Raw genomic sequence first — 57,671 nt, forward strand, 5'->3', positions numbered from 1 at the left:
ATTTTTATGATTATTTGTCGCTTACTGAAAATTTTGAAATGACAGGATAATGATCTGAAACACTGACAGAACGGTCAACGACGTAGGAAACAGCCTTTAATGACTTTGAAGAAAAAACATAGTCTATCCTGATTGGAAATTTGTAATCGTGAAAGCTGGTTGCACTTCCTCTTCCCGATGTTAAAAAAGCATCATCAAGCCCCTCTGATAAGTGATAATACTCATAAGAATTGGGAACAGAGTTAAAATCTCCTGCTACAACAACAGGATATGGAGAGCTTTCAATAGCACTTTTGATAAACCCGATCTGCTCCTGATGTTTTTTAAAGGTGGGGATAAGCCTTTTTACAACATCTTTTACTTTTTGTTCATTATCCTCTGTGTTTCCGTTAAGGCTTACCATTTCTCTTTCAAATTGAAACGGATGGAGGTATACATCAATAAATCTATAGACCTTCCCTTTTATTTCGATATCAACCTGAATGGCAGGAACTCTTTCTTTATCATTCGATTCTATTATTTTCTCCCCGACTACTTTATGCCTGGTAAAAACAGAAAATCCACTTAGAGGACTTACTTTTTTATATCCCTCAAAATCATAACCATCCCCCGCATCTTCCTGTAAGAGAATCACATCTGCATTCTGAGACCTAAGGTATTTTTCAACCTCCATCCGTCCCAAAATACCATTTTTAGTATTAAAAGAAATTATTTTCAGATCTCCTTCTTTCTCTTTATCGGAAGAATAATTAACCCATCTTTTTACGGGACTTATGAAGGCCAGTCCTGCAAACATGAATACAAAAGCTCTTTTTTTCCAGCTGAAAACCCAGAAAACCGTCAATATAATATAAGAAACGATCAGTATAGGAAAGCCAAGAGAAAGCAAATTAAACCACGGAAATATCTTGGGTGGAATATAGGCATTCAATAAGGTTCCCAACAATAGAAAAAGGATTCCCAAATGCAGAATTAAGAGTATGAGTCGAAAAATCTTCACAAAAATAAATTAATTGAATCTATATAAATGTTTCTTCCAGCTTCTTGCCAAAATCCATCCTACCAAAGCACCCCCAACGTGAGCCAGGTGAGCAATTCCTCCTCCGTTACCGGAAATCCCAAGGTATACTGAAACAACAATCACAATAGGCATCAGATATTTTACCTTTATTGGAATCGGAATAAACATCATCATGATTTTGGAATCAGGGTATAATGTTGCAAAGGCTGCCACTACTCCGAAGATGGCACCGGAAGCTCCAACCATAGGTGTTGCCACAATACCTTTTAAACTTTCTAATAATTCTTTCTGCTTAAGAACAGCTGCTGCATTTCCACTAAACTCTACGCTTGCACCGGAAAGATAAGCTCCTACATTGAAGCCAAGTTCCTGCAATTGATTGGAAAGCTGTTGAACTTCCACAAAGTTCCAAAGGTTAAAAAGGAAAAAAGCACCCAATCCACTTAAAAAATACATGATCAGATATCTTCTGTCACCCAATGTTTGTTCAAGAACAGGACCAAAACTATAGAGAGTCAGCATATTAAACAAAATGTGCATAATGCTTCCGTGCATAAACATATGGGTAATGATCTGCCATGAATGGAAAAAAGGAGAAAACGGATAAAAACCGGCCAGATAGCCGATAATCTGATTTCCCATTAAAGAGGTTACAATAAATACGATCACATTGATAATGATAATATTTCTTGTAATTGGTGGTATATTGTTAAACATATTTTTTAAAATTTGTTTTTAAAATCATTAAATGGAACCTCGTAGAAGCATCTTTTCCCATCCGGTAAAAACTCCGGGAAACCTAATGCTGTAAAATCCTTGATGACTTGTTCCGCATCTTTTTTATAGATAAAATCAAACCTTGACTTAGACTGCATCTTGCTCCATTGGTTATGGTAATACTCCATAAACTCGTCTTCTGTTTTGTATTCCAGAATTTCAAAAAGGTTCTCAAGAAACTTCATAGCTTGGGTCTCTTTTAATCCTTCAGGAAGAGAATCTATTCTTAGTACACTTTCATGAGCAATTTTCATGTCAAACCCAAGTTCCGGAAGATATTTTTTGATAGATTCATATTTATTTTTCTCTATCTCATTCATGTGGTACTCTAAAGAAAACAGGAGCGCATGGCTGTTTGTATTTGATTTTCTGGTTGATTTATTGTTTTCAGAAACCAATAACCTGTGCATTCTTCCAAGATCCAGCATGAGCGTCATATCTCCTTTATTGAAAAGCCAATATCCGTTGGGAAGTCTCATCAGGTCTTCGTCAAAATCCTCATCTTCAAACAAATTGATTTTTGAAGGTTCTGCAGTAATATTCTGATGATACATTTCCGTAAGATTCTGAATTTCTTCGGGGCGTACATTTTTTTCTTCCAAAAATGGATTGTAGTCTCTGTCTACAATAATCTCAGGCATCTTTATAACTCCGCTTCCACCACCATTTCCCTTACTGGGAATAGGTTTGTTCATCATTTCATCCAATTCTGGATCTCTATCGAAATCAAGGCTTGGGGAAACATTATAAATTCCTAAAGATCTTTTAATGGTAGATCTGAGTAATGCAAAAATAAGATGTTCGTCCTCAAATTTCACTTCTGTTTTCTGTGGATGAATATTGACGTCAATTTTTTCAGGATCAAGTTCCAGAAAAAGAAAGAATGACGGAACATATCCTGGTAAAAGAAGACCTTCAAATGCTTCCTGCACTGCTTTGTTGAAATATGGACTTCTAAAATACCTTCCATTTACAAAAAGAAACTGTTCACCTCTGGCTTTTTTTGATCCCTCAGGTTTAGCAACAAATCCGTGAAGCTTACACCAGATAATATCTTCTTTTATGGGAATCAAAAGAGGTTGCAGCTTTCTTCCAAAGACATCCACAATACGCTGCATCTGGCTTCCTTTTCTTAGCCTAAAAACAGGTTCATCATCATGAAACAGAGAGAATTCTAGTCCCTCATGTGCCAATGCAACACGTTGAAATTCATCAATTACGTGTCTGAATTCAATATTATTATTTTTAAGGAATTTTCTTCTTGCAGGAACATTATAGAAAAGGTTCTTTACCAGAAAGTTTGATCCTTCTGCCGTCTGAACCGGGTCCTGAAACTGGAAAACACCTCCTTCAATGTAAATATTGGTTCCAATAGAGGCCTCTTTCTGCTTTGTTCTCAGTTCAACCTGAGAAACCGCTGCAATTGAAGCCAACGCTTCTCCACGGAATCCTTTGGTTGCAATCTTAAAGATATCTTCTGTTCCTCTGATCTTGGACGTAGCATGTCTTTCAAACGCCAGTCTGGCATCTGTTTCGGACATCCCTTTTCCATCGTCCACCACCTGTATGAGGTTTTTCCCGGAATCTCTGATGATCAGTTCAATTTTCGTTGCATCTGCATCTATAGCGTTTTCCAAAAGTTCTTTTACGATGGACGCAGGTCTCTGCACCACCTCACCCGCTGCAATTTGGTTCGCTACATGATCCGGTAAAAGCTGAATAATATCTGACATAAAAACGTAAATCAACTTACAAAAATAGTCAATGAAAATGGGAATTAAAACATTAAAACCGTGAATTAATATTTAATTATCAACATTTCAACAATACAGCTTTTTACAAATCCCGTTCCAAACCGTCTATTGCGGTTCTTTTTCAAATAGAACAACCCCCTATTGCTTTATTCCAATAGAGGGTTGATTCACAGCTAGTTTATACAAAAAATAATAGTGAAATTTACTTCACCCGATATTTAGTCTTCAAAGGCGAGTTTCCTCTTTTCCTCTTTTTTAGGGATTCCATGGATTTTTTCGTACAGATAGGCTAAAAGGTTAGGCTTTCTGTAAATCCTGTTATATCTGTACTTTGTGTTAAAGTGTCGTACATGAATTTTATAAGCATCATATCCGATAACAATCAGAAGACATACACTGATTACATAGAACACTCTGAATTCCAGGTAATAGTACGTTAATCCTGAGAAAACAGCACCTAAAACATAGGCAAGCATAATGCTCAGCAATAATTTAGCTCTTCCAATCAGTTCTCCGTTTCTTCTGTATTTCTTTTGGGTAAACATGGAGACCAGAATTCCCAGGTCGGTTGTTGTTCCGGTAAGGTGGGTTGTTTTAACGGAGAAGTTCGAGATACTTGCCGTTAAACCATTCTGTAGTCCTGTTGCAAAAAGCATCAGAGCGACCAGATATTCTGTTTCTTCCAGTGTTTTCTGGTAATAAAACTGTCCATACACTCCTACAAAGAGCAGACATATTATTTCCAGTACAATCGGCATGGAGTGGGCAAAGTATTTACTTTTCTTATTAAAGTTAATGACTATAAAGTTGGATAGGAAACTTCCGAAGAAGAATAAGAAAATCCATCCTCCAACTACTGCCACTTGTGTCCAGTTGCCTTTACTTATTTCTGCTGCTAAAATAGCGTAGTGTCCTGTTACATTGGACGTAAAAGAAAGAAATATGAGTAGGGATGCTATATTTATAGTACCTGCTGTAAATGCAGTCAGCGTCCCCAACCTGATATTGTCTCCCAGTGTCCTGCTGTTACTATAATTTCTTAACATTGTTTTACTTTTTAAATTGTTTTTGTGTTTTTTAAACCTCCACAAAGATCTCGGCCAGTCTTCCTCTTTCCGGAAGTCTTTCTCTTACCCCAACTGCTATTTCTTGGGATTGCAGATCTTTGCATTTTTTGATGTAGGGAATAATATCAAACTTCCCTTTACCTTTGCTTTTGATGGATGAAGAATAGTAAGCTTCCTCAATATTTTCAGCTTTCACATACTGATTGAATGTTCTCTGAAAGCTTCCAGTGAATACATCACAAATGATTTTATTAACCAGATGAGGATATTTATTCTTTATGATCCCGAAGGCATCACAGAACTCCGCAGGTCTTATCTTATTGAAGATTGTTGTTTTGGTATTGAATAAAAGGTCCCTGATAGAATCTCCAGAATCATATCCTGAGGTTAAAAGAATATTATATTGGTTCTGATCCTCGGATGCATCTTTTTCCTTTAGTACTTTTTTCAATATGTTTAATGACTCAAGAGAGTAATCTGTAGCAATTAAAATTGTTTTAGCCATGTTCTTATTATTTTGTTTTGTGTTGATCTTTTTTGATGATACAAAACTAAAGTGGCCAAATTAGAAGTTCTTTGGAACGGAATTAAAATGTGATTAAAGAGATTAAAATGAGATTAGAAAATTGTTAATGGGAATTAATATGGGCAAAGTTATAGAATGGAAAAATCGCAAAAAGCAAATTCTACTCTTTGTATCAGGTGTTTTCCCTTTGTGTGCTATAGAAGTTTGGAAAACGCATTTGTACAGTTGTTCCTTGGTTCTCATGAGAACTTACCAGCAACTCTCCGTGATGCATACGTACAATGTTTCTTGCCAATGGAAGTCCAATTCCGTAGCCTTCGTAGTTATTGGTATTGGATGCCCTGAAGAAAGGGTCATAGATTTTGTTCATTTCCTCCTGAGGAATTCCGATACCATTGTCCTTAACAATAATGTAGACATCCGTATCTGTTGCTCCGAGAGAAACTTTTACCTGCTGGAAATTGGAATACTTACAACCATTACTGATAATATTGGCCACAGCAAGGTGTAGAAGTTGCTCATTTCCTTGTACTTTTAGTTTTTTCGGATTATCGGGAAGCATACTGATATCCAAATAGATATTATTTCTGGAATCTATTTTTCTCAGGGTCTCAATAACATCCCAAAGCAGTTGATCTATTCTTACCTTATCCATTTTCTGGATTTTGCCATCAAAACCGGTTTGGGCAATCATTAATAAGGCTTTGATTTTTTTATCAAGCTTTTCGGCTTCATCCAGAATGATTTCCAGAGTTTCCTTGTATTCTTCAGTCGTTCTGCTGATGGAAAGGGCAACGTCTGCTTCACCCATAATGGAAGTTAGAGGCGTTCTCAATTCATGCGAAACGTTTCCAATCAGGTGATTTTGAGTTTCAAAAGAGGTTTCAATCCTGTTCAGCATACCATTAAAGGTATCTACAAGCTCGTTTAGTTCCTTATTATCCGGTTGTGGTTCTAGCCGCAGGTGAAGATTTTCGGAGCTTATTTCCTTAACCTTTCCGGTAATCTTTAAGATGGGCCTAAATAATGTCTTCGAGAGATAAAAAGAAAATATCATACTGAAGAATAGTGAAAGGACAATACAGGTAAGCAGTGTTCTTTTCAGGAATCCAAGATAATAGATTACGTAGTGGTTCTTGGCAGAAGCAATGGCGATATAATCTTTGTCATCATACCTAAAGCTTTGACCAATATAGTAGAATTCTTTATCGTTATAATTATCCTCTCCTTTTCTGATAATATTTTTGAAAAAATAATCCGGAATATGAACTTCCTGAGAGATTTTTTTGAAATTAGAGTCTGAAGGAACCGCAAACACATAGTCTTTTTCCATAGGTAACTCTTCGTCATTCAGGCTATTGAGAATATAGTTTTCAGGAAGATCAAGATGATCCTTACTTTTTTCAATTTGAACAATGGTCGCTGTACGAATCTTTAGCAGTTCGTAAAATCTTTGATGTGAAAAATTAACAATTGAAAAGTAAACCAAACCACTGAACAGCAAAATAATGGCGGTAAAAACCAACATTAAAAGCACCATCGTTTTGGTCTGATTTGTAATCACTCTGTTAAACATTCATTACGCTTTTTTCAAGACATAACCCATTCCTATTACCGTATGGATCAATTTGTTATCATCCTGACTATCTAGTTTTTTTCTTAAGTAGTTCACATACACATCTACCACATTGGTTCCCAGTTCATAGTTTACACCCCATACAGCATCCAGAATTTCGGCTCTGGAAATCACTTTTTCAGGGTTATTAAGGAAGTACAGCAACAGTTTATATTCTGTAGAAGTAAGTGTGATTTCTTCTCCGCTGCGGGTCACTTTTTTGGTATAATCATTTACTGTAAGATCAGAAAACTGAAATACATGTTCATTATCTGGCTCCGGTTCAGTAATTTCCTGTGGACCATTGTTGTTGCTTCTTCTTAAAAGAGATTTTACGCGGGCAACCAGTTCAATAAATTTAAATGGCTTTACCAGATAATCATCGCCTCCACTTTCCAGACCAAGAACAATATTTTCTGAAGTTCCCAAGGCAGTTAAAAATAAAATAGGAACACTCTGATTTGTTTTTCTGATTTCCTTACAAACATCCAGCCCGTTCATTTCAGGCAGCATAATATCCAAAATTACCAAATCAAAGTCGTTTGCTTGTACCAATTGTACACCAGTTCGCCCGTCAAAAGCTACAGAAATTTCATATCCGTTTTCCTGCAGTCCTTTTTTAATAAAAGAAACTACGCTGGTTTCGTCTTCGATAAGAATAATTTTTTTCATGAAATGAAATAAGGAGTTTTACAAAAATAAGGAAATTTTATTGGGAAAGCGAAAAGCCACTTACCCAAATCTGTGATTTTACCACTTTGTATTTTAATTTTGAACCTCAACAATAATTTTAAATGAATTGATCCTGCACACCATACAACCTATATAGAATAGTATTACCTTTGTCTTTCATATAATGACGAAAATAATTTAGGTTAAATTGAATACAGCATGAATGACTTTTTAATAGGTATCGGTAAGAGATTAAAGGATATTAGAAAAAAGAATAATTTAACCATTAATGAACTGGCTTTCAAAGCCAATGTAAGTAACGGGCTTGTTTCCCGTATCGAAAATGGCAGAACCATTCCCTCTCTTCCCGTTTTACTTGATCTTATTCAGTCTCTGGAAATTGACGCAAGTTATTTCTTTGAAGGGGTAGAGAAAAAGTCCCATGCAAAATTCATTTATGTTCCCAAGGAAAACCAACAGCTTATAGAAAAAGAAGTGGAAGCTGAGGGTTTCAAGTATATGCACATCTTCAGTAAAAGTCTTCATTCTTTAGGTTTTGAAGCCGTACTACTTACTCTTGAACCCAACTCAAAAAGAGAAAAGGTTATCACAGATGCCTGGGAGTTTAAATATATATTGAAAGGAGAAGTGAAATACATTATTGATAATGAAGAAATCATCTTAAAAGAGGGAGATTCTCTTTATTTCAACGGAAAGTTCCCGCACGTTCCTGTGAGCATCAGCAATGAAAGCTGCGTAATGCTTGTTCTTTACTTCTACACAGCATAAATTCCCCATACAGTCTGTTTATTTTTATATTTTATTTTCTAAAAAGTTTACTATTTGTAAACTTTTGAATTTCCCATTATGGTTAAAATTAACGCTATGTTAATGGCAAACTTCCTTTTTATATAAAAAATTCAAATAATAACTGTCTCTCAAAATTACTTTATAATCCCCTTAAACAAAGGCTTTTTTGACAACAAGAAGCTTCTTACCTCTATTTTTTGACCTATTTTCAGGATAAGAAATGAGTAACAAATCCCTGTAATTTATTAAACAATACTTAACACGAAATATTTATATATATTAAAATTATTAGCTTGTTTTGCATAAAAAATTTAATATATGTAAAAATGAAAACAAATTTAGAGAAATTACTTACCCTTGTTTTTGTCTGTTTTATTATTCTTGTTTCAGCACAAAAGCAGTTAATTATAGGAACTGTTCTTGACGACAGCCAGCCCCTTCCCGGTGCAACCGTTAAAATAAAAGGCTTATCTAAGAGTATAACCACAGATATTGACGGAAAATTTACAATCAATGATATTGTGGAGGGGCAATACAGTCTACAGATCAGCTACATTGGCTATGAATCTTCAGAAGTCAATATTGATTTAAAAACCGGAGCCACTATAGATGTGGGAATAATAAAATTATCACAACCAAGAAAAAACCTTGATGAAGTGGTAGTAACCGGAACCTTAAAAAATACAGAGGCAAGAGCCCTGAACCTACAAAAAAACGCCATCAATATTACCAACGTTATAGCATCAGATGGTATAGGAAAGCTTCCGGACAGAAATGCAGCTGAAACGGTACAGCGTGTACAAGGGGTTTCCATTGAAAGAGATCAGGGCGAAGGAAGGTTTGTTTCTTTAAGAGGGCTCCCTCCTTTCTGGGCTTCCACCACAATTAACGGAAACAGGCTACCAACCGCTGAAGAAGAAACAACATCCAGAGCTACAGCTTTTGATTTCTTCCCTACAGAACTGATTTCCTATGTTCATGTAAACAAATCTTTTACGCCTGATATGGAGGCGGACGGAATTGGTGGCGGTGTCAACTTTATTACCAAGACACCACCCATGAAAACAGAGTTTAAAGCCACATTAGGAAGTGGTTACAATGCCAAGTCAGATAAAGGAGTTTACAATCTTGGCTTCTTGTATGGCGGAAGAACAAAGGATAAAAAATTCGGGTATCTTTTTAATTTTGCTCATTTCATCAGAAACTGGTCTACCGATAACTTCGAGGCAAGAAGAAGTGGTGATGAAGGTGTTTTCAGGTTAGAACTTCGTGATTATAACGGAGTTCGAAAGACAACAGGTATTAACGCAGCTTTTGAATATGTACTTTCTCCAAAAAACACCCTCTATCTGAAAGGAATGTATGGAACTCTTTCTGATGATGAAACCCACTACAAGCACCGAATCAGATTCGATAAATTCAGTTCTGCCAATAATACGGCGAGAGTAGAACTTCAAAATATCCACAACTTACTGATCACAGAACTTACTTCCGTTTCATTGGGTGGTATTCACAGTTTAAGTAAGGGAAAAATTGACTGGGATCTTTCTTATTATGACAATCAGTTCAAGTATGGAAATATTCCTGATAAGCAGAATAGCTCTTATTATGTAATTAAATACACCCAATCAGGAGTGGGAATTAACCCTGATTACATATCCGATCATGGAAATGGCCCAAGAGCCTACTGGAAAGCAGATGGTGGGAAATTAGATTATAAAAATCCGGATGCTTTATTTGGGTTCTACAGTGATCCTAATTTCAAAATGGATGCTTCTAAAATGAGGTTTACAGATCTTGAATTCTATAAAGTCTTTGTAGAGGAAAAAGATAAAATCGTTGCCGCATTTAACCATGAAATCAATGCTTCCGACAGGCTTACCTTAAAATACGGGTTAAAGTACAGAGACAAAGAACGTAATGCAAGGTTTTCCGATATTTTCTATAACTGGAGCAACGGAACAGCTCCTCTTTTATCCGATTATGCTCAGTATGTTACAACACAAGCAAACGGACCCAAGTATTTAAGCGAAATGAACGCTCATATCGGGAACTCTTTTGGGCCGGTACTGTCTACTTCCGGAATGGATCAGTTCTGGTATCAAAACCAAGGAAATCTAAAGATTAATACTGCTGATTCTGAAGCATTAGAATACAATAAGGCATTAGGAAGAAACTTTGATGTTTTTGAAAAACATGCCGATGCATATGGAATGGCAACCTATAAACTGAATGATAAGATCACTTTTTTAGGAGGAATCAGATTATCCAATACCAATACAAAAGTAAAGGGATATAACGTCATTGATGATGTTCTTACTCCCGTTGAACACACCAAAAATTATCTTGCCGTTTTACCAATGCTTCATTTAAAATATACATTAAATGATAAAGCCAACCTTCGATTTGCTGCTACAAGAACGTTTTCAAGGCCTAATTTCGGAGATCTGACCCCTGGGGGAACTTATATTGAAGCAGATAATGAATTCAAAGGCGGAAACCCGGACCTTAATCCAACGTATTCTTTAAACTTTGACCTGATGGGAGAATATTATTTCTCAAATGTAGGGATTCTGAGTGGTGGAGTTTTCTATAAATCCATTACAGATCCAATCTTTCAGGATTCATTCACCGGAAGCTATAATGGGATGAACGGGGTACAATTTTCTGCTCCCAATAACGGAAAAGCAGCATGGCTGGGCGGAATAGAATTAGGCATCAACAAAAGGTTCGACTTTCTGCCAGGTTTTCTTAAATATTTCGGGGCACAGGTGAATGCCACTTTTATGACTTCAGAAATGGAAAAACCAAGCGGAAGAAAAGTAAAACTTCCCTACCAAGCCAAGGAATTGTATAACGTACAGCTATTCTTTGAGAAAAAAGGTTTCAATGCAAGACTTGCCTACAACTATAAAGGAAAGTATGCTGTGGAGTATGCAGAGGATGATATTAATGATTCCTATTACGGAAAATACAGTAATCTGGACTTTGGAGGATCTTACCAGTTTACCAAGTTCCTGACGCTATACGCAGATGTTAACAATATTCTGAACAAACCTTTGATCTATCACTTCGGTAAAAACGAAGACCGTCCTGAACAGGTGGAATACTATGGAGTAAGATTTAATCTTGGAATAAAACTGAACTTCTAAAACACAACAATGGCCAAAACCATCAATAAAAAAACAATAGTAACGCTGAAAGCCGCATTTGCCGCTTTCGGTGTTTACTTCTGCATGTATGGATTTCGAAAGCCTTTTACTGTAGCCTCCTTTGAGGGTCTTTCTTATTGGGGCGTTGATTATAAAATATTAATTATCATCGCTCAGGCAGTGGGTTATTTTATTTCCAAATTCATCGGGATCAAATTCATTTCAGAATTAAGGCCTACAAAAAGAATTGGGTATCTGTTTACGTTCATTGCTGTGGCTGAAATTGCTCTGCTAGGCTTTGCGGTAGTTCCTGCTCCTTACAACATTCTCTTTATGTTCATCAATGGTATTCCGTTGGGAATGATCTGGGGAATTGTTTTTTCATACATTGAAGGGCGCAAAACAACTGAAATTATCGGGCTATTCTTATGTTCAAGCTTTGTGGTTTCTTCAGGATTTACCAAATCTGTAGGGAAGTTTTTAATGGATACATTTTCTATTTCCGAATTCTGGATGCCTTTTTCTGCCGGCCTGATCTTTATTGTTCCCCTGATTATTTTCGGGATGTTTTTGGAAAGAATTCCACAGCCTACGGAAGAAGATATTTTGCTTAAAAGTAAAAGGGAACCTCTGAACGGAAAAGGGCGGAAAGAACTTATTTATCGGTTTTTTGTTCCTATTGTATGCATCATTTTCCTTTATATCTGCCTAACGGTTTTAAGAGATTTCAGGGATAATTTTAGCCGGGAGATCTGGGATGGGCTGAATTTCACTTTTGACAGTTCTATCTTTACCTTAACGGAGATTCCAATTGCAGCCATGGTACTTTTAATCCTAAGTTTCATGGTAAGGGTCAAAAACAATAAAAGGGCATTTGCTTATTATCACTATATCCTTTTTGCAGGGATTCTTACGGTTGGTCTTTCTACCTACCTGTTTCAGCAAAGCTCTTTATCTCCTTTTCTGTGGATGACGATTTCGGGTTTTGGAATGTATCTCTGTTATATTCCTTTTAACGGAATTTACTTTGACAGAATGATTGCCGCCTTTGATATTAAGGGTAATGTAGGGTTTCTTATTTATATTGTGGACTCCTTTGGGTATCTTGGAAGTGTTTTAATCCTATTGTATAAAAACTTTGGCTCTGCTCAGACTTCATGGCTTAGCTTTTATATTACCTTAAACTACATCATAACATTCTCTGTTTTAATTCTTTCGGTCATTGCATTTCTTTCTTTCAGAAAAAAGTCAAAACCGAAATCAAACTCTAATCAATTCATCAATTTCGATACTTCGAAAATCTTATAAATTATAGTACAATGAAAACAAAATTTGATTTACTCGTTGTTGGGGGCGGAATTCTTGGAACATTCCATGCTTATCATGCCCTGAAGAGAAATCTTAAGGTAGCCATCCTTGAAAGAAACTCTGTTCCCCAGGGTGCAACGGTAAGGAACTTCGGACAGGTAGTACCCTCCGGAATGGATCTTAAATGGCAAAACTTTGGGAGAGAAAGTCTTGAAATATATAATGAACTTCACACTAAGGCAGATCTTACCATCAGAAAAAACGGTTCTGTATACGTCGCTTCCAATGATGAAGAGCTTCAGCTTATTGAAGAGCTCTATGAAATCAACAGAAACAATGATTATGAATCTATTTTATTGTCCAAAAACGACTGTATCAAGAAATTTGACGGTCTTCGTTCAGACTATTGCAAAGGAGGACTTTTCTTTCCACAGGAACTTTCTGTAGATTCTGCAGATATGATTGTAAAGCTTCACAAGCTTTTGCAGGAAAAAATGGGATTGCAGATCTTCTATAATACAACTATTTCTGAAACTCATGAAGATAATCAAAAATGTATAGCCATTGCCACGGATGGGACTGAATTTACGGCTTCCAAAATCATTATCTGTGGCGGTCATGAATTTAAGACTTTATACCCTAATGTATTCAATCAAAGCGATTTGGAAGTAAGTAAACTTCAAATGCTTCAGACAAAGCCACAGGGGATTTATTCTCTTCAGGGAAATATTCTTACTGGTCTTTCCATCAGAAGGTATGAATCGTTTGGCGAATGTCCGTCTTTCCAAAAGATCAAATCTCTGGAAGATCCCAATTCGTTTGAAAAAAGGTATGGTGTTCATATTTTGTTCAAGCAGGCATTAGACGGATCTATCATTCTTGGAGATTCTCATGAATACGCCGATGCCAAAAATGCAGATGATCTTGGTTATGATCTTAACATGGAAATTGATGAGTTTATGATTCATGAAGCCAAAAAAATCATTGATCTTCCCACATATGAAATTCAGAGAAGATGGTTTGGGGTATATTCTCAGTGCAAAACAAAAGATATTTTTGAGCATAGCCCATCTCCAAATATTCATATTGTAACGGGTATAGGAGGAAAAGGAATGACGGGAAGCGGAGGCTTCTCCAAGTTTAATATTGAAAAAATATACACATAAATTTAAATGAAAAATATAGAATTATTGGTTCTGGATATGGCCGGAACAACCATTGATGAGGACAATGTAGTATACAAAACATTGACAAATGCTGTAAATAATTATGGATATGAGGTAAGTTTGGATAAAGTATTATCTACCTGTGCCGGTATGGAAAAACTGGAAGCCATCACAAGTCTGCTAAGGGAAATGAACGGTAATGAAGAAGATGCTCCGGCTATTTTTGAGAACTTTTCAGATCAGCTCAAGGAATCTTATAGAAATCTTGATGTGAAGCCTATCAACGGAACAGAGGACTTTCTTCTTAAAATGAAAGCCAAGAATAAAAAAATAGTTTTAAATACGGGCTATACTTCTGAAATTGCCCATCAGCTTTTAAACAAATTAAACTGGCGGGAAAATGTACATTTCGATGCACTTATTACTGCAGACGATGTGTTGGAAAGCCGCCCAAGCCCCGAGATGATTCTTCTCGCCATGAAAAAGTTCAATATTACAGAGGCTAACAAGGTTTTAAAGGCCGGAGATTCTGTTATTGATGTGGAAGAAGGCAAAAATGCGGGCTGCGGACTTACTATCGCAGTATTATCAGGGGCACAAAGCAGAACAGAATTGGAAAAGGCTGAGCCTGACTATATTTTGAAAACTATTTCTGAGGCTGAAAATATTCTTTAAAATTTCTTTTTCAACTACTAATGGCACAAATCTGCATTTGTGTCATTGGTGTTTTTAGTGGTATTAGGAAAATAAATCATTATACGAAAACGGCTTCGCTTTCCCCGTGAAAAACAGAACTTTTTAATTATCAATTAATTAATTTTCAGTTCACATATGTTTACAAATAGTAAATTAATTTTACAATAGTTAAAAATAAATTACTATTTGTAAACTTTTGTATTTTAAAACCTTTTTATCCCATGAAGACAAAACTATTCTCAATGGCTGTTGTAATGAGCTGTTTCCTTGGAGCACAAACCAAGAAAGTCCTTTTTATTGGTATTGATGGTTGCCGGGCAGACGTCATGATGTCTACCCCAACTCCAAATATCCAAAACCTCATCAATCAGTCCATTTATTCTCTCGACGGGCTTTGTGCTGCTACCACCTGGAGCGGAAACGGCTGGAGTACAATGCTTACGGGTGTATGGCATACCAAGCACAATGTTCAGGATAATAGCTTTACTAATCCTAACTACATCAATTACCCGGATTTCATGACAAGAGCGGAAGCCTATAATCCCAATCTTAAAACAATTTCTTTGGCAAGCTGGGCACCCATTAATGATAAAATTGTAAAAACAGCAGACGTAAAGACTAACCTGACAACAGACCTTGCGGTAAAAAATGCTGCCGTAAGTGCTTTACAGAGTGATAATCCTGATATTCTTTTTGTGGATTTTGATGATGTAGATCATGCTGGACATTCTTATGGCTTTTCTTCTTCTGTTCCTCAATATGTTTCTTCTATTCAAACCATAGATTCTTATATCGGAGAGATCGTTACTGCCATGAAAAACAGAGCAACCTACCAGAATGAGGACTGGCTGGTTGTGTTAACTACAGATCATGGTGCCATAGAAAGTTCTCATGGTGGAGGTAACCTTTCTGAGCGAAATATCTTTACCGTTTATTCCAATCCAGGATTTACTCCTCAGCAGATCAGTAAAACGGTTATTGAGTCCAATAAAACCTTTAATCAGCTTAATTTTCCGGCTGGAACTTATGCAAAACCGAACAATCAGACTCCTTTTAATTTCGGAGCCAATCAGGACTTTACCATTGAATTTTGGGTGAAGCCTAATGCGTCTTATTCAAGTGATCCGGTAATGATAGCCAATAAAAACTGGGCCAATGGGAAAAACAAAGGAATCGTCTTCTCTGGATTCACAGGACAAAACTTTAAAATGAATATTGGAGACGGAACTAACAGGATCGACCTTGTAGGCGGAAAAGTGGAAACAAACAAGTGGAAACATATTGCGGCCAGCTTTGACAGAGATGGGCTTGTTACTCTGTATGAAGATGGTGTTCCTGTAACTTTTGCTAAAATGAATACTATCGGAAATATTGACTCAGGGCTTTCTTTAACTTTAAATCAAGACGGAACCAATACTTATGGAGTAAATCTTGCTGCATCTTATAAAGACATTAGAATCTGGAAATCTGCTCTTCCCGGCCAAGTGATCGTTAATTGGGCAAATCAGGATATTACATCCTCACATCCTTATTACGCTCAGCTTCTTTCCAATTGGAAATGTAATGAAACATCCGGAAATACTCTGGCGGACTCCAGTTCCAACGCAAATAATATGACGATAACAGGATCTCCTGCTTATAATGATAATACTACAGGCAATTTTAAAATCTACGATTATACCTCAACAACCAGAGAAACAGATCATTTTCCCACAGTTCTGAACTGGCTTTGTATTCCGGTTCCCTCTTCATGGGGAATAGATGGAGTAAACAGAATTCCTGAATGTTCCAACGGAAGCCTGGCTACGAAAGAAGCTCAAAAGACAGCAGATGATTTTAAGGTTTATCCTAATCCTGCTTCTACCTGTATTGGTATCCTTTATAAGTCATTAGATAAAGAAGTGAAAGCTGAAATTATTGATGCCAAAGGGGCTCTAGTTTCTACCAGAATTTTAAAATCTTCCAATGGCCTTTTTGATGAGAAAATAAATATTGAAAATATTCCGTCAGGAGTCTATTTTATTAAACTCAGCGGGAGTAAGAGTTCACAGACAAAAACTTTTGTAAAGAAATAAAACAGTAAAGCAATTAGATTAATTTTTGATATTAGAACAAGGATATTGCTATCCGAGTTCTAATATTTTTTTTAAATAGTTTTAAGATCTAATTCCATTTGTACATCTACCCTGTCATATCCGGGATTGGTGATCGGCATGTGTCTGAAGCCTAATTTTTCATAGAGTTTTATGGCCGGAACTAAGACTGAATTGGTCTCCAGAAATACTCTTTCTGCTTTTAGCTCTTTGGCTTTCTCTATTAAAGCATTCCCTAATAGATATCCTATTTTCTTTCCTTGTGCTTTAGGGCTTACTGCCATTTTTGACAGTTCAAAAGTAAGAGGTATATCTTTGGCTTTTACCAGTGCGCATGTCCCTACTGCCTCACCATTGAGTAATGCGAAAGCAATATGTCCACCCTTATTCAGGATGTGTTCTTCAGGATTATCCAAAAGCTTATAATCGCTGGATTCCATTACAAAAAATGTTTTGATCCATTCTTCATTTAAAGCCTTAAAATCTTCTTTGTATTGAGTTTCGTACGCTATAATTTTTACTTCATTACTAGTATCATTCATCTCTATTGGTTTATTATATTCTGTTTTTTATCATTTTACCCAATTTCTCAAGGTCACTTTCTACACGGTCAGTCCATTCCAGCGCATAATTCAGACGCATACAGTTTTGATACTGATTATACTGAGAGAACATTCTTCCGGGGGCAAAATTTACTTTTTGGTTAACTGCCTCATCGTAAAGGTCTTCTGTACAAATCCTTTTATCCAGTTCAAGCCATAGCATAAATCCTCCCTTCGGTTCTGAAATCTTGGTATTGTCAGGAAAATACTGGGTAACTGACTTTTGTATCTGAAGATAGTTGGCATAAAGCTTTTTCCTGAACATCCTCAAATGATGATCATAGCGCCCATGTTCAAGAAAATCAGCTATTACATCAGAAAACAAAGACGGGCTAGAAACCGTTTGAACCAGCTTCTGACGGATAATTTTATCCTTGAATTTTCCGGGTGCCACCCATCCCACTCTATACCCTGGTGCCAACGTCTTTGAGACCGATCCTACCCACATCACTATGCCTGCTTCATCGTAAAATTTACACGGCTTTGGTCTTCCTGCTCCAAAATAGATGTTTCCATACACATCATCTTCTACCAAAGGAACATTATGTTCGGTAAGCATTCTTACCAATTCTTTCTTGTTCGCATCGGGCATTTGAAAACCCAGTGGATTATTATAATTAACCACAAAACAACACGCAGATAGTTTTGGAAGAACTTTTTTCAATTCATCCAGATCTACCCCTGTAATAGGATGGGTTGGAATCTCCACCGCTTTCAATCCCAACAGCTGGATGGCCTGAAGAATCCCAAAATAAACAGGGCTCTCCACCGCTACAGAGTCTCCGGGTTGCGTAACGGCCATCAGACAATTATACACCCCGTTCATTGCCCCCGACGTGATGACCAGATCATTTTCTGTAATTTTTCCCTCCATTACAATGGACCACTTGGCTATTTCCCGACGAAGCTGTTCATTCCCTTGTACGGGTTCATAATTGGTTCCGCTGTCACTTTTCCTCTTTATTACATCAATCATGCATTTTTTCATCTTGGCTACAGGAAGCAGGCTTTTCCCGGGAATTCCCAATGCAAATTGTGTTACATCTGTTCCTCCAATGGTTCCAAATACTTTCCCGATAAGATCTTCAGGAGTGTTCTTCCCCTCAGAAATTTTCATTTTAGCAACAGAGGGCAGTGCCAGTTTTCGTTGAGAGGTCTGGCTTACAAAATATCCGTATTTAGGGCGTGATTCTACAAGCGAACGGCTTTCCAATTCCATATATGCTTGTTTTACAGTATTTAAACTAACATTATATAACTTTTGGGCACTCCTCAGTGAGGGCAGTCTGTCTCCAAACTGCAACGTTTCACTTTTAATCTGTTCTGTAACAGAATTGGCTATTTTAAGGTAAAGAACATCTTTGGGCATGAATCACGGTTTTAAGTAAATGTACAATTTTATCCGTGCTTTTCTACGGATTTAGCCAGCTTATCATTTCATTAATGCTACTTTTGAGCTGGTTGGAATCCCGAAAATTAGGCGTTTTATTTTCTTTAAAATAATTCTCAACCCGAATCATGAAGTTTCTCTTTTCTGATTCTTTTATATCCTTTTTATCAAAGATTTTAAAACCTATTTCCCCAGACTCATTGAGGATAAGAGAGGCAAACGAAGCAATCTTATTTTCTTTTTTAGCCAAAAGAAAAGGAATCCCAAAATCAGGGCTTATCTTTTGGCTATCTAGGCTTTGTAAAAATATATCTTTAAGCGCCAACATGTCTGAAATATAGACCTCAGCATATTGAAGTGATTCCGGATGTTGAATATTGGTTTCCATAGTATTCTGCTTTACTCAAACAAAATTATGGAGTATTAAAGTTTGGATACAGATACAGAAGAATGGAATATTATGGATACAGATGGATATAGAAACATTTATGATTATCAATCAATTGTCGGAATGCAAATATTTTAAGCATTTCTGAGATCTTTTTTATCTTTGCAAAAATTATTAGACAACAAATGAGCTTCTTTGGAACTAACATTAAGAAGATAAGACAAGTTAAAGGACTGAGTCAAAAGGCTTTTGCTGATTTACTTGACTTGAACAGAGGAGTGATAAGCTCTTATGAAGAAGGACGTGCGGAACCAAAGATTGAAACAATATTAAAGGTGGCAGACCACTTTAATATTGATCTTGACAAGTTATTGACGGAAACTCTGCAAACAGACCAATTGCTCAATGTTTCAGGTTCGGACCAACTAATGCTTTTTCCTGAAATTACTGATAATGAAAGAAATGAAACCTCATTATTACAGGAAAATAGATCCTCAAACCACCCCATTCTGCAAAAAATATTAGCATCTGTTGATCTGATCCATGAGTTTACACCAGAAAAACAATTAATTCCACAATACCATTACGGAGATATTTTGTTTCTGAATAAGGCAAATCCCAACACAGATCCCGTTTATAATTTATTCGTTTATATTGATGGTAATCTTCAATATGCCTCCCGTACAGATAAACAGGATCTTTATAAAATTGTAGGACAGATTTCACTCTCTGAGAAAAACATTTTCACAACCATATTTGAAAGACTAGAAAGGTTGGAAAACATAGAAAGAAGCAAATAAAGCCTATCCTATGCTCCTTTCTTCTTTTTCTTGAACCACCACACCAAGAAACCGGTAATCGGAAGCGAACATCCTATAATGGTAATAAAAAAATATAAAATTCGTCCCCAAATTCCTCCCAGAGCTGAACCTACATGCAAGTCATAATTCAGTTTCTGAACCTTGGTAGCAAATTCTGCATCTTTAAACGGAGCAGCATATGCTGAACTATTTGCCAGTCGAGCCCCTGTATTTCTGTCATAATTAAAGCTTTGGAGATTATAAAACTGACGGTGTGATGGGTACAAATACACTCCTATGGTACCTGTAGAATCCTCAGGGACAGATAAGTAATATCCTTTTGCGTCTACGCTCTTTACTGCATCTTCCCATGCAATGTGCAACGACTGGGTTAAATTTTCAGGCTGGTAGGGGTTTACATTTTTCAGTTCTTCGCGTTCTGTTGGGAGCGTCTTCCCTAACGAAGTGGTGAAATACAAAAACTTATTAAACCACGGAAGCCCATAGTACATTCCAGTCATTGATATTACCAAAAGGATAATCATGGAATAAAAACCAAAAACATTGTGCAGATCATAGTTCAGTCTTTTAATTTTGGCGTCCCATTTCACCGAAAAGCTCTGCTTTCTCATCGCTTTTGTCCATTTTTTAGGCCACCAAAGTACCAATCCTGAAATCAGGGTAATAAAGAATATAAAAGTAGAATAATTAATGATGGGTCTGCCAATTTCAGAGGGCAGCCAAAGAAAACGATGTCCCTTTAAGGTCCATTCAAAAAAATCAAACTCTTTCTTAAAGGTGGGTTTTCTGATGATTTCTCCTGTATAAGGATGAAGATACAAAACAAAACCCGGATTTCTCTTTCCAAAACCAACCATTGCAGCTTTACCCGTAGGTCTCCATACAAAGGAAACTTCCTGCTTGGGATATAATTTCTTTGCTTTTATGTAAAGATCTGCAGGATTGATCATCTTCTTTCCGGAAACATAGTTAATTTTCAGATCAGGGTTGAGCCAATCTTTAATTTCATCCCGAAAGGACCAGGTAATCCCTGTTAGACATATAATGACAATAATAATTCCTGAAGCAAGGCCCAGCCACAAATGTAGCCAGGCTGATATTCTGTAGAATAAGCTTCTGTTATTTTTCTTTTTAATTTTGGGTTTTCCGGTATTCATTTAAAAATTATAAGAAAGATTCAGTCTGAAGTTGATTGGGTTCAAAGCTCTCCATCCATAATGAGTATATCCCCATGCTCCAGGATAGAATCCTACATAGTTGTAACGGTCTGTAAGATTGTTCACAAGAAATGATAGCTGATAATTATCTCTTTTATAGGAAACTCCAAGATCAAGTGTGAAATAATCATTGGGAAGATAGGGTTTTCCGGTAACAACGGGCCACGCAGCTCTTTTAGCCTGATATTCGTATCCAAGGGAAAATCCAAGTCCCTCAAGATCTCCTTCCACAATCGTATATTTTAGCCATGCATTAGTGATGTGTCGGGCGGTTCCGTATAGCATCCCTCCTACTTTTTTAGGATCATTATCTTTAGTCACTTTTGCATCAGTATAGGCATAGTTGAAGAGAATGCTCCAGTTCTTGCTGATATTTCCATTCAGATCAAATTCAATTCCCTTGGAAGTGCTTTCTCCAGACTGTTCAAATAACCCCGGGTAATCTATTCCTGCGGAGGTAAGCATATTTGTTTTAGTAAGATGGTAGAAAGTAAGGTTAGTCATCAACTGTCCTTTAAACCATGTTTTCTTTAACCCTATCTCTTTATTTTTCCCATATGCCGGGTCGGCTGTATTTCCATTGAGAAGTTTTCCTGTTTGTTCTTCAAAGCTTTCATCATATAAACCGTAAATGGTAAATGTTGGTGACAACAATCCTGTAACACTAAAACGTGGGGTTACTGCATTATTTTTCACTTGTTCACCCTTGCTGGCACCACTCGTTTTTACCGTAGAAGTGTAACGGAAGCCTGCTGCAACACGTAATTTATCTTCTATAAAACGTACTTCATCCTGAAGATGAATGGAGGTATAGGAGTATTCATTTAAATAATTCGCTCCACGCTCACGAAGAGATTTTGAACGGTCATATTCCGGAATATCAGACTTTCTAAGGTTTCCATAAACAGGATTGTAAATATTGAATACCGGACCTACATTAGGTGAGAGCACTGACCAGTCTGCCACATAGAATTTTTTTCCCATATCTATTCCTGCCAGAATGTTATGATTGATCTTTCCCGTTTCGAACTTACCCCGTGTAAATACCTGTCCTATTGTTGATGTATTCAATGCATCATTGATACTGATCCCACGGTCTACATCTCCTCTTTTCCTTCCTGTAGCCGGATTATCTGCCAACGCAATGGTGTTGTATTTTGCGTAGAGGGATTCTCCCTGCATTTGAGAGCGGATGTATCCAAATTGTCCGGTAATAAGCCAGTTATCATTAAAGTTATGATTGATCGTTCCATAGACGTTATGTTCCCATGAACGGGTTGGATCCATAATTGGATCTGAAAACGTAAAGGATCTTTTTAGCTCTTTAAAACCATCCAGACCATACACATATTTTGCAAATCCTCCCTGAAAATTATTTTGAGACAAAATATATTCGAAGGTGATATTGGTATTCTCTGATGCTAGGTATTTGAAAGAGGGATTAATAACAAATTGCTCATGTTCCACATACTGCTGGAATGAGCCTTTCTTTGCCCCCATCAGATTAAGTCTTCCCCAAAATTTACCATCCTTGCTCAATTTTTTTTCTACATCAGCCGTAGCACGATATAGATTATAACTTCCAAGGGTAAGCTGAATATTTCCCTTTTCTCTCCCTACAGGTTTCTTGGTCACAATATTATAAAACCCTCCTGGCTGTGTATTTCCCATCATAAATCCCGCAGGTCCTTTTACAAACTCTACACGATCCACAAAAGACATATCTTCACGAAGCGGACCGAAGCTTCCACTTACATCCATACCATTTCTAAGATTGGAAGCCGAGAACCCACGTACAGCAATCCCTACACTTCCCTCTTCCTGATGGGTAATGGTACGTACACCACTTACATTTCTACTAAGTCCTTCAGCGGTGGTAAGAATCTGCTGATCACTCAGTAAGCGCTGGTCAATAACCTGAATATTCTGAGGGGTTACCAAAAGGTTTTCGCCTAGTCTTAAAGTAGAAGAAGGGATAGTCTTACGGTTTGCAGTAACATTTACGGCAAGAATTTGGTAGCTGTCCGTTATTTGTGTAAAATCATGAGTTATGCTGTCATTTTCCTTTAATGTGAATGAATAAGTATTGGTAACATCCGTATCATCAACCTTAAGTACATAATTTCCAACCGGCAAATTATTGAATCGGTAATTCCCATTTTCGTCGGTATAGGTTTCTGCCTGTCCGTTATTCAGGACAACCTTTACAGCCGGAATTGGCTTTTTTTGAGAGTTCACCACTTTTCCTGTAATCTGCGTAGTACTTTGTGCCCACATAACAGCCGGAAAAAGCAATGCGGAGAAAAGGAATTTGTTCTTATTCATAAATTGTTATTTAGAATTAGTTTAATTAAATTTACGCTGGCAAAATTAGCGGTTGCTAATAGGAAAAACTTTTGAGTTTAGGATAAATACTTTAGATTTTGGGAGAACATGTACCGGAGCATACCATTGCAAAGCAGATTATGGATTTCTTCTCGGAAGAGAATAGCATTGGCGCGCACGAAACCTTTGTCAATGAACTAGGAAAATTCGAATCCTCAACATTGTATAACGGAGATGAATTTCTGGTAAAGGAGTATCGGTCTTACTATGAGAAAGATTATACCATGAAGTTTCGAACAGAAGAAATAAAGTATATTGAGTTGGCTTTCTTTCTTGATGGTGCAGAGGTCATCAATGATTCTGTGAATGATCAACAAGGGGCCTATAAGCTGTATCATCATTATATTTATTTTACTCCGGAAAATGCTGATATTGAAATTCATTTCCAGAAAGGAATCTCTTATAGAAATCTGGATATCTATGTCTCAAGGGATTATTTTCATGAATTGGCCGAGGGCAGCAACGCTTTACAGAATTTCATCAAAAAGGTAGATCAGGAAAAGCAAGCAAGCCTTTTCCCCGATGGTCTTCCTATAACTCCACAAATGATGGGAATCCTGTTGGAAATTAAAAAATGCAAGCTAAAAGGATTTTACAGGGACTATTATATCAAAAGCAGAATTTTAAGCCTGCTTCTGCTCATTTTTGAATTTGCAAAAGATAAAAAAGAAACTGAATCTAAAAATAAAAGTTCCATTAATACCGTCGAGATTCATAAATTGATGGATATAAAGGATTTCATAGAAGGTAATCTGAAATCATTTTATACCATTGAGCAACTCTCATTGAAATTTGGAATTAATGAGTTTAAATTAAAAAATGGCTTCAAGGAATTATTTGGAGATGGAGTTTTTCATTATGCTTCAAAACTTAGAATGAAAGAAGCCCTCTATCTGCTTAAGAATTCTGATTTTTCTATAAAGGAAATTGCTTATCACCTTGGCTATTCATCACCGTCTTCTTTTAATGTTGCCTTTAAAAATGAAATTGGAATGGGGCCAAGTTATTACAGAAAAAATTAAAAATATCTGTTTTACATTTCATTATAAATTCTTGTCAATTCTGTCTTAATCCCTCTAAAATCTAAGCTATAGTCCAGATTTTGAGATAAACCTGTATTGATAACATAGATCAAAGATTCTCTTCTGTAAAGGAACTCTCCTTTGCCGAGTGATTCTTCTATATTATTGGTTTTCGCAAGCAGACATACAAGCTGGTAGTCCTTGTTAATGGCATCTGTCCTATTGCTTGGATGAGCTTTTGTGTAATGTTGTGTTGGTGTTAATTTGATTAAGTTTTCAAGATAGTGAGCCAAAGATGGAAAATCTGATCTTGAGAAAATATGATGTACCTGGGTAGCCTCTCCATTGCTCCATTGATCTTTAATTTCACTTTCCTTATAGATCTTACGAATCATTTTCATGGCTTTTTGAATCATATAGTCAGAATAGGCACTACTTTGATCCATTAGTAATGATTCATGATCTTCTATCGCTTCATTTCTTGAGGTGTTTTTATTTTTCCCAGTATCTCTCCAGTTGGGACGATTGTACATTAAGTCTGTGTAATAAAACTGGTTAGCAGATATTCTGCCCTTAGCCGTCCCTTGAATATTGTTCTCACATGCATAAACATTCAGAATCTTTGGAAAAATTCTATTGACCTCCGTTTCACCATTGATGGCAGTATTCCCAATGATAAATCTTTGAAATCTTTCTTTAAGCTCTACAAAATCATAATTATTAGCGGTTTTATTCTCGCACTTGTCTTTAAAATCTTCAAAATATTTAATTTGCCCGCTATCGGATAGTACTTTTACAAGATAATGATACAGGAAGATATAGGCATTTCTTTCCTTCATTGCTACAAACTCCAGAATTACCTGGTTATTGATCCTGTAAAGGTTTCTTTTACCCTCTTTACGCATCGACAAAACATTTGCGTAGGCCAAAGTTCTTAATGGTTGTGAGGTAAATTTATCATATTCCTGCCGGGTAGTTTCATTCCCTGCATCCGGCTTATTAAAGATAGATTTTACATTATGATTAAAATAATCATCTGTCCAGATATCGTCCTTGGTAAATTCAATATCTCTGTCTGCAACAAAATTAAGGACACAGTCTGCAATAATACAAAGGACATCAGGAGTTACCTTTTGATCCATGAATCTGGCATCTTTTGATTTTCTGACATCAAAATCAAAGAGAGCAAAAAAATCAGTAAATAATTTAATCATATCAGATCGTTTTCTCGTATGTTCTTTTTCCTGTATTGCTGTAAAGCTTTAGGAAAAGCAAATTCATCAAAAACCCAATTCATATCTTTCTTCCGGAATCAGATAGTCGTCTTCAAAATGGAACTTTATAAAAACATCTCTTTTTTTGAGCTTTCATTTCATCTGATATCCATAGTTTGATTATTCCATGGTTTTTAAAAGACCAAAGAAAAATACGGAATTGTTATCAATATTCAACGAGCGGGTACCATAATTTCGCGCCACTCTATAAAATTTTTCGAATTCTTTTGTTCCATAGTATTCCAGATCAGTTTCCGTTGGCATTCTGCTTCCGTTTTTCAATGTTAACAATGCAACTGAGCCGTCAGCAATTGTATTCTTGGGCAGGAAACTGGCTCTTGGGTAGTAAGTGAGATTAGGAACCATCACTACTCCCTCCTTGTTTAGGTATTTCGAAACCGCTAATTTCTCAGCATCATCAATATAGCTGTCGTAATTATCAATTTCTATGATCTGGTTGGTCCCAACATTTCGTGACTTTAAAACCCTGTATTTACCCCTCTCTTTTGTCAACTGCTTAGTGATCTGCCTGTCTCTGAAGCTCTGGAAAATATCAAATTTCATTTTATCAAAAATCTGGTCAAATTCTTCATTTCGGTACAGCAGCCAGTAGGGGAACTGAGCAGAAAATAAGTATTCTTTCTTGCTCTCTCTTACGGCTTCTGTAATATAGCTTTCAATTAAAATAGTCTCAGAAATCTTTTTTGCCGATGTTTCAAGCAAAAAACTAATGGTTTCTATTTTAACTCCTTTAAATCCCTTTTCTCCATAATCACAAATCTTCAAAAGGTTTTGCTCTCTTAAAATCTCACGAGTCATGTTAAATTCAGGAGCATTAATAAGACTTTTAGGAACAATTAATGACACGAATTTCCCAATGGCAATCGCCTTTTCAATAAAGAAAGAAAACAGATTGTTTGTTTCTTTATTTTGGGACTGCCCTTTATAGATTGCCAGTAATTCCTGACTATTGGTAAGCTTTTTATAAGGTGGATTTCCCACTACAAGATCATACTTTACATCAAACTGATGGGTCAGAAAGTCCGCATTGATAAAGTTAAATTTAAACTTCTTCGGTAGCTTTAGGTGGCTCAGGATTTCCTTTAAAACCACAAAAGAATTCCCATCAATATCTACAAGATCAAAAATAACCTCGTCTTTATCTTCATATTTGTCTACAAGAAGCGGAATGAAGTTTCCAATTCCGACAGAAGGCTCCAAAATTCTGATCTTTTTTTTGCCTTTAAACTCAGGAAGGTCTTTTACCACAGTGAAAGCAATATCTTTTCTTGTAAAAAATGCAGCATTTTCCTGGCGGCTTGAGTTGGCATATTCCGCAATCTGATATATATTTTCAAGACCCAACTTCTTGAAATCAGATTGTATTAAAGAAATCAGATTCTTAGTGATGTGGAGTTCTTCTTTTTTTATAATCGTATTGAGCTCAGCAGCTGAAAGAAATTTTTGATTGACAACCTCTTTAATTCTCCTGGCAATATTAGCAAAAACACCTGTAGGAACGGCTTCTCCTATACAATGTCTGATATTAAGTTCTTCTTTCTTCAAAAACTTTTTTTGCTCTTCAGCCTCTAATTCATTCAAGTTTTCCACAGGTACATTGGTCCATGTGAAGCTCTCCGGAATACTCATCATCAGCATCAATTCCCTAATACTGAAAACCCTGTTTTCAGAGGGATGAACGGTATTCTGGCTGGCTAAAATATCATTTCTGGTGTGAACACAAGGACCCTCTCTGTCCCAAAACCAACGGGCATATTTGTCTCCGTTCTTGCTTTTATTGAAAACAATTTCACCATCCTTTATCTGATGAGGAATTCTTTCCTTTTCTTCATTTTGAAAGGCAGATTCTCCCTCCTTTAATTTTTCAATCCACGGGAGCATTTTTACATCATACTCTCTGAATGAATGAAAAATATCATTTTCAGAAATGTCCCCCATGGTATTAAGTTTTTCCAGACCCTCAAAGAGTTCTCTTAATGTTTTAGGTTTTTGTTTCTGAGGAAAAATATCAAACGGGCTTATATTCTGCAAGTCTTTTCTGACACCAATCACCAAGGTTCTTGTTCTGCTGGAATGGGCGCCATAATCTTTGAAATTAATTACTTTAGATAAAATATTGTAGTGTCCACCAAGGTTTTGTACAATGGCCTCGCCAATGGTTTTCTCTAATCCGTCTGTATCTGTACACGTTGTGGTTAAAAAGGCTCTTACATTTTCAAAGACAAAAAATCTTGGATTTACCTTTTTGGTAATCTTGATGGATTCTACAACCAATGAATTTCTCCCTAATTCATCATTTTTTTTATGATTGGCAACAGACATCCCCTGACAAGGAGGCGTTGCGATAATAATATCGGGTTCAGAAATAGAATGTTTCTTTTTCCACATTTCTATTTCTGTAAATAATTGATACTGAACTTCCGCAGAAGTTATATCTCCGCCCAGGTATCCTGATTCATATTTACATTTTTGATTATGCTCCTGAATCTTTAAACGTTTTGAAAGCAGCTCATTCGTTGCAATGCATTCAAATCCGTTTTCTTTAAACCCAAAACAACCTACTCCTGCACTGCTGAATAAACTAATATAAGTTAGTGGCTTTTTCATCGTTTAGAATTCTATTTCGGTTTGTTTTACGTTCATACTCCTCATATAATTAATTTTCTCCTTAGCTACATTCAAAGCTTCAGGCAAGCAATTGTATTTAAACATTTTTTTGGCAAATTGATCGCTAAAATATTCCACCTTCAGTTTTTCAATATCAAGATTAAAAACATCAGCCAACTTTTCCAATCGTCTTTCGTCAAAATCTCTTTTCCCGTTTTCAATTTTACTAAGGTTTGCAGAATCAAGCTCTAGTCTTGCCGCAAGCTGTGTTAAGGTCAAATGATTATTGTTCCTTAACTCTCTGATATATTCACCGAACATTACTTTCATGGACTTGTCAATTTTAACTTGTCAATTATTGACAAATGTAATGCTTTTACACTTAAAATCTCTTCTTTTTTTGTTCTGTTTTGTATCAAAATAAAAGTAGAAAATAAGCGGAATTTATTAGAGGAATGTATCTGAGGAATTAACAATATTACAATAGAGATTTTCAAGACTTTCCTTTCTGCAAAGGCTTCTGAGCGAACACTCCCAAACTACAATGGTTTTGATTTTCTGAGATAAGAGAATCATTTCATTTCTGTAATCTCGATCTTTTGTTTTTTGAATCTTTTTACTCCACCAGGTTCTATTTGTCTTGGGTAAAATAAATAGGCTGCAATTCTCGTGGCCATGCCAAAAACAGCCTCTTACTTCTACTACGACGCCATACTTTGCCAAGTAAATATCAGGCTTCCCTGCTAGTTTATTTGGATGCAGGCTATACCTTAGCCCTTTTGAATGCAGAAATCTTCGTACCAAAAGTTCAGGCTTTGTATTCCTCCCTTTAATCATACTCATGATATAGCTTCTTGAGTTACTTTCGTTTGGATTTGCCATGGCTTACCATTATATTGTTTTGTATAACAATAAAATTACTACAATTCTATTAAGCTGTGCATTCTGGAAATTATTTTCTGAAAAAAAAGATAAAACAGAAATTATGATTATTAAAAGATAAAAATAATGAGCTGTTTTTAAAATAAAAAACCCTCCGTATTAAAATACAGAGGGTTTTAGTACCCCGGGCGGGACTTGAACCCGCACGTTCTTACGAACACAGGATTTTAAGTCCTGCGTGTCTACCAGTTCCACCACCAGGGCATGGTGTGGGGCAAAAAAAATAGGATCTTAAGCAAATCCTACTTTTTCGCATGGTGCGGATGAAGGGACTCGAACCCCCACGCCTCACGGCACCAGATCCTAAGTCTGGCGTGGCTACCAATTACACCACATCCGCTGATTATATTGATCTGCTTTCACAGATACAATCTATAATTCTTACAAATATAAGAATGTTTTTTTAATTTTAAAGAACTCTATACTCTCTATAAAAACAAAAAACCCTCCGTAACGAAATACAGAGGGCTTTGTACCCCGGGCGGGACTTGAACCCGCACGCCAAAAGAGGCACAGGATTTTAAGTCCTGCGTGTCTACCAGTTCCACCACCAGGGCAGGTGTGGAGCGAAAAACGGGATTCGAACCCGCGACCCCAACCTTGGCAAGGTTGTGCTCTACCAGCTGAGCTATTTTCGCATAGTGCGGATGAAGGGACTCGAACCCCCACGCCTCACGGCACCAGATCCTAAGTCTGGCGTGGCTACCAATTACACCACATCCGCTGGTTTTTTTGTATTGTAAGTTTTAAAGAGCTTGCTTCGTTTTTGTGAGTGCAAATATAGGACAATTTCCTTTACCTCCAAACTTTTTCAGAAAAAAAATTAAAATTTCTACATTTTTCACCCATGGCACCTGATATTACATTTCATTTTCTTACTTTTACCACGTTAATAATTACAATATGGAATTACAAGGAACGGTAAAGAAACTTTCTGAAACTCAAACATTTGCAAGTGGGTTTCAAAAAAGAGAATTGGTTATTTTAACTCAGGAACAGTATCCACAGCCGATCAACATAGAATTTTTGTCTGATAAGATCAGTTTATTAGATAACCTTAAGGAAGGTGAAAATGTAAAGATAGGAATCAACATCAGAGGAAGAGAATGGGTTTCTCCACAAGGTGAAACGAAGTACTTCAATTCTATTACAGGATGGAGAGTAGAGAAAGTTTTTGACAATGGGTCTGAGCCTACTCAGGCAATGCCTCAGCAGTCAGCTTCTCCTGTTTCTAACGAGAATCCGTTTGCCGGAGATGACGACGACGATTTACCTTTTTAATTAAAGAATAAAGATCAAATATAAATCCTACTTTATTAAGTGGGATTTTTTTGCTAAAAAATGGTCCGACTAGACGAAAACGATATTTCATTTCCTGATCCTGAGCTGTATGATGGCCATGATGGGCTCATTGCCTTTGGGGGCGATTTGTCTGTAGAACGCATCTGGTTTGCTTATCAATTGGGAATCTTTCCCTGGTATAATCCAGGAGAGGAGATTCTATGGTGGTGCCCAGACCCTAGATTTATTTTGATTCCTGAAGAAATTAAGGTTTCAAAATCAATGAGAAAGGTTATGAAGAGGAATATTTTCACTTTTTCTGAGAATCAAAATTTCAGGGAAGTGATTAAAAATTGTCAGCAATCTCAACGAAAGGGACAATCGGGTACATGGCTTTCTGATGAACTGATGAACTCTTTCATTAAACTTCATGAATATGGATTAGCGAAAAGCATTGAGGTGTGGCAGGATGGGGAATTGGTTGGAGGATTTTACGGTCTGCAAATCGGCAATATCTTCTGTGGAGAAAGCATGTTTGCAAAGGTAAGCAATGCTTCAAAGGCAGGATTTATTCATTTTGTGGAAAGCAATAAAGATCAGATTGAATTAATTGACTGCCAATCCCATACGGAACACCTGGAAAGCTTGGGAGCTAAAATGATTCCTAAAAAAGAATTTTTAAAAATCCTACACGAAAACAATGAACGCAGATAAAGAAAAATGGCTTCTTCTGGTTATCCTCAGTATTATTTGGGGATCTTCTTTTATCTTGATCAAAAAGTCACTGGAGCATTTTAATCCGTTTCAGGTAGGATCATTAAGGGTTCTTATTGCCGGGATCATCTTATTGCCGGTTGCGATTGCCAATTACAAACTTTTTCCTAAAAAGCATCTAAAGTGGCTTATTTTAGCCGCTTTTACTGGGAATTTCATTCCGATGTTTCTGTTTCCTATCGCGGAAACGGAGATAAGCAGCAGTATTGCCGGGATCATCAACTCTATGATGCCTATTTTTGTGATTATTGTTGGCGCATTGGTTTGGAAATTTGAAACTACAAAGAGGCAAATTTTAGGAACATTCATAAGCTTTACTGGGGTTTGTATTCTTGCGTTTGGGGGTGGTGATAGTGGAGAGCTTAAGATAATTCCGATTCTCCTTCTCTTATTGGCTACTTTATGTTATGCGCTGAGTACTACAACCGTAAAATCTAAGCTTATGGAAGTATCTTCCACGGTTTTATCTGCATTTGTATTTTCATTTATTTTGTTTTTTCCGTCAATTATAGCACTTACCAGTACAGGCTTTTTTTCTGAATTTAGTTTCTCAAGAGATAATCTGATAGGGTTGATGTTTGTTAGCTTATTATCCGTATTTGGAACCGGACTGGCCATGATGATGAACTATCGTTTATTAAAAGTTTCTACACCTCTTTTTGCCTCAACAGTCACATTGGTTATGCCTATTGTTGCTATTATCTGGGGAATAATTGATGGAGAGAAACTTACCTATGTACAATTTATAGGGGCCGGTATTATCATTGCCGGATTAATATTTTTAAGAACCAATCAAAAAAAATAGAATTATTTTTGATATATTTTTTTATAAAACTATTTTTTCCTGGTAAGTTTGTTCAAAATAATGATTTAAAGAGAGTATCCTTTCTTTATTCACCAGATTAATATATTTTTGAAACATTTGTTCTGTAGTATGCCCGGTTGCCTCCATGAGCAGCGGGGTGGGAATTTTTCCATAAAAATTAGAAGCAAAACTTCTTCTACCTATGTGGCTTGTAAGAACCTCCCATTTTTCCAGGGCAAGTTTTTTGACCCTATGCCCAATACGTTTATTGGTGTATATGATATCTTTTAGATCAGCTTTTTTTGCTACCAATTTAATTTTTTTGTTATATTCTGAGCTATTCATTTTTTCAGGAAACTGATTTTTGTGTTTGCTAATTATCAGATGTACGGCAGGATGTAATGGGAGGGTAATTTGTCTTCGCGTTTTTTTTTGAATAAAAGTAATACATGTTTTTCCCTCTATAGTCTCTAGTTGCTCACAAGAAAAAGACATGAAGTCTGAAATTCTTTGCCCAGTGTAGCAGCTGATCATTAGCCAGTCTTTAGCAGCCTGCAATTCTTCAGGAACTACAGTTTTATTAATTTTATCTATTTCTTTTTCATTAAGGATAGCTATTTCCTTATATTGCTTTTCTCTCCTTACTTCTATTTGCCATACCTGAGTACGGATTCCCTTTTTTTCGGCAAAATTAAGGATGGTCTTTATAAAATGGATGGTTCTGTATAGTGTATTTTCACTATACTCTTCTGTTTTTCCAAAGGCTAGAAAATCTCTAACGAAGTTCATGTCTATAGATTCTATACAAAACCGTTTGGCCATATAGCCATCGAAACGTTCAATCAATTTAAAAAACACAATATATCTCTTATAAGTAGAATAAGAAATAAAATCTTTTTTCATAGCAATATAATCCTTGATGAAACCTAAAAGTGAATTATCAGGCAGGTTATTGTCTTTTACCTCACAAATCCTTTTGATTTCTTTTGAAAGAGCATTTTGAGAAACTGACTTTTTGAGAAAAGCCCTTTTATTAAGTTCATCAGCAAGTAGGATTTTCAAATTATTAAGTTTTACATTCAGAGCTTTATATTTCTTGAGATAGATATTCTTTGGTCTTTGTTTATCCGCGTCCCATTCTTCAGAATTAATTTTAAAGGGTGTTTGAAAAGAATAGTCGATTTTAAATAAAGGATCGACAATTTTTAAGAATATGTTCTGAAAACATGGAAAAATTTGCTCATTTTTTTTAGATAAAAAGAAATTAAAGGTCATAAGAATGGTTTAAATATTTGATTTTCAGCAAAAATAGCACAAAAAAGTAGTCCTAGATAGACTACATCTTTAAGACAATTTAATTATAAAATTCAATTGGGTGAAATATCTAATCAACTGTTTTTTAATCAATCGTGTGTTGCAAATTTAAAGTGGGGTTTAAACATATCCTATGCTTTCTTCACATAATTGTGATTAATTTGATAAAAACAAAAAAACCAATTTATTGATCTGTAAATCAATAGATTAAAAAAAAGTCTATCTAGGACTACTTCTTAAAATATTAAAGTGTAATTGCCTTCATTAGCTAAGGTTTCTTTTCCATGAAGGGAGCCTTAGCAATTTTATCGCTGGCTTATTCTGCCTTCGCTATTTAAAAAATTTTGAAGTAGGGTACATAGAAATGAGAGCGTTGAATGGTCAATATATTAATAACCAAAAAAATTATATAAATCCAACAGTTTAATTTTTTAACTTTTAAAAACATATACAATATGAAAAAATCTTTAATAGCAGTACTCATATCTGGGTTTGCTTATTCTCAGGTGGGTATTAATACAACAACCCCCAAAGCAACATTGGATGTAGTGGTAAACTCTGTAAGTTCCAATCCGGAAGGGATTATTGCTCCGCGCATGACAGGCGATGCGCTTAGGGGTAAAGACTTGCTTTATACGGCAGCCCAAAATGCTGCCTTGGTATACGTTACTGCGGCAGACACGGCTCCCGCAGGTAAAACGATTGATGTGACATCTCCAGGATATTATTATTATGATGCTACTGCCATCAAATGGATCAAGCTTGGGGTAGCTGGTGGTTCTACACCTCCCGCGACTGCTTGGTATCCTGGAGGAAATTCAGAGAGTGTTGAAAAAACCTTAGGAACCAATAATAGCTTTGACTTGCCAATGGTTACAAATGGTACTGAAAAGGCGAGATTAACAACTGCGGGTCATTTGGGAGTAGGTACTACAACACCAGCATACGGTATACATTTGGAAAGTATGGGAGATGGGAGTAAAGATAATATTGGCATCACTTCTGATACATCTCCCTCTTTCTTGACGAATCAGACTACTCCAATTTCTGGAGGTAGTGTTGGATCATTGCAATTTCGTGGTACTGGAGTAACAACATCTGGTTTATATAGTATTATAGATGCATCTAAAACTATGTCAGCTTTAGGATTAAATACAAATGGAACCGAAAAAGTTCGGATAACAGAAAAGGGTCATGTTGGTGTCAATACAACAACCCCAAGTGCTACATTGGAGGTAGCCGCACGTCCTGCTGCAGATAATTTACCGGAAGGTTTTATTCCTCCACGGTTTACAGGAGATGAACTTAGGGCAAAAAGCACTCTTTACAACATCGCCCAAAAAGGAGCAATCGTATTTGTTACAGCAGCGGATTCAGCACCTACTGGTAGAACTATTAATGTGACAAGTCACGGATACTATTTTTATGATGCTGGTGTGACAAATACCTGGATCAAATTAATTACTTTTCCATCTACTAATTACTATTCTTTAGGTACAGCTGCTTCAATAGAGGGAGCTTCTCAAAATATTAATGCCGCGGTAGATGATCCTTCACCAAGTATCGTATATCTTCAATTCCCTGTTAACCGGTATAGCAGCCAGAATTCTGGGGTTACTTTAGATGCTACTGATACGGTTTTTACATTTAGCAGAGCGGGTACCTATCAGATTACTGCAACCACGGAGATGCTGTTTGACCCTGGAACAGTTTGGAATTATCCGGCTTCATCACCAGGTGATTTCTGGATGGATATGGCCTTGTTTATAGAAATTTCACATGATGGTGGAGCAACATATAGCCGATCTAATATTGCGAGACATAGTGTTGAAAGGGATGACAATGGATCTGTCGCTACCCCACTACCTATGACTGCCTCAATTGTTCCTGTAGTTACATTTGAAAACATTGATCCAGGGGACAAGATAAGAGTAGGAATAAGACGTAGTGCGGGCGCCTTACGTATGTCCGGAATTTCTACTTTTGCTAAAAATAGCAACATCATTATTCAGAATCTTGCTCGTTAGGGCTGAAATTAAAGTTATAGACTAAATATCTTACAGACTTCTATTTATTTTTGATCAGCATAGGAACAAATATTAATATTTCCCTTTACTCTTAAAAGAGATTGATCAAAATTAAACAATATTTATACTGAAATGTTTTTTGATTTTTGATTTTTGATTTTTTTAATACTTTATTGATAATGGATTGTAATATTATCTCCCATTTCAATAAGTATAATAAAAAAACCTGCAGAAATGCAGGTTTTTTATTATTTAAGATTAAATCTAGTTCTTTTTCTTCACTTTGGTTGTCTTAACCTTTTTCACCTCATCCTTGATGAACGGATATTTTTTCTGCATATCCTTAACCAGAGATGGGTCAAGATCCAATGCTTTCTGAAGAGATTCTATTCCTTTATCCTGCTGCTTTAGATTAAAAAAGCAATTGCTTAGCTGATAAAACAGTTCTGCTCTGTGATGGCTCTTTACGGCTGCATTCAAAACCGTTACGGCTTCTTCATACTCTCCTACAAGCATCAACACTTCAGAGTAAGCATACCAGTTATAAAACCTTGAAGGTTCAGCATTTACCAATTTTTTAAGACAGGAAAGACTTTCTTCAAATTTTCCTGAATCAATGAATAAAAACGCCAATCTTTTTTGATAATCAAGGTTGTCTTCATTCAATTGGGTTGCCTCTTTGGCAAAATGTAATGCCTCTGTCATTCCGCCCATTTCTTCATACAGATAGGACTGTTCCATCATCGCAAGATAAAACTGAGGGTCTTCTCTTAGCGATTTTTGGAAAGCATTCAGGGCTACAATAGGTTGCTTCAATGCTTTATTGCATAATCCGATCTTATAAAAGGTAAATGCCTTGGTATATTCAAGTTCAAGCATTTCTTCATAAGTCTCGATTGCTTTTTGGTATTGTCCTAAAGCTTCATAACATGCTGCTTTATTGGCATAAACTCCTACAGAATTTGAATTGATGGCTATTAAATAGTCATACCCTCTGATTGATTCTTCGTAGTTTTTTCTATTGAAATAGAATTGCCCATATTCAAACCATGCAATCTCGGAATAAGGGAAGTCATCTAAATATTCATTAAGAAAGGCAATAGCCTCCTCACTCTTGTTCAGATCACTGAAACACACCATAGAATTTTCAAGGGCATATTCGTCGGAAGGGTCTTCCTTCAATGCTTTTCTATAATGCTTAAGAGCGTTAAAGGGATCTCCAAGATTCACATATTCATCCGCAATAAAGTTGTGAAGAAAATTTTCTTCTTCTTCTAAGGTTAAGGCTTTTTTGCAGATTTCAATGGATTTTCTGGGATTTCCCAGGTTCGAATAATACTTGGCGTAGCAAACCAAAAAGTCTGTATTTTCCATAGAGGAACCTTTCAGCTCATTGATAAGATCTTTAGCCGTATTATACTCTTCCCATTCCAAAAGAATCTCAAGTTTTTTAATCTTGATATCCAATGAATTAGGATGAAGCTTTAGTCCATAATTAACAGCCATATCGGCGTAATTAAAATCACCAAGCTCCAAATAATAAACAATGATATCTTCTAACTCTTCAGTATCGAAGTAGAATTCGTCATTGTTTTCCATCATTTCCTCGAACTTTTTTACAAGTTCATTTCCAAAATACTCTTCCAATAGTGTCCTCTTTGTCGGCCCGATGCCTGAAGTTACTTACAGACCCCGGCAAACGTTTAATTAATAATACATCTGAAACTGATATTCAAATATTTATGCAAAGTTGCGATTTTTTTTTGAATTAACCATTTCATAAATTTCTATTATAAAAATAGTAAAAAAAGAAAACCAATAAAAGCATTGTGGATAAAAAAATGGAAATTGGGGTTAAATTCTTATTACAAGCCTTTTTCCGGTTTGTATCTCCGTGTTCCATACTGCTTCGATATTTTTGATATCAACCACTTCTGTTTCTATTTTAATGTTTCCATCGATAGCCGCCTGAAACATTTCCGGGATGATTTCTGAAAATAAAAGAGCAAATTCTTCTTTGTCCCAGCTTCCCAATCCTGATCCTGAAATTTGAATATCTGTTCCTCTAAGAATTTGTGAAGATAACTGAATGGAGTCTCCACTCATTCCCCCTATCGTAACCAGTTTCGTCTTGTGGGAGAATGTTCCATCTCCTTTAAATGCTGATAAAATCATTTCTACAGAATGTCCCCAGATATAATCCAGTACAATATCTATAGGTGTTTCAGAGTGAATCTTCTTGATATTTTCTTTAAAGTCTTCATCACTTAAATGCAGGGATACCACTTCATCAGCTCCCAATTCTCGAAGTGCCTGCAGGGATTCTTGATTTCTTCCAGTGACAATAATTTTTTTAGCGCCATACAGCTTTGCAATCTGCACAGCAATTCTACCTGTAATTCCTGTTGCACCGTTCACCAATACAACATCTCCGGGTTGTATTCTTGCCTTAAATTTTAGGGCCATTGCGGACCCCATGACAGCATTGGGTAATGCTGCGGCTGTAGAAAAGTCTAATTCTTCAGGGATTTCAATCATCATTTTTTTATCTGCAACCGCTTGCTCTGCAACGGTTCCCTTTTTACTAAAAAAATAAACCTTTGTACCATTTTCTAAGTATCCTACTCCATCCGATCCCACAATGGCTGGCTGATGTTCTTTATGTTCGGTAGAATAATGCTTTCCACTGGCTCTTGCCTTATCGAGATTTTTGATGGACGCTGCCTTTACGGATACCAGAACTTCATTCTCATGGGTTACTTTTGGTTCCGGAAAGTCTGAATATTGAGGAGTTTGCCCTTTTTCAAATACAACTGCTGCTTTCATTGTCTTAAATTTTTATGCAAAATTATCTCCGGAAAGGCCTGCCTTGCAATAACATTTGTTATCAGTTTTAAAACAGTATCAGTAGTGAGGAAATCCAGGTCTTATTGGCCTCATCAAAGAAAATGATAAGGTTTTTCTGTGTTTGTATTATAAAAGATTTTCTTTTAGAATTTTACTTTTTATCCTGCTGAGATGCACTGTTGTAACCCCCAGATAGGAAGCAATATAATGCTGAGGAACCCTTTTAATGATCTCAGGTTTTGCTTTAACGAGATTGAGATATCGTTGCTGTGGAGTATCCTTGATGAATGAAAAGAAATGCTTCATATAATCGAATATCCTTTCAAAAAGAGCGTCCATAAATAGAGTTCTGAGTTCCGGGTTATCATAAACCTCTTCCAGAAAAGCCTCAACATCCTGTTTTTTGATTTTATAGAGAATACAGGGTTCTATAGTCTCAAAGGAAACCATACTGGGAAGCCCTTTTTTAAAGCTCTCCAAAGAAGAAAACATAGTGTTTTCCAGGAAGAACTGAAATGTCACATCCTTACCGTCATTATTATACCATGCCCTTATGATTCCTTTCTCGATATAAAAGGCATTGTATGAGACTTCTCCCTCCTGTAACAGCAAGGTTTTGGCAGGAACTTCCATCCTCTCAAAGCTGCTTAAAAACTTTCTCCATTTTTGTTTTGGGAAAGGGAATTTGTTTTTGATGTGCTCAAACATTTTGGGTATAAAAAAAGAACGGAACTTATCCAGTCCCGTTCTTTTGATTTATTTAAATTAAACTTTTAATCTTGGCAATGATATCATCTCCTAGTTTATCAGCTTCTTCCTGAGATTTAGCTTCTGTATAAATTCTGATGATTGGCTCTGTGTTGGATTTTCTAAGGTGAACCCAGTTGTTTTCAAAGTCTATTTTAACACCATCCACCGTAGAAACCTCTTCATTCTGATACTCTTGTTCCATTTTGTTTAGGATAGCATCTACATCAATCTCCGGTGTCAGTTCTATTTTCTTTTTACCCATGAAATAGCTTGGATATCCTGCTCTTAGTTCAGAAACAGTTTTGTTTTCTTTTGCCAAATGAGTTAAGAATAGGGCTACACCTACCAAAGAGTCTCTTCCGTAGTGTAATTCCGGATAAATAATACCTCCGTTACCTTCACCTCCAATTACTGCATTTTTCTCTTTCATTAAGTTCACCACATTTACTTCTCCTACAGCACTGGCAAAGTATTCTGAATTATGTGACTGTGCTACATCTCTCAAGGCGCGGCTTGAGGATAGGTTAGAAATAGCCGCTCCGTTTTTATGTTTTAGTAAGTAGTCTGCAACAGCAACCAATGTATATTCTTCCCCGAACATTTCTCCTTTTTCATCAATAAGGGCCAATCTGTCTACATCCGGGTCTACAACTACTCCAAGGTCTGCATTTTCTTTTTTAACCAATTCACAAATGTCTCCCAAATGTTCTTTTAAAGGCTCCGGGTTGTGAGGGAAATGACCTGTTGGCTCACAGTATAGTTTAATGGTTTCACAGCCTAGTTTATCCAATAGCATTGGAATTGCAATACCTCCTGTAGAGTTTACCGCATCCAGTACTACCTTGAAGTTTTTTGCTTTAATAGCTTCAACATCTACCATCGGCAAATCAAGAATCTGCTGAATGTGGATGTCAAAGGCATCTTCTCTTGTTTCGTATTTTCCAAGGTCGTCTACTTCCGCGTAATTGAAGTCTTCGCTTTCCGCAAGAGCAAGAACTTCAGCACCGTTTTCGCCGCTGATAAATTCTCCTTTTTCGTTTAGAAGCTTAAGAGCATTCCATTGTTTTGGATTGTGAGATGCTGTAAGAATAATTCCTCCGTCAGCATTCAATTCAGGTACCATTACTTCAACGGTAGGCGTTGTAGAAAGACCCAAATCTACCACATTGATCCCTAACCCTTGTAATGTTGCAGTAACTAAGGAAGAAACCATATGACCAGATATTCTGGCATCTCTTCCGATGATAAGGGTAAGATCCTTTTTATTTTTATTGTTCTGAAGCCAGGTTCCGAATGCGGATGCAAACTTTACTACATCCAGTGGTGTAAGGTTATCATTAACTCTTCCGCCAATGGTTCCGCGAATTCCTGAAATAGATTTTATTAACGACATTATGTTTTTTATTTCTTATTGTTAGTATTATAATTTGTCCGAAACAAAGATACTTAAAAAGATTTTCAACTTATAAAACAGGAATCTTTTTTTGAATTTTGTCATAGGTATTCTTTACCACTCTCGGGGGCGCAAAACGATAACCAACGTATAGCAAACCATACACATTATTGTTCTGTACCGCCTGATTTCTTGTCTCATTATAGGTATAGGCACTGAAATTCATTTTTCCACCGAATAAAAAACGGTCTGTATTGTATCCCACATGAAGACCGCCTTCCATTCTTAACGTTAAATATTGTGCATTTACTCTTGAACTATCCTCCTGAGCGCCCCGATAGGTAGAAAACTTCCCACCAAGTCCAAGGGCAAGATAAGGTGAAATATGGACATTCTTACCAAGCACCCAGTTGTAAAAGTATCCCATATTTCCGCCTATTTTATATTGTGTTTCCTTAACTTTTTTTTCCTCTACTTTATTTCTGAAAATAGTAAGGTCATAATCTATAAACGGAACCCAGCTGCCGGCGCTTTTACTTTGCCATTCGCCCTGGGTATAAATACTTTTTGCCGAAAAATTTTTGTTAAGAATATAAGACGTAGAACCTCCAAAACTCTGTACTCTTAAGTCTGGAAACTGCATATAAGGATCGCCCTCCTTCCAATCGGGAAAGAGATCCTGCATGTTTTCGATATAAAACCCTTTTACGTTTTTGTAATAAAGAGTCTGGATAAATCTTTTGGGGAATAATCTGAAACTAAAGTCTGTATAGGAGCTGTTTCCTTTCAGTGCGTTTTCCTTGTTTTCTGAAAAAAATTTGGGAGCAAACGATACCGTTGCACTTATGATTTTATAGTCAACAGATAAGGAAACTTTTGTTTTATTATTGATTGTAAATATCTGCTGTTGCTCCTTTCCCTCTTCTCCTTCTGAGAAAATAAAGCTTTCAATATTGGTATCCAGATTAGCGCGAATCATTACCTGATCTGCGTAGGATTTGATATCGGTAGTATCCTTTTGTGCACTTACCGGAATGGCAAATAAAAAAAATAATAATACAAGTACTATTCTTGGAGAACTCAAACTGGATATTTTAAATTAAAAAAATGAAATTACTACATTTTTTTCAATTATCCGTCGGTTTGAATGTTAAGAACAGCCACAGTCTTTATCGCAATTTGTTCTTTTAGAACTAAATTTCTTTGGAGCAAAGTTCTTTTTAAGTACTTTGAATAGGGAGAAACAAGCAAAAGCTACAATTAATGCAATAAGTACGTACTGAAAAATTAATGAAGAATCCATTACTTTAAAATTTGATATGCTATCATCGACACAAAATATGCCAAACCTGTCATCATAGCCACCTGAAAGCCTGTCCATTTCCAGCTTTTGGTTTCTCTATAGACTACTGCCAGTGTAGAAATACACTGCATTGCAAATGCGTAGAATAGAAGAACTGAGATTCCTGTGGCAAAACTGAAGACTTTCTCTCCGTTTGGTTTCACATCTCTTCTCATTTTATCAATCACCTTTACTTCAGGAGCATCATCTTCAAGGCTATAAAGTGTTGACATTGTTCCTACAAATACCTCTCTTGCCACGAAACTGGTAAGAATTCCCACTCCCATTTTCCAATCGTATCCCAATGGAGCAATTAACGGCTCTATTCCTTTACCCATTTTAGCAAGGTAAGAATGGTCCAGTTCAACATTGGCTGCTACCATTTCGTTTGGATTTTGTTTTGGCCCGAAATAGCTTAAAAACCAGATAATAATACTTACAATGAAGATAATCTTACCCGCTCCGGTAATGAAATCCCAAACTTTACCCAGTACCATTTTAAAGTCATAGCCAAAAAGTGGTTTTTTATAAGCAGGAAGATCCATTACCAAATAAGTTTTTCCTTTGTCCTTAATAAATCCTTTAAGAATTGCTGCGGAAAGTAATGCCACCAAAAAGCCTAGCAAGTACATTCCCATTAATACAAGTGCTTTATATTTGATCCCAAGGAAAGACCCTTCTGAAATAATTAATCCGATAATGATACTGTATACCGGAAGCCTTGCAGAGCATGTCATGAACGGCGTTACCAGTATAGTCAGTAATCTTTCTTTAACGTTTTCAATGTTCCTTGTAGAGATTACTGCCGGAATTGCACAGGCAGTTCCTGAAACAAGGGGAACGATACTTTTTCCGTTAAGTCCAAATGGACGAAGCAGTCTATCCATAAGGAAAACAACTCTTGCCATATATCCTGAATCCTCCAATAAGTAGAGGAAGTATAATAAAATTCCGATTTGCGGTGCAAACACTACAATCCCTCCTATTCCCGGAATAATTCCATTGGAAATTAATGAGTTCACAGGACCTTCCGGAAGATGTTCATTGGTAAAAGCAGCCAGCCACGAGAAAGTTTCCTCAATCCAGTTCATTGGATATTCTGCAAGGAAGAAAACGCTTTGGAAAATTACCAATAGGATGGCTAAGAAAACAACGTACCCCCAGAACTTATGAACCAAAACCTTATCCAGTTTTTCTGTTAATAATTCTTTGAACTGCGGTTTCTTGGAAATTACATTCTCTAAAATTTTATCAACGTATTGATATCTCCTAACGGTTTCCTGAACCTGTAATCTTTTAGGAACCAAACTTTTAGCATCAGATTCATTAATCTGTTCCATTACAGTTCCTATCTTTCCAAGATCTGTTCCTAATGAAAGGCTCATCCATGCTTTATATTCATTATCCAGTCCTTTATGAGAGGTCAGTTTCTGGATGAAATCTCTGTGTTCTGCCGGGGTTTCAAAAGAAAGCTTATCTGTCTTCACAAATTCATTGTTATAAACAGCATCTCTTACTTCATTGATCCCGATTTGTTCTTTGGCATTGGTTTGAATGATCTTAATGCCTAATGCTTCGGAAAACTTTTGAATATCTATCGTAATGCCTCTTCTTTCTGCCTGATCTATCTGATTCACAATCAAAATCATTGGAATACCAAGATCCTGAATCTGTTGAAATAAAAGAAGACCTCTTTTTAGGCTTAATGCTTCAAGAATATAAACAACTCCTGCATAGTTTTTCTGCTCGTCAATAAGGTATTTTGAAAAAATAGCCTCATCTTCTGAACTTGGATATACACTATAAGAACCCGGAAGGTCAATAACCTCAACATCCTCATTTTTATAGGCGTAATTCCCCGAATGGCTTGCAACGGTAACACCTGCATAGTTTCCGGTTTTCTGCTTTTTGTTACAAAGTGCATTAAAAACTGTTGACTTCCCTACATTAGGATTCCCAACTAAAAGTATTTGTTTTTTCTTGTTTGCCTGCATTAATTCAATTCTTCAACAATGATATAATCTCCTTCTTCCTCACGAAGAGCAATCCGGCTTTTCTCTGCTCCAAATTCCACATACATGGGCCCATTGAATGGGGCCTGGTACAAAATCCTGAATACGGTCTCCGGAAGGAGTCCCATTTCAATGATTTTATTGGGCATTTTCAGATGGTCATTATCATATCCCAATATCTTTCCCATTTTGTTTTTAGGAAATCCACTTAATTTATGTAATTCGTTCTCTTTCAAAGCCTAAATTTTTGTCTTGCAAATATACGCTATTTAAATTTAATCTAAATAACGATTGCCCATAAAAGAAATCAACCCAAATACATTACTGTATCTGGGTTGACTCGAAATATAATTTAGTTGATATGAATGCTTATTTTTTCTTTTTGTCTGAAGCAGGCTGCTCTTTTTCGATAGGGTTATCATTGGAGTTATAAAAGTCCTTGTATTGCTTCTCTTGTTTCTTCATCATGTCTCCAAGTGTTCCATCCATTCCGGGAATTGTTTTAGACATCATGTCCTGAGTCATCATTGGGCGTACAGAGGCAAATGGATCTTTTTTGAAATCACTGAATGTTTTTTCAAATTTTTCTTTGGATAGCTCATTTACTTTTCCTCCGGATGCATGCATCAAGTTTTCTATGTAGGAAAATTCTGTATAATCCTTTACTTTTTTATTTCCTTGTAATACCCAAGAATAATTTTTATCTGCGTCTTCAATCTTTACAATAAGCCCCGGAAGTCCATAAAACTTGTAAGGACCGTCCTGAAAAGGAATATCTGTAGTAAACCATGCTGTCCACTTTCTTCCTCCAAACTCAGTGGTTGCCTTTTGGGCATTGTATTCTCCTATCTTTTGTTTATCACCAAGAATGCTCCAGTTGAACTTTAGATCTTCAGTGTAACCAATATTACTTGGTGTAAAACCATTTGCAATTTTGTCTACATACTGAACTTTCATACCGGGATAAAGCTTATATATTCTTGCAGAAATTTTTGGTGTTTTAAGAGACTTGCTAAGGTCTTTCATTATCCCTGCTTTTTGCATGGCTTCTATTTCAACTTTCATGATAGAATCCTGTGCTATTATGGTATAATCCTGATAAACTGATCGGTTTTTATCTGTAATGTCTAAGATTGTAATTACCTTATCTAGTTTTGCAGAATCTTTTTTAGGTTTAAAAGTCAGTTCATAAAAGAATCGGTTGGCCGTTTCTTTAGTATCCTGAGCACTAGCAAAAGCAAAAAGAGTGATAAGAAATACTGAAAATAACTTTTTCATTTTTCAAGTTTTATTAATTAGTAAGAGGATATCGAATTTTGTTACAGTTTTTTCCAATTTTCTTTTACGGGTGATTTAAAACATTAAAAATTATGATTCCGTTAAAACATTTTCAGGTTTAAAAGTTTTAACTTTAATCCTCTCAAAAACAAAATATTATGGACACTTTATCACAATTTAAAAATGAGCTGGAAGCGGAGTATCAGACCACCAGAAAATTTTTTGAAACTTATCCTGACTCAAAAAATGAGTATGCACCTCATGAAAAAAGCATGAAATTGATGCCTCTTGCCACTCATATTGCTGAAATCTTTGAATGGCCCAATACGATGCTTAAAACCTCTGATCTGGATTTTGGAAGCGGTGATTATCAGCCTAAAAAACTTTCAACTAAAGAAGATCTTTTACAGGCTCTCGATCAAAATTTCAAATCGGGTAAACAGGCTCTTGAAGAAGCCCATGAAAATGACCTTAATGGAACCTGGGCGCTAAAGAACAATGGCCAGGAGCTTGCAAAATGGACAAAATACGAATCTATCCGTCATGCATTGAATCAAATTACCCACCACAGGGCACAGCTAGGTGTTTATTACAGGCTAAATGATATTCCTTTGCCGGGAAGCTATGGCCCATCTGCAGACTATCAAGGCTTTTAGCGGATCAATATATCTCAAAAAAAACCAATCCCTGGGGATTGGTTTTTTTATTTTATTTAAAGTTAAATTTTACGCTAAACATAACCTGGCTTGGGCGAAGCTGCATGGTTGTTTGTGTAATGGTTGCATCTCCCACATTGATTCTTTCAAATACTTTTCTGTTGGCAATATTCATCCATTTTAATTCGAAATCTACTTTTTTCTTGGTCCAGCTGAATTGGTATGAGACATCAAAAAAGCCATTATTTAATTTTGTTTCTCCCAATTTTGAGTTGATCTGATCCCAGTAGAATCCTATGGTATGGCTTTCCAGTGGATAGAAGAATACATTTAAATTGTGTGTATAGCTTTCTGTTTTTCCTAAATTATTTTGAATAATTCCGTTGGATTGTTTATTCCAAGACTTTGTCATGTTGAAGTCTACACTCATCCATGAGAAATAGGTATTATTGAATTTAAACCCTAAAGAGTTTGCTCCATTCTCGGTACTTAGGTCTTGTTCATTTCTTCTGGATTCCGATTTTGATGTAGTATTATTAAATGACAGGGAGGCATTGGTTTTAAATTTTGGAAAATATTTTCCAATTTCTGCGTAATAGCTATTGCTTGTTCTTTTATTTTCGCGTTCAATATATTCAATAACACTAAAACCTAATTCGTTTACTGCGCTGGATGCCAATAAATTATTTTTAGCATCGCTCAATCTATACCCCACATTAAAGAAAAGATTATTAAGAGGATTTCTATATTCCAATCTTACTCCTGCATTTTTGGTTGTCGTCTGTGGTATTGGGTTTTTAGGGTTCATTACATTAAACCCTCCCGGACTTGTCAGAATATATCCGGCATAGGCGGTTTGTATATCTCCAAAATTATTGTTGATACCTCCGCTCATACTCGCTTTAAAGAAAGAAGCAAAAGAATATTGAGCAAAAATATTGGGTGTAAAAGTTACTTTATTTAAAGATTTTGAAACATTTCTGAACTCGTCTTCAGCTCTTATATTATTAAAGTTTACAGGGAAGTTAGAAAATAAGCTCCAGGCTTCTGATTTATAGCTAACTCCAACAGAAGCTGATGGATTCACCTTGGTGAATTTCAAATTATTTTCATAGGCCAGAGTACTGAAATCAGGTTTGTTATCAGTTGTAATTCCATCAAAATTGGTGATTAACTTGTCCGTAGAAAAATCAATTCCCACTTGTGGAGTGAACGTCCATCCTTTGGTAGAAAAACTGATATTTGCAGAATGGGATGTATCTAAGCTTTTAATTCTGAAGCTTTGTAAGGCTGTACTTCCCGGAGCAAACTTAATGGTTGTAAATTCATCTGTAGCTTTCTCCCTATAAGGAAACTGTAAATAGTTGGCCGGAGAAATTTCCATTACTTGTTTATCGTTCTGATAACTAACATAGGATTTGAAATTTACCATTTTCTCTTTCCAGGGGATAATTGTACTCAAAGAGTTTTGAAACGATGAAGTAGGTGACTGTAACGCTTCATTTCCAAATCTATAGCCAATTTTATCATTTCTTTCTGCAAAAGCTCTGTCTCCGTTCCAAAACTGAGAAAATGTGGTTGTGTTTTTAAAAAAACCTTTTTTGGCATTTTTAGTAAAAATCAATTCGCCTTTTAATTTATCAGTATAAAAATTATTCAGGAATCTAGTATTGTATTGTGTTCCTTGCTGAAGATCTGTGGTAACACTATTTGATTCTCTTTCTACTGCATTATTAGTATAGTTGGCATTGGCCTTAAGCTCCCATTCTTTTTTCTTGTCAATATTAGTGAGATAATTGGCAGAAAGGTAATGTACATTGTTCAGTAAATACCTTTTTACCGGAAGATTGGGTGCTTCTGCATTTTCTACACTCAGCCAATTATTTTGAGAAACATTTGATCTTCTTCCTTCCCATCCGCTTCCAAAAGCAAGGATATTTCCTTCATTTTCCACCTGCTCACCCATGTTATTGGTTTTATAGTTGACTACCCATTGGCTTTTCTGCCCGAAAAACATGGGAGTCAGCTTTACATTCCAAAGCCACGGATCTCCAAAACCTGTTCCTACTTCTCCTCTACCCGTCATGGTTACGGAGTTTTTAAGTTTTATGTTAATTGCTGCCTGATCTGAAGGTACTTTATCCTGAAGAATTTTTACAGGCTGGTGGTTTTCAAGAACTTCAACCTTTTGTACAACGTCTTTCGGAAGGGAGTTATTAATGGTACCGTAGCCGCCCTCCATAAGATCTTTTCCGTTCACATAGAATTTATTGATGGCATTTCCTTGGTAAAGAATGGTTCCATCGGTATTGACTTCAATTCCGGGAATTTTTTTCATTACATCAGCCAGGGTTCTGTCGTTTTTACTGTTGAATGCCTTTAGATCATAAGAGATGGTGTCTCCTCTTGCAGTGATCATTTTGGTTTTCAATTGTACCTCCTTTATTTCTGTAGCTTCAGACTGCATTTTAAAATTCAGAACCTGATCGCTGTTTCCGATCTGCTTTGTAAGCGGTTTTTGGTTGAAAGCCTTTACTTTAAGATCTACATTGGGTTCTGTAGAAGTAAAATTCACTTTGTATTCTCCTTTAGAATTGGTAATTCCGTAGGCAAGGATGGCATCTTTACCAGGCTCTTCAATGGTCACACTGGCACTTGGTATAGCTACCCCGTCATCATCAGTGATCTTCCCTGAAACCGTTTTCTGTGCGAATGTAAGCACACTAAAAAAAAGAATCAGAAATAAGGAAATATTTTTTTTCATATTTACTGTTTGAATAATTAGTTAATCATTGTGGTTTTTCGTTACACTTTTTTAAAGATGTATTTTATCTGCTAAAGTTAAATCATATCACTAAAAATATCGTTATATTTTTTTATTAAGGGTTAGAAAGAACTTTCAACTTTGGATTTGACAGATCTATTTGGAGAGACCAGGTTTGTTATTTGTTGGATAAAGTCACTTATCGTTGAATAATTAAAACCGTAACTACCACATTTTCAACGTTTAAATTAATTATAAAAAAAACAGGTTTTTATTTTCAAATTAAAAATATTTGGTTGGTTTAGAATTTTTAAAATTTAAATTCCAAATACGTTTGCATTAATTGAATTAATATAATGCTGTATCTATTTATTCTTTATTTTATCCACTTTTCGCGCCCTATTATTGTTAGGTAAAATCTATATATTCGTTGCTGAATAGATTTCTATTCGTTAAGATAGTGTTTTTGCCCTGCACATTGTTGCAGGGTATTTTTATTGATATTTATATAAAAAAAATGAAATTTTCATCACAAAATAAATAAATAGTTATTTTAATTAATTCTAAATAATAAATTCAATGTAAGGTATACATTAAAAAAAGCTTAAACCTGGATTCGTAAATAATTATTTAATAATTTTGTAACATAAAATTTACAAAATGGGAATTATTTTAAAGCCTATAGATATTGTAGATGATATTTCTAAAGAAGAATTCTACGAAAAATATCTAAAGCCAAGAAGGCCCGTTGTCATCAAAAATATGGCAAAAAACTGGCCGGCTTACCAAAAATGGACGATGGAATACATGAAAGAGGTTGTAGGAGATGTGGAAGTCCCGTTATATGACAGTTCAAAGGCAGATCCCTCTGCTCCCATCAATTCTTCCGCTGCCAAAATGAAGTTCGGTGATTATATAGATCTTATTCAACGCGAGCCTACAGATTTGAGAATCTTCCTGTTCGATCCTATAAAATATGCTCCAAAACTTCTCGAAGATTATATTTCTCCCAAGAAATTAATGGGCGGATTTCTTGATAAGTATCCTAATATGTTCTTTGGCGGAAAAGGGTCTGTGACATTCTTACATTTTGATATAGATATGGCGCATATTTTCCATACTCACTTTAACGGAAGAAAGCATGTTCTTCTTTTTGATTATAAATGGAAAGAAAGATTATATCAAATTCCATATGCTACCTATGCGCTTGAGGATTATGATATTGAAAATCCTGACCTTACCAAATTTCCTGCATTGGATGGTGTAGAGGGTATTGAGTGCTTCCTTGAGCACGGAGATACATTGTTTATGCCTACAGGATGGTGGCATTGGATGAAGTATCTGGATGGTTCATTCTCTATTTCATTAAGAGCATGGGACAAATCTTGGGCAGTAAAGGCACATTCTTTATGGAACCTTACAGTACAGCGCAAGTTTGATGATATTATGAAGTCCAACTTTAGAAAGAAGTATATGGACTGGAAAGAAAAGGTTGCTATTAAGAGAGCAGAGATCGCCTTAAAAAGAGGCTTACCGAAATAAGTAAAAAAGACGTTTCATACGAAGCGTCTTTTTTTAGTTTATTATTTGATTTACAATATACTACAAGACTCTATAAACAGGATACTGCCTAAATGTTTTTTCTTCGAAATAAGGTGAGTGCCTGTAGATCCAATCCAGCTGTGATTCCCCATCTTCAGAAAGTTTTTTATCTGATCTTTTGGCTTCTTCAAAGGTTTCTTTTAGCTTTTTATCGTTTCTCAACAGTTCTGCAGCGGTATCCTCAAAAATATACGCCGAATAATATTCTTTTTGGGCCAAAATTCCGTCAAAAAAATTCCAATTAAAAAAAGAGTCTAAAGCCTCAGGCTCAAGGGTTTCAATAATATATTTTACACCAGGCTGGTTGGTAGAAATCATATAATCGCCTGCGGTAAATATTTTATTTTTAGAAGCTTTGTCTACAGTGGTTTCATAATGCAGATAATGTCCCTCGTAAGGATTTTTTACGGTTTTAAAATCTCTGATCTTATAGGATTCTACTAAAACTGTACTGTCTTTCTGAATGGGCTTCATCTGAATTCCATTTCTTTTGAATTCTTCAATAACCTTGTACTGTGACTGCGGAATTATGTAGTATTTAGGAATGGTAATATACCCTGTAGGAATGGCGGTGGTAAAAAGTTTGATATTTTTTGTAAATGGTTTGCTTCTGTCATAGTACAGTCTTGGTTTTCCGGAAACTTCACTGGGTTTATATTTTCCCTCGTACCCTTTAAAATCCATCGTGTTAAACTTTGTAGAATCTATTTTCCATCGGATCCCGTATTGCCTTCCTGCCTGGTATTGCTTTAAGTTATCCAGACGAAGCTGCTTTATTTTTTGATAGTCTTTATCTAAATTCTGAAGATTAACCTGCATATATTTGTAAGTAGCATCTACTCTTTTGTCATATGGTTTCAGCATATGGGTTTCAGGGACTGTACCCAATGAATTGAACAAGGTTGTATACCCTGTGGAATATCTCGGAGAATCTTCAAAGGATGCAAAACCAACTTCAGGAACATCGCCGTGAATGTTTACATAGGGAGTACTTTCATATCCTAATTTCTTCATATCATCAAGGTTTTTGGCTTGGTAGTCATTATAGAAATAGGTTCCAAGAACATCTCCCAAACGTTCTTTAAATGTTGAAATATAAGTAAATGTATATTGATAGTCTGCCCCATTACTTACATGATTGTCTATAAAAACATCCGGTTTTAGCCATTGATAAATTTCCTGAAAGCTTTTTGCATTTTTAGAGTCTGCCTTAATGAAGTCCCTGTTCAAGTCATAGTTTCTTGCATTTCCTCTAAATCCATATTGTTCCGGCCCGTTCTGATTAGCTCTGGAATGGGATCCTCTGTTCAACATTCCGCTGATATTGTATGCAGAAATAGCGGCTATAACAAAGTTTTGGGGTGTCTTAATCTTCTTGGCTGCCAGGTCACGCATCAGCATCATGGTTGCATCAATTCCGTCTGGCTCTCCGGGATGGATTCCGTTATTAACGAAGAGAACAGCTTTATTTTTTCTCAGTTTATCAATATCCTTTTCCGGAAAGGGGTTGTAAATGATCACATAAATGGGTTTTCCATTATCATCTTCTCCTTTTTTAAGATATTGAATGGTATTAAAGTTTTTGGCTAAATCTTCATAATAAGAATTCATCTCATCATAGGTAACAGTTTGGTTACCATTCCCTTTTTCAAAAGGAGTCTGAAATGTTTTCTGAGCAAAAAGCAGTGATGAACTCAGTGTGAGCAGTAGGTATTTCAGTTTCATTGACTTATTATTTTCTGGATTTAAAATTAGTCAATATGAAGATGTCAAAAAAAGTAAAATGACAAAAAGACGAAATTGTTCTGTAAAAATGAAAAACCTCATAGGTTTCGAAAACGTATGAGGTTTATTTAAAATTATTTATTTCTTCCTTTTTCATCAGGATACAAGGATGGAAGCGGGTCACTTTGCCAGAATTCTCTGGTGTCTATATCCATGATGGACAGAGCTCCTGTGAAAGCTGCTCCGGTATCCATATTCCAGACATTGGCTTTGTTTACAGGGATTTTACTTCCAATATCCAGTGTTGGGGTATGCCCTATAAATATTTCCTTGAATAAAAGCAGTCTTTTCGGGTATAACTCGGAATTCTTTTTTAGTTTCTGATCCATTGCTACTGCCGTTTCCCAAAGGGTTCTGTCCCAGCGGTAGTTGCTGGAATACACTTCTTTTTCGGGACCATGCATGGAAGCATATCCTGCATGAATAAATAATCGGTTTTGATCGTCCACATGATAGCTTTTCATCCCTTGAAAGAATTCAAGGTGACTGTCCAGGTCTTCCAACTGATACTCTGCATAGTTTTCCACCGTGCTTTTTCCGCCATTAAAAAGCCACATATCAGGATCTTGTCCCAGTGCCAGCCAATCTTCACACCAGGTATCATGGTTTCCTTTAATGAAAATACACTCTTGCTTTTGAGAAAGATCTATTAGAAACTGAATAATCTGCGAAGATTCACTCCAACCATCTACATAGTCTCCAAGGAAGATTAATTTATCATTTGGAGTAACCTCAGCACGTTCAAAAATTTGCTGCAATGCTTTAAACCCTCCGTGGATGTCACCTATTACTAAAGTTCTGCTCATCTTTTATATTTTTACCTATCTCTTAATTGGCTTTACAATTTTTATGCTTTTCGTGGGTTCTTTTATCTTGCTATTTCGATATATATTTTGAATCTACAAAGTGCGTGAGCCATACTCCGTTTGCAGACTGATAAAAGAACAGTCCATCTTCGTGCATTTTTCCTGTTCTGATGGTCAGAATAACGGGCTTACCATGTCTCTTCCAACTTTTATAGCAGTTTCTTTATCTGCGCTTAAATGTACGTGTTGACGGCTTCTTTTTTCGATTCCTTTTTCCAAAATAGAAGATATATTAGTTTCTGCAGTTCCATGATAAAGAAATTCAGGGGGTTGCAATGCTTCCAAGGCCAGATCTATATCGATAGAATGTCCCTGGCTGGCTCTGATTTTGGTTTTATCATCATTGAATGCAAACCTTTTCTTATTATTGGTTTCTACTACCTCATCTAGTTCCTCTATGGTAAAATGCATTCTTTTTTTAGCTGATTTTGTTCTCAGCTCTTCTACATTTGCCCATCCGCTTTCATCTAGCTTTAGGCCTATACTTTCAGGTTGGTGCCTTAGAATAAGGCTTAAAAATTTACTTATTTTCTTTGTTTCTATTTCGTTCATGGTTGGTGTTCTTATTAATTAGCAATTATAATATTCGGGGGCGAACGTCACTGCTATTCCTGTTATTTTTGATAGGTCATCTGCATATTTATCAAAGGTATAAACTCCGGCTTCAGAAATCTCTGAGAATCTCCCATTTGATAAACAAACGGAAAGAAACGAACCTCCCTGCCCTTTTGCAGGAAGCATATTCTGAATTTCAAACCCTTTAATATCAGTCAAAATAAATAATTTACTTCTTTTGCTATCTGAAAATCCTAGTAAATTATTTTTCTGATCCACCCAAAGCAACATTTTATTATTGAATATCTTCAATATTTCATCCGGCGTTCTGAATAAATAATCTTCATAATTCTTTACCCCAGCATGGTCAATTTCCATGTATTTATCAACTTCTACTTTTTCGTTGTATCCAGGTAGCCTTTCTTCAGGGGGATTCTTTAAGTCTACTTCCTCTTTTGGGGAAAAGAGGTTTGATATTATTTTTATGAAGGGTTTCATTATTATATGGAGTATTTATTATCCCTCAGGCAAGGTTTACCAGTTTATCAAATAACAGTTTCATTCCTTTTGTTGCGGGTTCTTTCATCACTACGGCTCTTTGCCCGTAGCCAAAACCTGTTTCGTTGGGATTGATTACAATTAAAAGACAATCATCCTTGATATCATGGATCAGTCCGGCCGCTGGATATACCTGTAGTGAGGTTCCAATAACCACTAAAATATCTGAATCTTTTACCAGATCTCTCGCCGTCTGATACAAAGGAACATCCTCCCCAAACCAGACAATAAAGGGTCTTAACTGGGCTCCGTCTTCGGCTTTGTCACCAAGGTTGATATCTCCTTTTTGTTCATAAATCAGGCTTTTATTATTACATGAGCAAGACTTGAACAATTCTCCGTGAATGTGAAGAATATTGGTGGAACCTGCTCTTTCGTGCAGATCATCTATATTTTGGGTAATAATCTGAACCTCAAAATGTTTCTCCAGTTCTGCCAGTAATTGATGGGCTTCGTTAGGTTCTACTTCATGAAGCTGGCGTCTTCTTTGGTTGTAAAATTCCAAAACCATCTCTCTATCTCTTCTCCACCCTTCCGGACTTGCCACGTCTGTTACTTTATAGTTTTCCCAGAGACCATCTCCGTCTCTGAATGTTTGTATTCCGCTTTCGGCACTGATTCCTGCTCCGCTTAATATGGTTAGTTTTTTCATTGGTTTAATCTAATAGTTTTTTGTAGATCATTTCATTTTCATCATCAAAACAAACAAATATAATTTTCTTTATGATTTCTGACTGAAACTTTTTTACCTCATCTAAGGCAATTTTTCCTGCCAGCTCTTTTGGAAACCTATATATTCCTGTACTGATATTAGGAAAGGCAATGGTTTTCACACCAAGACTTTCTGCTAATTTTAAAGAATTATAATAGCAGTTTGCCAGAAGCTTTGATTCTCTTTCTTCATTTCCGTTCCAAACGGGTCCCACAGTATGAATCACATATTGTGCAGGAAGATTTCCCGCTGTAGTTACAACCGCTTCTCCCGTATTGCATCTGCCTTGTTTATTTCTTATCGCCCTGCACTCTTCTAAAATCAATGGTCCTCCGGCACGATGAATAGCTCCGTCTACTCCACCACCACCCAATAGGGACGAATTGGCTGCATTTACTATCGCATCAGCTTGGATCTTTGTGATGTCTCCTTTTATTATTTCAATTTTCATTGTGTTTTATTTTTTTGCAATGAATACACTATTTTTTCGCAAGCGCATTCATAGCTATTATTTTAAAATAGCTATCAGCTTAGCTATTTCGTTATTTTCAGATTTTTTAAAGTCATTTCCGATAAAGACTTTTATCACTCCAATATTTCCGACGATAGCTTCATTAAATATTTTTAGTTCTTCTGACGGAACCCACAATTCATTATGGTTTCTGGCTCCTACATTTTGGGCAGGATATTGATCTGCCACTTCTTCCAATATATCAAACTGAGTTACAAAGCCAAGAAAATTTCCAAACTCATCTCTGGTATTCCATTTCTCAGCAATCTCAGAAGCATAATTTTCATCAAGAACAGGATAAAAAATAGGCTGCCATTCCAATCTTGGCGGGAAATTTTTAAATCCGTTTTCTATAATCAAAATCATTTCTTTTTCTCCTACCGGCCTGTAAAGTCTTTTTGTCTTCATCCTCTCTATTTTTAAATATCTGCTCCTATTTTATGGGCAAATTCCTTTGATAATGGATATATTTTTTCTATTGGCAACAGCTTCTTTGCTTTATTGTAATCTCCTTGCTTGGTAAAACTTAAGATCTTTTTTACCAAAGGCGTATAATCTTCTATTTTTACAATCCACTCTTCGTTGAACTCTTCTATCAAATAACGACTAATTCCTATCTGAATTGAACGATAATCCAATTTGTTTCCTCTGATATTCCTCTCAGGATCCCATTGCATATACACTTTTGCATTTTCAAATTGCTCCTCCCAAGTTTTAGGATTGGAGTAAACTCTTTTTTCGGGAGAGGTTAAAATAGCCTGATTCAAAGCTTTTTCCCAGGCTTCTCTTTTAATATGTATTGCAAGAATACATTCTTGATTTGATTTTTGCCCGTAGTTACTGCGTTCCATCATCCAAAGAAAAGACGGTTTAATCCAAGTCATTCTGTTAAACGAAAAAGGAGCACAAAATTTCTGATTTTCTACTGCAGATTTTGCAATTTCATTATTGTAAGCCTGATATACAACGATAGTATCTCCGTTATAATCTGCTCTTATTTCAAATTCTTTCATCTTTTATTTTTAAATCATTATTTCAACCTCATTCTATTCCCACATTAAATATAGAATTAATACCTTATCTTACTGGCTTTAAAAGAGCTTTTTAAAATCTTTTGCGTAGGGAGAGTATGATCCGTAAATGGCGTCAAATTTTACTTCCAGCTTATCAATTTTAAATTTTTCATCAATTTGGTCTAAGCAGGTTACAACAAGGTTCTTTTTTGTTGACAAAGTATAAGCTGCATCTAACTTCAAGGCATAATTCAGTAGCTTATAATCTAAATCTCCAAACCTAAGCTCTTTCTGGTATTCATTAAAGGTACAGGTTTCTTCTTCATTGTTTTTTAAAATGATCTCCTTTTCATTGCTCATCCAGCCATTTCCGTGGCGCGTCCCATAGCTTCTTGTCACATAATACATTTCGATCTCATCAATTTTGAGCTGTTTGCAAATCTCATATGCGTTTTTTGAGGTGGTGTGGGCATAGGTTACATTCGGAAAAACACCATGATCCATATCGAGTAAAATTCCTTGGCTCCCTTCAAAAATGAGGTTTTCAAATGATTTCAGATAATTATAATCATCTATTTTCCAATCTATCTTATCAATGGCTTCTAAAAAAGACTTTAGTTCCTTTTCTATCTGATCTTCTTCCATAAGACCATAGTAATAAGCAATTCCTTTTAGCTTTTCTATTAACATTTCTCTTGGTCCTATAAGATCAATGGCAAATAGTTTATAAGGACTTTCGTTTCTCTTCATTGTTGCTCCGACTCCTTTACCACAGGTACCGTGTTCCAGGTTCTTTGAGCTTGTTCTGTTTTGCCAGACATCAAAAGGGGTGGTTACCTTGGCCAATGGATGAATATGAAGTTCTATGTTTCCGTTTTTTTCCTTTAATTCCTCTCTTTCATTCAATAGAAATTCAGGATGAATGGTGCAATTTTCCGCAAAATAAGAGGGTAATCCTCGAAGTGCTCCACTTGCAAAGCTGGAATGAATGTGTTTCAGATCATCAATCATGACCGTATGAGCGGCCTGCTGCCCTCCTGAAAATCTTATTACCACAGAATTTTGATTCTGAGAAGCTAAAAAGTCTGTAGTAATTCCCTTTCCCTCATCTCCGAAGCCTAATCCTATAACTATTTGCGCCTTTTTCATCATCTAAAGCATTTTAACGTTGTCTATTCCTCCTAAATCTGTTGTTCCAAAGGTTTGATCCTTATATTTTTCATAGATAATTTTTTTAATAACATCAGGAATTTCTCTATGATCTTCAATTGATAGGCAGTTTTGTCCCAATAGTTCTCTCCACCCTCTGTTTGCTCTTACCGCCTGATCTGAATGGAGAACATTAATGTGATAAACTTCGTATCTTTTTTTTGCTTCCTCCAGTAATTCATAATGCGTATAGGTTTGTTGCCCTGAACCCATAATTTCCCGAATGGCAGATGCCGAAAGTACTTTAAGACAGGGCTCATCTCCTACTGTGAACAACAATCCTTTTTGTTT

General features: G+C 36.1%; 49 protein-coding genes, 5 tRNA genes and 1 pseudogene (1 of these 55 only partly in view). 14 read left to right on the plus strand and 41 right to left on the minus strand.

Annotated elements, in window-relative coordinates; all coding sequences use genetic code 11:
- Window positions 1–10: 10 nt before the first annotated feature.
- The 7 genes from C7D53_RS17650 to C7D53_RS17680 all read right to left on the minus strand — a co-directional run bounded on the left by C7D53_RS17650 (window position 11) and on the right by C7D53_RS17680 (window position 7,432).
- On the minus strand, window positions 11–1,000 hold the full coding sequence (locus tag C7D53_RS17650; protein WP_228422418.1) for an endonuclease/exonuclease/phosphatase family protein: 990 nt from the start codon (window positions 998–1,000) through the stop codon (window positions 11–13).
- Between the two features lie 9 nt (window positions 1,001–1,009).
- Window positions 1,010–1,738 carry a rhomboid family intramembrane serine protease gene (locus C7D53_RS17655; protein ID WP_106917732.1) on the minus strand — a complete coding sequence of 243 codons (729 nt, stop codon included), beginning with the start codon at window positions 1,736–1,738 and terminating at the stop codon, window positions 1,010–1,012.
- 5 nt (window positions 1,739–1,743) lie between these two features.
- On the minus strand, window positions 1,744–3,531 hold the full coding sequence (mutL, locus tag C7D53_RS17660; RefSeq protein WP_106917733.1) for a DNA mismatch repair endonuclease MutL: 1,788 nt from the start codon (window positions 3,529–3,531) through the stop codon (window positions 1,744–1,746).
- 239 nt (window positions 3,532–3,770) lie between these two features.
- Window positions 3,771–4,598 carry a YoaK family protein gene (locus tag C7D53_RS17665; protein WP_106917734.1) on the minus strand — a complete coding sequence of 276 codons (828 nt, stop codon included), beginning with the start codon at window positions 4,596–4,598 and terminating at the stop codon, window positions 3,771–3,773.
- 31 nt (window positions 4,599–4,629) lie between these two features.
- Window positions 4,630–5,124 carry a hypothetical protein gene (locus C7D53_RS17670; protein ID WP_106917735.1) on the minus strand — a complete coding sequence of 165 codons (495 nt, stop codon included), beginning with the start codon at window positions 5,122–5,124 and terminating at the stop codon, window positions 4,630–4,632.
- A 193-nt stretch (window positions 5,125–5,317) separates the two neighbouring features.
- On the minus strand, window positions 5,318–6,721 hold the full coding sequence (locus C7D53_RS17675; RefSeq protein WP_106917736.1) for a sensor histidine kinase: 1,404 nt from the start codon (window positions 6,719–6,721) through the stop codon (window positions 5,318–5,320).
- Between the two features lie 3 nt (window positions 6,722–6,724).
- On the minus strand, window positions 6,725–7,432 hold the full coding sequence (locus tag C7D53_RS17680; RefSeq protein WP_106917737.1) for a response regulator transcription factor: 708 nt from the start codon (window positions 7,430–7,432) through the stop codon (window positions 6,725–6,727).
- Window positions 7,433–7,651: 219 nt separating this feature from the next.
- Between C7D53_RS17680 and C7D53_RS17685 the strand changes: the two genes are divergently transcribed.
- The 6 genes from C7D53_RS17685 to C7D53_RS17710 all read left to right on the plus strand — a co-directional run bounded on the left by C7D53_RS17685 (window position 7,652) and on the right by C7D53_RS17710 (window position 16,639).
- The gene (locus tag C7D53_RS17685; protein ID WP_106917738.1) at window positions 7,652–8,221 is read left to right on the plus strand and encodes a helix-turn-helix domain-containing protein; all 570 of its coding nucleotides are present in this window, start codon (window positions 7,652–7,654) and stop codon (window positions 8,219–8,221) included.
- A gap of 347 nt (window positions 8,222–8,568) precedes the next feature.
- Window positions 8,569–11,394 carry a TonB-dependent receptor gene (locus C7D53_RS17690; RefSeq protein WP_106917739.1) on the plus strand — a complete coding sequence of 942 codons (2,826 nt, stop codon included), beginning with the start codon at window positions 8,569–8,571 and terminating at the stop codon, window positions 11,392–11,394.
- Window positions 11,395–11,403: 9 nt separating this feature from the next.
- Window positions 11,404–12,702, plus strand: a complete 1,299-nt coding sequence (locus C7D53_RS17695; protein ID WP_106917740.1) for a DUF5690 family protein — start codon at window positions 11,404–11,406, stop codon at window positions 12,700–12,702.
- An 11-nt stretch (window positions 12,703–12,713) separates the two neighbouring features.
- Window positions 12,714–13,868 (plus strand): TIGR03364 family FAD-dependent oxidoreductase, encoded by a 1,155-nt coding sequence (locus tag C7D53_RS17700; protein WP_106917741.1) that lies wholly within the window; start codon window positions 12,714–12,716, stop codon window positions 13,866–13,868.
- 6 nt (window positions 13,869–13,874) lie between these two features.
- Window positions 13,875–14,543 carry an HAD-IA family hydrolase gene (locus C7D53_RS17705; protein ID WP_106917742.1) on the plus strand — a complete coding sequence of 223 codons (669 nt, stop codon included), beginning with the start codon at window positions 13,875–13,877 and terminating at the stop codon, window positions 14,541–14,543.
- 242 nt (window positions 14,544–14,785) lie between these two features.
- A complete protein-coding gene (locus C7D53_RS17710) occupies window positions 14,786–16,639 on the plus strand; it encodes an alkaline phosphatase family protein (protein ID WP_106917743.1) in 1,854 nt (617 codons plus the stop codon).
- A gap of 71 nt (window positions 16,640–16,710) precedes the next feature.
- On the opposite strand, the gene C7D53_RS17715 is transcribed toward C7D53_RS17710, so the two are convergent.
- From C7D53_RS17715 to C7D53_RS17725, 3 genes are read right to left on the minus strand one after another with little or no spacing between them, the layout of a single operon-like run.
- On the minus strand, window positions 16,711–17,199 hold the full coding sequence (locus C7D53_RS17715; RefSeq protein ID WP_106917744.1) for a GNAT family N-acetyltransferase: 489 nt from the start codon (window positions 17,197–17,199) through the stop codon (window positions 16,711–16,713).
- Between the two features lie 13 nt (window positions 17,200–17,212).
- Complete coding sequence (locus C7D53_RS17720) at window positions 17,213–18,628, minus strand: aminotransferase-like domain-containing protein (protein WP_106917745.1); 1,416 nt, start codon at window positions 18,626–18,628, stop codon at window positions 17,213–17,215.
- A 43-nt stretch (window positions 18,629–18,671) separates the two neighbouring features.
- On the minus strand, window positions 18,672–19,037 hold the full coding sequence (locus C7D53_RS17725; protein WP_106917746.1) for a hypothetical protein: 366 nt from the start codon (window positions 19,035–19,037) through the stop codon (window positions 18,672–18,674).
- Window positions 19,038–19,222: 185 nt separating this feature from the next.
- Between C7D53_RS17725 and C7D53_RS17730 the strand changes: the two genes are divergently transcribed.
- Window positions 19,223–19,837: a helix-turn-helix domain-containing protein gene (locus C7D53_RS17730; protein ID WP_106917747.1), complete on the plus strand. Its 615-nt coding sequence runs from the start codon at window positions 19,223–19,225 to the stop codon at window positions 19,835–19,837.
- 8 nt (window positions 19,838–19,845) lie between these two features.
- Here C7D53_RS17730 and C7D53_RS17735 read toward each other — a convergent pair whose 3' ends face one another.
- Both C7D53_RS17735 and C7D53_RS17740 read right to left on the minus strand, forming a co-directional pair.
- Window positions 19,846–21,015, minus strand: a complete 1,170-nt coding sequence (locus C7D53_RS17735; protein WP_106917748.1) for a PepSY-associated TM helix domain-containing protein — start codon at window positions 21,013–21,015, stop codon at window positions 19,846–19,848.
- The gene (locus C7D53_RS17740; RefSeq protein WP_106917749.1) at window positions 21,016–23,400 is read right to left on the minus strand and encodes a TonB-dependent receptor; all 2,385 of its coding nucleotides are present in this window, start codon (window positions 23,398–23,400) and stop codon (window positions 21,016–21,018) included.
- A gap of 98 nt (window positions 23,401–23,498) precedes the next feature.
- Here C7D53_RS17740 and C7D53_RS17745 point away from each other — a divergent pair, with 98 nt between their 5' ends.
- Window positions 23,499–24,482 carry a helix-turn-helix domain-containing protein gene (locus C7D53_RS17745; RefSeq protein ID WP_228422420.1) on the plus strand — a complete coding sequence of 328 codons (984 nt, stop codon included), beginning with the start codon at window positions 23,499–23,501 and terminating at the stop codon, window positions 24,480–24,482.
- Between the two features lie 11 nt (window positions 24,483–24,493).
- On the opposite strand, the gene C7D53_RS17750 is transcribed toward C7D53_RS17745, so the two are convergent.
- The 9 genes from C7D53_RS17750 to C7D53_RS17790 form a co-directional block, all read right to left on the minus strand.
- On the minus strand, window positions 24,494–25,696 hold the full coding sequence (locus C7D53_RS17750) for a hypothetical protein (protein WP_106917750.1): 1,203 nt from the start codon (window positions 25,694–25,696) through the stop codon (window positions 24,494–24,496).
- A 180-nt stretch (window positions 25,697–25,876) separates the two neighbouring features.
- Window positions 25,877–28,384 (minus strand): DNA cytosine methyltransferase, encoded by a 2,508-nt coding sequence (locus C7D53_RS17755; protein ID WP_106917751.1) that lies wholly within the window; start codon window positions 28,382–28,384, stop codon window positions 25,877–25,879.
- Window positions 28,385–28,387: 3 nt separating this feature from the next.
- On the minus strand, window positions 28,388–28,714 hold the full coding sequence (locus C7D53_RS17760) for a helix-turn-helix domain-containing protein (protein WP_106917752.1): 327 nt from the start codon (window positions 28,712–28,714) through the stop codon (window positions 28,388–28,390).
- A 117-nt stretch (window positions 28,715–28,831) separates the two neighbouring features.
- A complete protein-coding gene (locus tag C7D53_RS17765; RefSeq protein WP_106917753.1) occupies window positions 28,832–29,266 on the minus strand; it encodes a very short patch repair endonuclease in 435 nt (144 codons plus the stop codon).
- 180 nt (window positions 29,267–29,446) lie between these two features.
- A tRNA-Leu gene (locus C7D53_RS17770) sits at window positions 29,447–29,530 on the minus strand.
- A gap of 51 nt (window positions 29,531–29,581) precedes the next feature.
- A tRNA-Leu gene (locus tag C7D53_RS17775) sits at window positions 29,582–29,666 on the minus strand.
- A 133-nt stretch (window positions 29,667–29,799) separates the two neighbouring features.
- Window positions 29,800–29,883: transfer RNA gene (locus tag C7D53_RS17780), tRNA-Leu, on the minus strand.
- A 5-nt stretch (window positions 29,884–29,888) separates the two neighbouring features.
- Window positions 29,889–29,964, minus strand: a tRNA-Gly gene (locus C7D53_RS17785).
- A gap of 4 nt (window positions 29,965–29,968) precedes the next feature.
- A tRNA-Leu gene (locus C7D53_RS17790) sits at window positions 29,969–30,050 on the minus strand.
- 179 nt (window positions 30,051–30,229) lie between these two features.
- On the opposite strand from C7D53_RS17790, the gene C7D53_RS17795 reads away from it, so the two are divergent.
- The 3 genes from C7D53_RS17795 to C7D53_RS17805 are packed head-to-tail and all read left to right on the plus strand — an operon-like array spanning window position 30,230 to window position 32,186.
- On the plus strand, window positions 30,230–30,607 hold the full coding sequence (locus C7D53_RS17795; RefSeq protein WP_106917754.1) for a DUF3127 domain-containing protein: 378 nt from the start codon (window positions 30,230–30,232) through the stop codon (window positions 30,605–30,607).
- Between the two features lie 60 nt (window positions 30,608–30,667).
- Window positions 30,668–31,321, plus strand: coding sequence for a leucyl/phenylalanyl-tRNA--protein transferase (gene aat / locus C7D53_RS17800; RefSeq protein WP_106917755.1), 654 nt, complete (start codon window positions 30,668–30,670; stop codon window positions 31,319–31,321).
- Window positions 31,308–32,186 (plus strand): DMT family transporter, encoded by an 879-nt coding sequence (locus C7D53_RS17805; protein WP_106917756.1) that lies wholly within the window; start codon window positions 31,308–31,310, stop codon window positions 32,184–32,186. Before aat ends, C7D53_RS17805 begins: the two co-directional genes overlap by 14 nt.
- Window positions 32,187–32,207: 21 nt before the next feature.
- Here C7D53_RS17805 and C7D53_RS17810 read toward each other — a convergent pair whose 3' ends face one another.
- A complete protein-coding gene (locus C7D53_RS17810) occupies window positions 32,208–33,248 on the minus strand; it encodes a tyrosine-type recombinase/integrase (protein WP_228422422.1) in 1,041 nt (346 codons plus the stop codon).
- Window positions 33,249–33,955: 707 nt separating this feature from the next.
- On the opposite strand from C7D53_RS17810, the gene C7D53_RS17815 reads away from it, so the two are divergent.
- Window positions 33,956–35,527, plus strand: a complete 1,572-nt coding sequence (locus tag C7D53_RS17815) for a hypothetical protein (RefSeq protein WP_106917758.1) — start codon at window positions 33,956–33,958, stop codon at window positions 35,525–35,527.
- Between the two features lie 264 nt (window positions 35,528–35,791).
- On the opposite strand, the gene C7D53_RS17820 is transcribed toward C7D53_RS17815, so the two are convergent.
- From C7D53_RS17820 to C7D53_RS17855, 8 genes are all read right to left on the minus strand, one after another.
- Window positions 35,792–37,174, minus strand: a complete 1,383-nt coding sequence (locus C7D53_RS17820) for a tetratricopeptide repeat protein (protein ID WP_106917759.1) — start codon at window positions 37,172–37,174, stop codon at window positions 35,792–35,794.
- A 207-nt stretch (window positions 37,175–37,381) separates the two neighbouring features.
- Window positions 37,382–38,353: a quinone oxidoreductase family protein gene (locus C7D53_RS17825; RefSeq protein WP_106917760.1), complete on the minus strand. Its 972-nt coding sequence runs from the start codon at window positions 38,351–38,353 to the stop codon at window positions 37,382–37,384.
- Window positions 38,354–38,500: 147 nt separating this feature from the next.
- Window positions 38,501–39,082 (minus strand): Crp/Fnr family transcriptional regulator, encoded by a 582-nt coding sequence (locus tag C7D53_RS17830; protein WP_106917761.1) that lies wholly within the window; start codon window positions 39,080–39,082, stop codon window positions 38,501–38,503.
- A 52-nt stretch (window positions 39,083–39,134) separates the two neighbouring features.
- Entirely contained in the window at window positions 39,135–40,517 is a 1,383-nt protein-coding gene (gene glmM / locus C7D53_RS17835) for a phosphoglucosamine mutase (protein WP_106917762.1), read from the minus strand.
- Between the two features lie 70 nt (window positions 40,518–40,587).
- Window positions 40,588–41,601 carry a DUF4421 family protein gene (locus tag C7D53_RS17840; RefSeq protein WP_106917763.1) on the minus strand — a complete coding sequence of 338 codons (1,014 nt, stop codon included), beginning with the start codon at window positions 41,599–41,601 and terminating at the stop codon, window positions 40,588–40,590.
- Between the two features lie 218 nt (window positions 41,602–41,819).
- On the minus strand, window positions 41,820–43,853 hold the full coding sequence (feoB, locus tag C7D53_RS17845) for a ferrous iron transport protein B (RefSeq protein WP_106917764.1): 2,034 nt from the start codon (window positions 43,851–43,853) through the stop codon (window positions 41,820–41,822).
- Complete coding sequence (locus C7D53_RS17850) at window positions 43,853–44,107, minus strand: FeoA family protein (RefSeq protein WP_076352849.1); 255 nt, start codon at window positions 44,105–44,107, stop codon at window positions 43,853–43,855. The genes feoB and C7D53_RS17850 overlap by 1 nt, the downstream gene beginning before the upstream one ends.
- Before the next feature lie 133 nt (window positions 44,108–44,240).
- Window positions 44,241–45,149: a GLPGLI family protein gene (locus C7D53_RS17855; RefSeq protein WP_106917765.1), complete on the minus strand. Its 909-nt coding sequence runs from the start codon at window positions 45,147–45,149 to the stop codon at window positions 44,241–44,243.
- A gap of 158 nt (window positions 45,150–45,307) precedes the next feature.
- Between C7D53_RS17855 and C7D53_RS17860 the strand changes: the two genes are divergently transcribed.
- Window positions 45,308–45,805 carry a DinB family protein gene (locus C7D53_RS17860; RefSeq protein ID WP_106917766.1) on the plus strand — a complete coding sequence of 166 codons (498 nt, stop codon included), beginning with the start codon at window positions 45,308–45,310 and terminating at the stop codon, window positions 45,803–45,805.
- Window positions 45,806–45,857: 52 nt separating this feature from the next.
- Here the strand turns inward: C7D53_RS17860 and C7D53_RS17865 are convergent, their stop codons facing one another.
- Window positions 45,858–48,569: a carboxypeptidase-like regulatory domain-containing protein gene (locus C7D53_RS17865; protein WP_106917767.1), complete on the minus strand. Its 2,712-nt coding sequence runs from the start codon at window positions 48,567–48,569 to the stop codon at window positions 45,858–45,860.
- A 660-nt stretch (window positions 48,570–49,229) separates the two neighbouring features.
- Between C7D53_RS17865 and C7D53_RS17870 the strand changes: the two genes are divergently transcribed.
- Window positions 49,230–50,111 carry a cupin-like domain-containing protein gene (locus C7D53_RS17870; RefSeq protein WP_106917768.1) on the plus strand — a complete coding sequence of 294 codons (882 nt, stop codon included), beginning with the start codon at window positions 49,230–49,232 and terminating at the stop codon, window positions 50,109–50,111.
- A gap of 60 nt (window positions 50,112–50,171) precedes the next feature.
- Here C7D53_RS17870 and C7D53_RS17875 read toward each other — a convergent pair whose 3' ends face one another.
- From C7D53_RS17875 to C7D53_RS17920, 10 genes and pseudogenes are all read right to left on the minus strand, one after another.
- A complete protein-coding gene (locus C7D53_RS17875) occupies window positions 50,172–51,896 on the minus strand; it encodes a M14 family metallopeptidase (protein ID WP_106917769.1) in 1,725 nt (574 codons plus the stop codon).
- 134 nt (window positions 51,897–52,030) lie between these two features.
- Window positions 52,031–52,762, minus strand: a complete 732-nt coding sequence (locus C7D53_RS17880) for a metallophosphoesterase family protein (protein ID WP_106917770.1) — start codon at window positions 52,760–52,762, stop codon at window positions 52,031–52,033.
- Between the two features lie 70 nt (window positions 52,763–52,832).
- A pseudogene (locus tag C7D53_RS17885) lies at window positions 52,833–53,374 on the minus strand (RNA 2'-phosphotransferase).
- A gap of 18 nt (window positions 53,375–53,392) precedes the next feature.
- Window positions 53,393–53,875, minus strand: a complete 483-nt coding sequence (locus tag C7D53_RS17890) for a hypothetical protein (protein ID WP_106917771.1) — start codon at window positions 53,873–53,875, stop codon at window positions 53,393–53,395.
- Between the two features lie 25 nt (window positions 53,876–53,900).
- Complete coding sequence (locus tag C7D53_RS17895) at window positions 53,901–54,587, minus strand: SIR2 family NAD-dependent protein deacylase (RefSeq protein WP_106917772.1); 687 nt, start codon at window positions 54,585–54,587, stop codon at window positions 53,901–53,903.
- A 4-nt stretch (window positions 54,588–54,591) separates the two neighbouring features.
- A complete protein-coding gene (locus tag C7D53_RS17900) occupies window positions 54,592–55,098 on the minus strand; it encodes an O-acetyl-ADP-ribose deacetylase (RefSeq protein WP_106917773.1) in 507 nt (168 codons plus the stop codon).
- 57 nt (window positions 55,099–55,155) lie between these two features.
- Entirely contained in the window at window positions 55,156–55,566 is a 411-nt protein-coding gene (locus tag C7D53_RS17905) for an ADP-ribosylation/crystallin J1 (protein ID WP_106917774.1), read from the minus strand.
- Window positions 55,567–55,577: 11 nt separating this feature from the next.
- Complete coding sequence (locus C7D53_RS17910) at window positions 55,578–56,171, minus strand: DUF4291 domain-containing protein (protein ID WP_106917775.1); 594 nt, start codon at window positions 56,169–56,171, stop codon at window positions 55,578–55,580.
- A gap of 78 nt (window positions 56,172–56,249) precedes the next feature.
- Window positions 56,250–57,323, minus strand: coding sequence for an adenylosuccinate synthetase (locus C7D53_RS17915; RefSeq protein WP_228422424.1), 1,074 nt, complete (start codon window positions 57,321–57,323; stop codon window positions 56,250–56,252).
- A protein-coding gene (locus C7D53_RS17920) for a hypothetical protein (RefSeq protein ID WP_106917776.1) crosses the window boundary here: on the minus strand, window positions 57,324–57,671 show its end. 507 nt of this gene lie beyond the right edge of the window; the window shows 348 of its 855 coding nt (coding positions 508–855); the start codon falls outside the window, past its right edge; its stop codon occupies window positions 57,324–57,326.

It is taken from the genome of Chryseobacterium aurantiacum (assembly GCF_003020585.1).
GTDB lineage: Bacteria > Bacteroidota > Bacteroidia > Flavobacteriales > Weeksellaceae > Chryseobacterium > Chryseobacterium aurantiacum.

Coding starts and splice junctions, on each gene's coding strand:
- C7D53_RS17655 (WP_106917732.1), bottom strand. CDS start 1,738: ATGTTTAACAATATACCACCAATTACAAGAAATATTATCATTATCAAT.
- mutL (WP_106917733.1), bottom strand. CDS start 3,531: ATGTCAGATATTATTCAGCTTTTACCGGATCATGTAGCGAACCAAATT.
- C7D53_RS17665 (WP_106917734.1), bottom strand. CDS start 4,598: ATGTTAAGAAATTATAGTAACAGCAGGACACTGGGAGACAATATCAGG.
- C7D53_RS17670 (WP_106917735.1), bottom strand. CDS start 5,124: ATGGCTAAAACAATTTTAATTGCTACAGATTACTCTCTTGAGTCATTA.
- C7D53_RS17675 (WP_106917736.1), bottom strand. CDS start 6,721: ATGTTTAACAGAGTGATTACAAATCAGACCAAAACGATGGTGCTTTTA.
- C7D53_RS17680 (WP_106917737.1), bottom strand. CDS start 7,432: ATGAAAAAAATTATTCTTATCGAAGACGAAACCAGCGTAGTTTCTTTT.
- C7D53_RS17685 (WP_106917738.1), top strand. CDS start 7,652: ATGAATGACTTTTTAATAGGTATCGGTAAGAGATTAAAGGATATTAGA.
- C7D53_RS17690 (WP_106917739.1), top strand. CDS start 8,569: ATGAAAACAAATTTAGAGAAATTACTTACCCTTGTTTTTGTCTGTTTT.
- C7D53_RS17695 (WP_106917740.1), top strand. CDS start 11,404: ATGGCCAAAACCATCAATAAAAAAACAATAGTAACGCTGAAAGCCGCA.
- C7D53_RS17700 (WP_106917741.1), top strand. CDS start 12,714: ATGAAAACAAAATTTGATTTACTCGTTGTTGGGGGCGGAATTCTTGGA.
- C7D53_RS17705 (WP_106917742.1), top strand. CDS start 13,875: ATGAAAAATATAGAATTATTGGTTCTGGATATGGCCGGAACAACCATT.
- C7D53_RS17710 (WP_106917743.1), top strand. CDS start 14,786: ATGAAGACAAAACTATTCTCAATGGCTGTTGTAATGAGCTGTTTCCTT.
- C7D53_RS17715 (WP_106917744.1), bottom strand. CDS start 17,199: ATGAATGATACTAGTAATGAAGTAAAAATTATAGCGTACGAAACTCAA.
- C7D53_RS17720 (WP_106917745.1), bottom strand. CDS start 18,628: ATGCCCAAAGATGTTCTTTACCTTAAAATAGCCAATTCTGTTACAGAA.
- C7D53_RS17725 (WP_106917746.1), bottom strand. CDS start 19,037: ATGGAAACCAATATTCAACATCCGGAATCACTTCAATATGCTGAGGTC.
- C7D53_RS17730 (WP_106917747.1), top strand. CDS start 19,223: ATGAGCTTCTTTGGAACTAACATTAAGAAGATAAGACAAGTTAAAGGA.
- C7D53_RS17735 (WP_106917748.1), bottom strand. CDS start 21,015: ATGAATACCGGAAAACCCAAAATTAAAAAGAAAAATAACAGAAGCTTA.
- C7D53_RS17740 (WP_106917749.1), bottom strand. CDS start 23,400: ATGAATAAGAACAAATTCCTTTTCTCCGCATTGCTTTTTCCGGCTGTT.
- C7D53_RS17750 (WP_106917750.1), bottom strand. CDS start 25,696: ATGATTAAATTATTTACTGATTTTTTTGCTCTCTTTGATTTTGATGTC.
- C7D53_RS17755 (WP_106917751.1), bottom strand. CDS start 28,384: ATGAAAAAGCCACTAACTTATATTAGTTTATTCAGCAGTGCAGGAGTA.
- C7D53_RS17760 (WP_106917752.1), bottom strand. CDS start 28,714: ATGAAAGTAATGTTCGGTGAATATATCAGAGAGTTAAGGAACAATAAT.
- C7D53_RS17765 (WP_106917753.1), bottom strand. CDS start 29,266: ATGGCAAATCCAAACGAAAGTAACTCAAGAAGCTATATCATGAGTATG.
- C7D53_RS17795 (WP_106917754.1), top strand. CDS start 30,230: ATGGAATTACAAGGAACGGTAAAGAAACTTTCTGAAACTCAAACATTT.
- aat (WP_106917755.1), top strand. CDS start 30,668: ATGGTCCGACTAGACGAAAACGATATTTCATTTCCTGATCCTGAGCTG.
- C7D53_RS17805 (WP_106917756.1), top strand. CDS start 31,308: ATGAACGCAGATAAAGAAAAATGGCTTCTTCTGGTTATCCTCAGTATT.
- C7D53_RS17815 (WP_106917758.1), top strand. CDS start 33,956: ATGAAAAAATCTTTAATAGCAGTACTCATATCTGGGTTTGCTTATTCT.
- C7D53_RS17825 (WP_106917760.1), bottom strand. CDS start 38,353: ATGAAAGCAGCAGTTGTATTTGAAAAAGGGCAAACTCCTCAATATTCA.
- C7D53_RS17830 (WP_106917761.1), bottom strand. CDS start 39,082: ATGTTTGAGCACATCAAAAACAAATTCCCTTTCCCAAAACAAAAATGG.
- glmM (WP_106917762.1), bottom strand. CDS start 40,517: ATGTCGTTAATAAAATCTATTTCAGGAATTCGCGGAACCATTGGCGGA.
- feoB (WP_106917764.1), bottom strand. CDS start 43,853: ATGCAGGCAAACAAGAAAAAACAAATACTTTTAGTTGGGAATCCTAAT.
- C7D53_RS17855 (WP_106917765.1), bottom strand. CDS start 45,149: ATGAAAAAGTTATTTTCAGTATTTCTTATCACTCTTTTTGCTTTTGCT.
- C7D53_RS17860 (WP_106917766.1), top strand. CDS start 45,308: ATGGACACTTTATCACAATTTAAAAATGAGCTGGAAGCGGAGTATCAG.
- C7D53_RS17865 (WP_106917767.1), bottom strand. CDS start 48,569: ATGAAAAAAAATATTTCCTTATTTCTGATTCTTTTTTTTAGTGTGCTT.
- C7D53_RS17870 (WP_106917768.1), top strand. CDS start 49,230: ATGGGAATTATTTTAAAGCCTATAGATATTGTAGATGATATTTCTAAA.
- C7D53_RS17875 (WP_106917769.1), bottom strand. CDS start 51,896: ATGAAACTGAAATACCTACTGCTCACACTGAGTTCATCACTGCTTTTT.
- C7D53_RS17880 (WP_106917770.1), bottom strand. CDS start 52,762: ATGAGCAGAACTTTAGTAATAGGTGACATCCACGGAGGGTTTAAAGCA.
- C7D53_RS17890 (WP_106917771.1), bottom strand. CDS start 53,875: ATGAAACCCTTCATAAAAATAATATCAAACCTCTTTTCCCCAAAAGAG.
- C7D53_RS17895 (WP_106917772.1), bottom strand. CDS start 54,587: ATGAAAAAACTAACCATATTAAGCGGAGCAGGAATCAGTGCCGAAAGC.
- C7D53_RS17900 (WP_106917773.1), bottom strand. CDS start 55,098: ATGAAAATTGAAATAATAAAAGGAGACATCACAAAGATCCAAGCTGAT.
- C7D53_RS17905 (WP_106917774.1), bottom strand. CDS start 55,566: ATGAAGACAAAAAGACTTTACAGGCCGGTAGGAGAAAAAGAAATGATT.
- C7D53_RS17910 (WP_106917775.1), bottom strand. CDS start 56,171: ATGAAAGAATTTGAAATAAGAGCAGATTATAACGGAGATACTATCGTT.
- C7D53_RS17915 (WP_228422424.1), bottom strand. CDS start 57,323: ATGATGAAAAAGGCGCAAATAGTTATAGGATTAGGCTTCGGAGATGAG.